This window comes from Pseudomonas sp. GD04091, assembly GCF_029836165.1.
Lineage (GTDB): Bacteria > Pseudomonadota > Gammaproteobacteria > Pseudomonadales > Pseudomonadaceae > Aquipseudomonas.
Genome location: NZ_JAOEBG010000019.1, coordinates 1 through 55,467 on the forward strand (window position 1 = coordinate 1; position 55,467 = coordinate 55,467).

General features: G+C 64.3%; 56 protein-coding genes. 26 read left to right on the top strand and 30 right to left on the bottom strand.

The genetic code is table 11. From position 1 onward, the window contains the following. Positions 1-44 precede the first annotated feature (44 nt). The 4 genes from N7422_RS19915 to coxB are packed head-to-tail and all read right to left on the bottom strand — an operon-like array spanning position 45 to position 4,277. Positions 45-932, bottom strand: coding sequence for a cytochrome c oxidase subunit 3 (locus N7422_RS19915; protein WP_279808144.1), 888 nt, complete (start codon positions 930-932; stop codon positions 45-47). A gap of 16 nt (positions 933-948) precedes the next feature. Further along, the gene (locus N7422_RS19920) at positions 949-1,506 is read right to left on the bottom strand and encodes a cytochrome c oxidase assembly protein (RefSeq protein ID WP_279808145.1); all 558 of its coding nucleotides are present in this window, start codon (positions 1,504-1,506) and stop codon (positions 949-951) included. Between the two features lie 10 nt (positions 1,507-1,516). After that, positions 1,517-3,106: a cytochrome c oxidase subunit I gene (ctaD, locus tag N7422_RS19925; protein WP_279808146.1), complete on the bottom strand. Its 1,590-nt coding sequence runs from the start codon at positions 3,104-3,106 to the stop codon at positions 1,517-1,519. A gap of 43 nt (positions 3,107-3,149) precedes the next feature. Then, positions 3,150-4,277: a cytochrome c oxidase subunit II gene (coxB, locus tag N7422_RS19930; protein ID WP_279808147.1), complete on the bottom strand. Its 1,128-nt coding sequence runs from the start codon at positions 4,275-4,277 to the stop codon at positions 3,150-3,152. A gap of 382 nt (positions 4,278-4,659) precedes the next feature. Between coxB and N7422_RS19935 the strand changes: the two genes are divergently transcribed. The 4 genes from N7422_RS19935 (at position 4,660) to N7422_RS19950 (ending at position 8,732) form a co-directional block, all read left to right on the top strand. Next, positions 4,660-5,310, top strand: coding sequence for a hypothetical protein (locus N7422_RS19935; protein ID WP_279808149.1), 651 nt, complete (start codon positions 4,660-4,662; stop codon positions 5,308-5,310). Positions 5,311-5,410: 100 nt separating this feature from the next. Continuing rightward, positions 5,411-6,790 carry a CHASE2 domain-containing protein gene (locus N7422_RS19940; protein WP_279808150.1) on the top strand — a complete coding sequence of 460 codons (1,380 nt, stop codon included), beginning with the start codon at positions 5,411-5,413 and terminating at the stop codon, positions 6,788-6,790. After that, positions 6,787-7,149, top strand: a complete 363-nt coding sequence (locus N7422_RS19945) for a hypothetical protein (protein ID WP_279808151.1) — start codon at positions 6,787-6,789, stop codon at positions 7,147-7,149. The genes N7422_RS19940 and N7422_RS19945 overlap by 4 nt, the downstream gene beginning before the upstream one ends. Then, positions 7,146-8,732, top strand: coding sequence for a M48 family metallopeptidase (locus tag N7422_RS19950; protein WP_279808152.1), 1,587 nt, complete (start codon positions 7,146-7,148; stop codon positions 8,730-8,732). The genes N7422_RS19945 and N7422_RS19950 overlap by 4 nt, the downstream gene beginning before the upstream one ends. Positions 8,733-8,745: 13 nt before the next feature. On the opposite strand, the gene N7422_RS19955 is transcribed toward N7422_RS19950, so the two are convergent. The 5 genes from N7422_RS19955 to prlC all read right to left on the bottom strand — a co-directional run bounded on the left by N7422_RS19955 (position 8,746) and on the right by prlC (position 15,081). Next, complete coding sequence (locus tag N7422_RS19955; protein ID WP_279808153.1) at positions 8,746-10,275, bottom strand: SulP family inorganic anion transporter; 1,530 nt, start codon at positions 10,273-10,275, stop codon at positions 8,746-8,748. A gap of 189 nt (positions 10,276-10,464) precedes the next feature. Continuing rightward, a complete protein-coding gene (locus tag N7422_RS19960) occupies positions 10,465-11,184 on the bottom strand; it encodes a carbonic anhydrase (protein ID WP_279808154.1) in 720 nt (239 codons plus the stop codon). 417 nt (positions 11,185-11,601) lie between these two features. Further along, positions 11,602-12,660, bottom strand: coding sequence for a PA0069 family radical SAM protein (locus N7422_RS19965; RefSeq protein ID WP_279808257.1), 1,059 nt, complete (start codon positions 12,658-12,660; stop codon positions 11,602-11,604). Between the two features lie 91 nt (positions 12,661-12,751). Beyond that, positions 12,752-13,033 carry a YheV family putative zinc ribbon protein gene (locus N7422_RS19970; RefSeq protein WP_279808155.1) on the bottom strand — a complete coding sequence of 94 codons (282 nt, stop codon included), beginning with the start codon at positions 13,031-13,033 and terminating at the stop codon, positions 12,752-12,754. Beyond that, positions 13,030-15,081 (bottom strand): oligopeptidase A, encoded by a 2,052-nt coding sequence (gene prlC, locus N7422_RS19975; RefSeq protein ID WP_279808156.1) that lies wholly within the window; start codon positions 15,079-15,081, stop codon positions 13,030-13,032. The genes N7422_RS19970 and prlC overlap by 4 nt, the downstream gene beginning before the upstream one ends. Positions 15,082-15,183: 102 nt before the next feature. Here prlC and N7422_RS19980 point away from each other — a divergent pair, with 102 nt between their 5' ends. Together N7422_RS19980 and N7422_RS19985 are read left to right on the top strand one after the other, a co-directional pair. After that, positions 15,184-15,732, top strand: coding sequence for a gamma carbonic anhydrase family protein (locus N7422_RS19980; RefSeq protein WP_279808157.1), 549 nt, complete (start codon positions 15,184-15,186; stop codon positions 15,730-15,732). A gap of 62 nt (positions 15,733-15,794) precedes the next feature. After that, positions 15,795-16,442, top strand: coding sequence for an HAD family hydrolase (locus N7422_RS19985; protein WP_279808158.1), 648 nt, complete (start codon positions 15,795-15,797; stop codon positions 16,440-16,442). A gap of 130 nt (positions 16,443-16,572) precedes the next feature. On the opposite strand, the gene N7422_RS19990 is transcribed toward N7422_RS19985, so the two are convergent. Then, positions 16,573-17,643: an aminopeptidase gene (locus N7422_RS19990; protein ID WP_279808159.1), complete on the bottom strand. Its 1,071-nt coding sequence runs from the start codon at positions 17,641-17,643 to the stop codon at positions 16,573-16,575. 88 nt (positions 17,644-17,731) lie between these two features. Between N7422_RS19990 and N7422_RS19995 the strand changes: the two genes are divergently transcribed. Together N7422_RS19995 and N7422_RS20000 are read left to right on the top strand one after the other, a co-directional pair. Continuing rightward, positions 17,732-18,145 (top strand): hypothetical protein, encoded by a 414-nt coding sequence (locus N7422_RS19995; RefSeq protein WP_279808160.1) that lies wholly within the window; start codon positions 17,732-17,734, stop codon positions 18,143-18,145. A gap of 55 nt (positions 18,146-18,200) precedes the next feature. Beyond that, positions 18,201-18,614 (top strand): hypothetical protein, encoded by a 414-nt coding sequence (locus N7422_RS20000; protein WP_279808161.1) that lies wholly within the window; start codon positions 18,201-18,203, stop codon positions 18,612-18,614. 33 nt (positions 18,615-18,647) lie between these two features. Here the strand turns inward: N7422_RS20000 and N7422_RS20005 are convergent, their stop codons facing one another. Further along, positions 18,648-18,881: a DUF1161 domain-containing protein gene (locus N7422_RS20005; protein WP_279808162.1), complete on the bottom strand. Its 234-nt coding sequence runs from the start codon at positions 18,879-18,881 to the stop codon at positions 18,648-18,650. Positions 18,882-18,956: 75 nt separating this feature from the next. Next, a complete protein-coding gene (locus N7422_RS20010; RefSeq protein ID WP_279808163.1) occupies positions 18,957-19,382 on the bottom strand; it encodes an OsmC family protein in 426 nt (141 codons plus the stop codon). A 153-nt stretch (positions 19,383-19,535) separates the two neighbouring features. On the opposite strand from N7422_RS20010, the gene N7422_RS20015 reads away from it, so the two are divergent. Further along, complete coding sequence (locus N7422_RS20015) at positions 19,536-20,540, top strand: LLM class flavin-dependent oxidoreductase (RefSeq protein ID WP_279808164.1); 1,005 nt, start codon at positions 19,536-19,538, stop codon at positions 20,538-20,540. 81 nt (positions 20,541-20,621) lie between these two features. Here the strand turns inward: N7422_RS20015 and N7422_RS20020 are convergent, their stop codons facing one another. Together N7422_RS20020 and N7422_RS20025 are read right to left on the bottom strand one after the other, a co-directional pair. Further along, positions 20,622-20,843 carry a DUF1161 domain-containing protein gene (locus N7422_RS20020; protein ID WP_279808165.1) on the bottom strand — a complete coding sequence of 74 codons (222 nt, stop codon included), beginning with the start codon at positions 20,841-20,843 and terminating at the stop codon, positions 20,622-20,624. Positions 20,844-20,945: 102 nt separating this feature from the next. Further along, on the bottom strand, positions 20,946-21,161 hold the full coding sequence (locus tag N7422_RS20025) for a dodecin (RefSeq protein WP_011531496.1): 216 nt from the start codon (positions 21,159-21,161) through the stop codon (positions 20,946-20,948). 150 nt (positions 21,162-21,311) lie between these two features. Between N7422_RS20025 and N7422_RS20030 the strand changes: the two genes are divergently transcribed. Further along, entirely contained in the window at positions 21,312-21,635 is a 324-nt protein-coding gene (locus N7422_RS20030; RefSeq protein ID WP_279808166.1) for a DUF883 family protein, read from the top strand. Here N7422_RS20030 and N7422_RS20035 read toward each other — a convergent pair. Continuing rightward, the gene (locus N7422_RS20035; RefSeq protein ID WP_279808167.1) at positions 21,632-22,528 is read right to left on the bottom strand and encodes a LysR family transcriptional regulator; all 897 of its coding nucleotides are present in this window, start codon (positions 22,526-22,528) and stop codon (positions 21,632-21,634) included. The two genes, N7422_RS20030 and N7422_RS20035, sit on opposite strands and share 4 nt — an antisense overlap. A gap of 110 nt (positions 22,529-22,638) precedes the next feature. Between N7422_RS20035 and trpB the strand changes: the two genes are divergently transcribed. Both trpB and trpA read left to right on the top strand, forming a co-directional pair. Next, positions 22,639-23,856, top strand: coding sequence for a tryptophan synthase subunit beta (trpB, locus tag N7422_RS20040; protein WP_279808168.1), 1,218 nt, complete (start codon positions 22,639-22,641; stop codon positions 23,854-23,856). Further along, the gene (gene trpA / locus N7422_RS20045) at positions 23,853-24,662 is read left to right on the top strand and encodes a tryptophan synthase subunit alpha (RefSeq protein WP_279808169.1); all 810 of its coding nucleotides are present in this window, start codon (positions 23,853-23,855) and stop codon (positions 24,660-24,662) included. Before trpB ends, trpA begins: the two co-directional genes overlap by 4 nt. A gap of 108 nt (positions 24,663-24,770) precedes the next feature. On the opposite strand, the gene N7422_RS20050 is transcribed toward trpA, so the two are convergent. Together N7422_RS20050 and N7422_RS20055 are read right to left on the bottom strand one after the other, a co-directional pair. Then, the gene (locus N7422_RS20050) at positions 24,771-25,103 is read right to left on the bottom strand and encodes a DOPA 4,5-dioxygenase family protein (protein ID WP_279808170.1); all 333 of its coding nucleotides are present in this window, start codon (positions 25,101-25,103) and stop codon (positions 24,771-24,773) included. Between the two features lie 159 nt (positions 25,104-25,262). Then, complete coding sequence (locus N7422_RS20055; RefSeq protein ID WP_279808171.1) at positions 25,263-26,159, bottom strand: LysR family transcriptional regulator; 897 nt, start codon at positions 26,157-26,159, stop codon at positions 25,263-25,265. A gap of 109 nt (positions 26,160-26,268) precedes the next feature. On the opposite strand from N7422_RS20055, the gene betC reads away from it, so the two are divergent. The 3 genes from betC (at position 26,269) to N7422_RS20070 (ending at position 30,439) form a co-directional block, all read left to right on the top strand. Then, positions 26,269-27,786, top strand: a complete 1,518-nt coding sequence (betC, locus tag N7422_RS20060; RefSeq protein ID WP_279808174.1) for a choline-sulfatase — start codon at positions 26,269-26,271, stop codon at positions 27,784-27,786. 14 nt (positions 27,787-27,800) lie between these two features. Further along, the gene (gene choX, locus N7422_RS20065; RefSeq protein ID WP_279808176.1) at positions 27,801-28,724 is read left to right on the top strand and encodes a choline ABC transporter substrate-binding protein; all 924 of its coding nucleotides are present in this window, start codon (positions 27,801-27,803) and stop codon (positions 28,722-28,724) included. A 149-nt stretch (positions 28,725-28,873) separates the two neighbouring features. Next, entirely contained in the window at positions 28,874-30,439 is a 1,566-nt protein-coding gene (locus N7422_RS20070) for a SulP family inorganic anion transporter (RefSeq protein WP_279808178.1), read from the top strand. Between the two features lie 129 nt (positions 30,440-30,568). On the opposite strand, the gene aroE is transcribed toward N7422_RS20070, so the two are convergent. Further along, entirely contained in the window at positions 30,569-31,393 is an 825-nt protein-coding gene (gene aroE, locus N7422_RS20075) for a shikimate dehydrogenase (protein WP_279808179.1), read from the bottom strand. A gap of 25 nt (positions 31,394-31,418) precedes the next feature. After that, complete coding sequence (gene hemF, locus N7422_RS20080; protein ID WP_011531485.1) at positions 31,419-32,330, bottom strand: oxygen-dependent coproporphyrinogen oxidase; 912 nt, start codon at positions 32,328-32,330, stop codon at positions 31,419-31,421. A gap of 132 nt (positions 32,331-32,462) precedes the next feature. Between hemF and N7422_RS20085 the strand changes: the two genes are divergently transcribed. After that, positions 32,463-33,440 (top strand): NADPH:quinone reductase, encoded by a 978-nt coding sequence (locus N7422_RS20085; protein WP_279808180.1) that lies wholly within the window; start codon positions 32,463-32,465, stop codon positions 33,438-33,440. A 353-nt stretch (positions 33,441-33,793) separates the two neighbouring features. On the opposite strand, the gene N7422_RS20090 is transcribed toward N7422_RS20085, so the two are convergent. From N7422_RS20090 to dprA, 4 genes are all read right to left on the bottom strand, one after another. Then, on the bottom strand, positions 33,794-34,105 hold the full coding sequence (locus N7422_RS20090) for a hypothetical protein (RefSeq protein WP_279808181.1): 312 nt from the start codon (positions 34,103-34,105) through the stop codon (positions 33,794-33,796). A 479-nt stretch (positions 34,106-34,584) separates the two neighbouring features. Further along, positions 34,585-35,061: a hypothetical protein gene (locus N7422_RS20095; RefSeq protein WP_279808258.1), complete on the bottom strand. Its 477-nt coding sequence runs from the start codon at positions 35,059-35,061 to the stop codon at positions 34,585-34,587. Between the two features lie 216 nt (positions 35,062-35,277). Continuing rightward, the gene (locus N7422_RS20100) at positions 35,278-35,835 is read right to left on the bottom strand and encodes a Sua5/YciO/YrdC/YwlC family protein (protein WP_279808182.1); all 558 of its coding nucleotides are present in this window, start codon (positions 35,833-35,835) and stop codon (positions 35,278-35,280) included. A gap of 39 nt (positions 35,836-35,874) precedes the next feature. Beyond that, positions 35,875-36,972, bottom strand: a complete 1,098-nt coding sequence (gene dprA / locus N7422_RS20105) for a DNA-processing protein DprA (RefSeq protein WP_279808183.1) — start codon at positions 36,970-36,972, stop codon at positions 35,875-35,877. Between the two features lie 208 nt (positions 36,973-37,180). Here dprA and def point away from each other — a divergent pair, with 208 nt between their 5' ends. From def to N7422_RS20130, 5 genes are all read left to right on the top strand, one after another. Then, a complete protein-coding gene (gene def / locus N7422_RS20110) occupies positions 37,181-37,687 on the top strand; it encodes a peptide deformylase (RefSeq protein ID WP_279808184.1) in 507 nt (168 codons plus the stop codon). Between the two features lie 62 nt (positions 37,688-37,749). After that, positions 37,750-38,682 (top strand): methionyl-tRNA formyltransferase, encoded by a 933-nt coding sequence (gene fmt / locus N7422_RS20115; RefSeq protein ID WP_279808185.1) that lies wholly within the window; start codon positions 37,750-37,752, stop codon positions 38,680-38,682. Beyond that, complete coding sequence (gene rsmB / locus N7422_RS20120; protein WP_279808186.1) at positions 38,679-39,989, top strand: 16S rRNA (cytosine(967)-C(5))-methyltransferase RsmB; 1,311 nt, start codon at positions 38,679-38,681, stop codon at positions 39,987-39,989. Before fmt ends, rsmB begins: the two co-directional genes overlap by 4 nt. Before the next feature lie 26 nt (positions 39,990-40,015). Further along, positions 40,016-41,389: a Trk system potassium transporter TrkA gene (gene trkA / locus N7422_RS20125; protein ID WP_279808187.1), complete on the top strand. Its 1,374-nt coding sequence runs from the start codon at positions 40,016-40,018 to the stop codon at positions 41,387-41,389. Positions 41,390-41,400: 11 nt separating this feature from the next. Continuing rightward, positions 41,401-41,709, top strand: a complete 309-nt coding sequence (locus N7422_RS20130) for a tetratricopeptide repeat protein (RefSeq protein ID WP_279808188.1) — start codon at positions 41,401-41,403, stop codon at positions 41,707-41,709. 117 nt (positions 41,710-41,826) lie between these two features. On the opposite strand, the gene N7422_RS20135 is transcribed toward N7422_RS20130, so the two are convergent. Continuing rightward, complete coding sequence (locus N7422_RS20135; RefSeq protein ID WP_279808189.1) at positions 41,827-42,714, bottom strand: lysophospholipid acyltransferase; 888 nt, start codon at positions 42,712-42,714, stop codon at positions 41,827-41,829. A gap of 41 nt (positions 42,715-42,755) precedes the next feature. Further along, positions 42,756-43,307: a DNA-3-methyladenine glycosylase I gene (locus N7422_RS20140; RefSeq protein WP_198742531.1), complete on the bottom strand. Its 552-nt coding sequence runs from the start codon at positions 43,305-43,307 to the stop codon at positions 42,756-42,758. Positions 43,308-43,390: 83 nt separating this feature from the next. Between N7422_RS20140 and glyQ the strand changes: the two genes are divergently transcribed. From glyQ to N7422_RS20160, 4 genes are all read left to right on the top strand, one after another. Beyond that, positions 43,391-44,338, top strand: coding sequence for a glycine--tRNA ligase subunit alpha (glyQ, locus tag N7422_RS20145; protein ID WP_279808192.1), 948 nt, complete (start codon positions 43,391-43,393; stop codon positions 44,336-44,338). Beyond that, entirely contained in the window at positions 44,335-46,389 is a 2,055-nt protein-coding gene (gene glyS / locus N7422_RS20150) for a glycine--tRNA ligase subunit beta (RefSeq protein ID WP_279808193.1), read from the top strand. Before glyQ ends, glyS begins: the two co-directional genes overlap by 4 nt. Positions 46,390-46,393: 4 nt before the next feature. After that, positions 46,394-46,921 carry a D-glycero-beta-D-manno-heptose 1,7-bisphosphate 7-phosphatase gene (gene gmhB, locus N7422_RS20155; RefSeq protein ID WP_279808194.1) on the top strand — a complete coding sequence of 176 codons (528 nt, stop codon included), beginning with the start codon at positions 46,394-46,396 and terminating at the stop codon, positions 46,919-46,921. A 65-nt stretch (positions 46,922-46,986) separates the two neighbouring features. Continuing rightward, a complete protein-coding gene (locus tag N7422_RS20160) occupies positions 46,987-47,757 on the top strand; it encodes a lysophospholipid acyltransferase family protein (RefSeq protein WP_279808195.1) in 771 nt (256 codons plus the stop codon). A gap of 269 nt (positions 47,758-48,026) precedes the next feature. On the opposite strand, the gene N7422_RS20165 is transcribed toward N7422_RS20160, so the two are convergent. Then, a complete protein-coding gene (locus N7422_RS20165; protein WP_279808196.1) occupies positions 48,027-49,646 on the bottom strand; it encodes an MFS transporter in 1,620 nt (539 codons plus the stop codon). Positions 49,647-49,743: 97 nt separating this feature from the next. Beyond that, a complete protein-coding gene (locus N7422_RS20170; RefSeq protein ID WP_279808197.1) occupies positions 49,744-51,393 on the bottom strand; it encodes a GMC family oxidoreductase N-terminal domain-containing protein in 1,650 nt (549 codons plus the stop codon). A 174-nt stretch (positions 51,394-51,567) separates the two neighbouring features. Between N7422_RS20170 and N7422_RS20175 the strand changes: the two genes are divergently transcribed. After that, entirely contained in the window at positions 51,568-52,455 is an 888-nt protein-coding gene (locus tag N7422_RS20175; RefSeq protein ID WP_279808198.1) for a LysR family transcriptional regulator, read from the top strand. Here N7422_RS20175 and N7422_RS20180 read toward each other — a convergent pair. Genes N7422_RS20180 through N7422_RS20190 form a run of 3 tightly spaced genes read right to left on the bottom strand, consistent with a single transcriptional unit; the run spans position 52,444 to position 55,464 of the window. Then, complete coding sequence (locus tag N7422_RS20180) at positions 52,444-53,262, bottom strand: sulfite exporter TauE/SafE family protein (RefSeq protein WP_279808199.1); 819 nt, start codon at positions 53,260-53,262, stop codon at positions 52,444-52,446. The two genes, N7422_RS20175 and N7422_RS20180, sit on opposite strands and share 12 nt — an antisense overlap. Beyond that, positions 53,259-54,539 carry an FAD/NAD(P)-binding oxidoreductase gene (locus N7422_RS20185; RefSeq protein ID WP_279808200.1) on the bottom strand — a complete coding sequence of 427 codons (1,281 nt, stop codon included), beginning with the start codon at positions 54,537-54,539 and terminating at the stop codon, positions 53,259-53,261. The genes N7422_RS20180 and N7422_RS20185 overlap by 4 nt, the downstream gene beginning before the upstream one ends. Positions 54,540-54,579: 40 nt before the next feature. Next, on the bottom strand, positions 54,580-55,464 hold the full coding sequence (locus tag N7422_RS20190; protein ID WP_279808201.1) for an MBL fold metallo-hydrolase: 885 nt from the start codon (positions 55,462-55,464) through the stop codon (positions 54,580-54,582). Positions 55,465-55,467: the final 3 nt, after the last annotated feature.

The following is a 55,467-nucleotide window of genomic DNA, read 5'->3' on the forward strand; positions in this document are numbered from 1 at the left end:
CCTTTCGCGACACAAGGCCGCTCCTGCAGTGTCAGTGCTACCTTTCAGAGCACATACACGAATATGAACAACCCCACCCACACCACATCGACGAAGTGCCAGTACCAGCTCGCCGCCTCGAAGCCAAAGTGCTTGTCAGGCTCGAAATGCCCGCGCATCACCCGGCAGAACATCACGAACAGGATCAGCGTCCCCAGCGTCACATGCGCGCCATGGAACCCGGTGAGCATGAAGAACGTCGCGCCGTAGATCCCCGACCCGAGCGTCAGCCCCAGCTTGGTGTAGGCCTCGTAGTACTCGTAGGCCTGCAACGCGAGAAACGCCAGCCCCAGCAGGATGGTCAGCCCCAGCCACAGCTTCAGCGTGCCACGGTGGCCCTTGCGCAGGCCATGGTGGGCGATGGTCACGGTGACACTGGAGCTCACCAGCAGGATGGTGTTGATCAGCGGCAGGTGCCACGGGTCGATCACCTCCTTCGGTGGCGGGAACAATTTCGGGTCCGGCGTGTGCAGCAGCGGCCAGACGAACTCGAAATTGGGCCAGAGCATGTGCGCCACGCCCTTGTCCCCCTCGCCACCCAGCCACGGCCCGGCCAGCACGCGCACGTAGAACAGCGCGCCGAAGAAGGCCAGGAAGAACATCACCTCGGAGAAGATGAACCAGCTCATGCCCCAGCGGAACGAGCGGTCCATCTGCGCGCTGTACAGCCCGGCGTGGCTTTCCTTGATCACCGCGCCGAACCAGCCGAACAGCATGTACGCCAGGAACAGCCCGCCGACGAAGAAGATCAGCGGCCCGTGGGATTCCGGGTGGCCGGCCTTGAGGTCGTTGAACCAGGTGCCCAGGCCGAACACGGTGATGAACAGGCCGATCGTGGCGATGATCGGCCACTTGCTCTGCGCCGGGACGTAGTAGTGCTCGTGGCTTGCCATGGTTGATCTCCTTCCCTCAACGGGCGGCCTCGGTCGCGGCATCGGCGACCGGCGGGTGGCGAGCGGTGATGTCGAACAGGGTGTAGGCCAGGGTCAGGTGCTTGACCGAGGCCGGCAGGTCGCGATCGACGATGAAGCGCACCGGCATCTCGATGCGCTCACCCGGCTGCAGCACCTGCTGGGTGAAGCAGAAGCACTCGGTCTTGTGAAAGTACGCCGCGGCCTCGGCCGGGGTGATGCTGGGAATGGCCTGGGCGCTCATCGGCTTGCTGGTCGGGTTGCGGGCGATGAAGATCATCTGGTTCACCGCGCCCGGGTTGACTTCGATCTGGTCGGTGGTGGAGTGGAACTCCCAGCTCATGTCGCCCGCATTGGTGGACATGAACTGCACCCGCACCGAACGCGTCGGGTCGCTGACCTGGCTGCCCTCGTACTGCCCGCCGGTCTTGCCGTTGATGCCGAAAGCCCTGCACATCACGTCGTAGATCGGCACCAGGGCAAAGCCGAAGGCGAACATCACCACGGTCAGCATCAGCAGGCGGGTGACCAGGCGTTTGAGCGACAGGCCTTCCATGTCCGCGCTCCTATTTCACGTGCGGAGGTGTCTGGAAGGTGTGGTAGGGCGCCGGTGACGGCACCGTCCACTCCAACCCGTCGGCCCCGTCCCAAGGCTTGGCCGGGGCCGGCGCGCCACCACGGATGCACTTGATGACGATGAACAGGAAGAACACCTGGGTCGCACCGAAGATGAACGCGCCGATCGACGAGACCATGTTGAAGTCGGCGAACTGCAGGTTGTAGTCGGGGATGCGCCGCGGCATGCCGGCCAGGCCGACGAAGTGCATGGGGAAGAAGGCCAGGTTCATGCCGACGAACGACAGCCAGAAGTGCAGCTTGCCTAGGGTTTCGTCATACATGTGCCCGGTCCACTTGGGTAGCCAGTAGTAGGCCGAGGCGAAGATGCCGAAGATCGCGCCCGGCACCAGCACGTAGTGGAAGTGCGCCACCACGAAGTAGGTGTCGTGGTACTGGAAGTCCGCCGGGGCGATGGCCAGCATCAACCCGGAGAAGCCGCCGATGGTGAACAGGATGACGAAGGCGATGGCGAACAGCATCGGTGTCTCGAAGGTCAGCGAGCCCTCCCACATGGTGCTGACCCAGTTGAACACCTTCACCCCGGTGGGCACGGCGATCAGCATGGTGGCGTACATGAAGAACAGCTCGCCCACCACCGGAATGCCGACCACGAACATGTGGTGCGCCCAGACGATGAACGACAGGAAGGCGATCGCCCCGGTGGCGTAGACCATCGAGGTGTAGCCGAACAGTGGCTTGCGCGAGAACGCCGGGATGATCGAGCTGACCGCGCCGAAGGCCGGCAGGATCATGATGTACACCTCGGGGTGGCCGAAGAACCAGAACACGTGCTGGAACAGCACCGGGTCGCCACCGCCGGCGGCGCTGAAGAAGCTGGTGCCGAAGTGGATGTCCATCAGCATCATGGTCACCACCCCGGCCAGCACCGGCATCACCGCGATCAGCAGGAAGGCGGTGATCAGCCAGGTCCAGACGAACAGCGGCATCTTCATCAGGGTCATGCCAGGCGCGCGCAGGTTGAGGATGGTGGCGATCACGTTGATCGCGCCCATGATCGAGCTGATGCCCATCAGGTGGATGGCGAAGATGAAGAAGGTCACGCTGGCCGGAGCGTAGGTGGTGGACAGCGGGGCATAGAAGGTCCAGCCGAAGTTCGGCCCGCCGCCGGGGCTGAACAGGGTCGAGACCAGCAGCAGGAAGGCCGCCGGCAGCAGCCAGAAGCTGAAGTTGTTCATCCGTGGCAGGGCCATGTCCGGGGCGCCGACCATCAGCGGGATCATCCAGTTGGCCAGGCCGACGAAGGCCGGCATCACCGCGCCAAACACCATGATCAGCCCATGCATGGTGGTCATCTGGTTGAAGAACGCCGGTTCCACGATCTGCAGCCCCGGCTGGAACAGCTCGGCGCGGATCACCATGGCGAACGAGCCGCCGAGCAGGAACATGCTGAAGGCGAACCACAGGTACATCGTGCCGATGTCCTTGTGGTTGGTGGTCAGCACCCAGCGCATCAGGCCCTTGGCCGGGCCGTGGGCATGTTCCTGACCGTGGGCGTGGTCGTCGATCACTGCACTCATGTCCTGTCTCCTGCAATCCGCTGATTGCCGCGAGTAACCCGGCTCATTGCGCTTCGGCCTGCTTGAGCGCCAGCACGTCCTTCGGCGTGACCATGTCACCCTTGTTGTTGCCCCAGGCGTTGCGCTCGTAGGTGACCACGGCGGCGATATCGACTTCCGAGAGCTGCTTGCCGAACGCCGCCATGGCGGTGCCGGGCTTGCCGTGGAAGACGATGCTCAGGTGATCTTCCTTGGGTCCGATGGCGATCTTCGAACCCTTGAGCGCCGGGAACATCGGTGGCAAGCCCTGGCCTTCGGCCTGGTGACAGGCCACGCAGGTGGTGTGGTAGACCTTGTCGCCGCGCGCGACCAGCTCTTCGAGTGTCCATTCCTTGCTGGTCAGCTCCTTGAGCTTGGCCGCCTCGGCCTTGCGCTCGCCGAGCCAGGTGTCGTAGTCGGCCTTGGACTTCACCTCCACCACCACGGGCATGAAACCGTGGTCCTTGCCGCACAGTTCGGTGCACTGGCCACGGTAGATGCCGGGCTTCTCGACCCGCGTCCAGGCCTCGTTGACGAACCCGGGAATGGCGTCACGCTTGACCGCGAAGGCCGGGACCCACCAGGAATGGATGACATCGGCGGCGGTCACCAGGAAGCGCACCTTGGCGCCCACCGGCAGCACCAGCGGCTGATCGACCTCGAGCAGGTAGTGCTCGTCCTTCGGTGACTTGTTCTGGATCTGCTCGGCAGGGGTGGCCAGGTTGCTGAAGAACTCGACGTCCTGGCCCAGGTACTTGTAGTGCCATTTCCACTGGTAACCGGTGACCTGGATATCGATGTCCGACTCGCTGGCGTCGTAGATGTCGATCAGGGTCTTGGTGGCCGGGATGGCCATGACCACGAGGATGAGGAAGGGAACGACGGTCCAGAGAATCTCGACCCAGGTGTGCTCATGGAAATGCGCCGGTTGCTGCCCGGTCGAGCGGCGGTGGATGACCATCGACCAGAACATCGCGCCGAACACCACGATGCCGATGATCACGCAGATCCAGAAGATGGTCATGTGCAGGTCGAACACCGCGTGGGAGACTTCCGTCGCCCCGGGCGCCATGTTCACCGTCCATGCTGCCTGTGCCTGACCCAATACCGACCACAGCAACAGGCCCATCCAGACATGTGGATGTCGCATCATTGCGGGTTCCCCTTATCGTTCTTGTAGTCCCGGAGGCGTGGACGACCTGCATACGACAAAGGAGGGAACGGCGGCCAAGACTGCCTGGCTTCGACGACCGAGCCCCCTGCTTAAGGCAGTCGGGCCTCATCAACGAATCACGTTTCATCCGGAGTATAGACACCGACCAATGGTGCGCAACGCGGGGGGTGAAATGATCTTCACACGACCAAACGTTTGCGCTGAAAGCCGCGTGGATACTGGCCCGGGACACAATAATGGCACTTTGATATAGCCAATTTCCTACACGTGTCTCAGAGATATAACAAATGCGTCTTAGGCATTCTCGTAAGCAAGCTAACTTAGTGTCTTCCGTTTGTAACGCCTTGTCCCTGGAGTTGTCATGAACATCGCTGCTGTACGCGAGCAGATCGAAAACGCCCATCAACACGAGAGCCGCACCGGCCAACTGAAAAACCGACTGGAACAGCAACTGCCACACCTGCATCGGTCGATCCAACTGCCCGAGCAGGACGCCCAGGGTACGCTGGCGCGCTTCGTCGGCGCCTACATCAACGAGGTGCCGGAATTGCTCGAGGCCGCGCACAACGTAGCCCTCGAAGCCGGCATCGAGTCGCAGATCAAGCCCGTGCTGAAAATCGCCGAGGCTTATTTCCTGCAACCACCCAGCGTCATGGCTGGACAGGTCGGGCTGGACTGCCTGCTCGACGAGGCCTACCTGGCGCATCGCCTGGTCGAGGAGGTCAACGACCTGTATATCCGTCACTTCCAGCAGCCGCTGATTCCGGTGGACACCACCCTGGCCAACCTGATCGCCCACCAGCTGATCGGCGAGGCCTTCGCCAACCAGCTGGACGAAGTGGTGCATCACTCGGTGGACGAAATGCTCGACGACGACAGCTTCGCCGTGGAGTCGGTGGAGATCTACCGTGACAAGCTGTCCAGCCCGGAAACCGGCGCTGCATGGAAGCGCTGGCCGTGCCTGTCGCGCCAGTTGAGCATCGGCCTGGAAGTGCCAGAAGCCGCGTACTGAGCCCTGTCGACGCCGAACGCCGGCCCGTTCGGGCCGGCAAGGCTTTCGTCGCCTGCCGCAGTGATGGCAAAATGCCTCGATTCCTGTGATCGAGGCATGGATGCTCAAGTTCTCGCGATGCTCGCTGCGTCAATTGTTGTTCGGCGTGTCTGTGGTGCTGATCGCCCTGCTGGACCCTATCGGCCTCGCCAGCTCCACCGACGAGGCCTCGGCCCGCTGGCTCAATCGCCTGCTGGCCAGTGGTTATGCCGATGACGGGCAGCGCCAGGTGGTCGTGGTGCTGGTCGACGATGCCTACCTGTTGCGCAACGATACCTACTGGCCACTGCCCTACAGCGAACAGAGCAAGCTGTTCAAGCGCCTGCTCGCCTACAAGCCCGAAGCCGTGTTCGTCGACCTGCTGTACAGCCATGACCACTCACGGCTCGTGCCCGGGCAGCCTCCCCGCCTGGAAAGCCAGGTACTGGCCAATGTGTTCGAGCGCTACCAACAGCAAGGTATTGCGCTGATGCTGGCCAACAACGGCCTGGAGCGTGGCCGCGAAGGCGCGGTCAACACCCTGCCGCGCCTGGCCGAGGCGACTACACCGGCGTTGGTGAGCTGGAGCGGCTACGGTGCTCAATACCCCCTGGCCGTGGCGACCGACACGGGCGTGCTGGAAACCCCGGCGCTGCGCCTGTACCGCGAGTACTGTCACGCGCACGCCTGCGCGTCCTTGCCGGTCGATAGCACCGCAGCGGCCCGGTTGGCGCCCATCAGCGTGCAGTGGGGCGTGCATCCGTCCCCGGCCCAGGCGCAGGTGGCCGACATGGGCGAGTGCACCGTGCCCGGTCTGTTCGACCAGTTGCTGCAAGCCGTGTTCTGGAGGCTTGGCAGCAACGCCCAGGCGAAATGCGCCTACACCCTCACGCTGTCGGCGAGCGACCTGGAGGTCACCGGCGAGGAAGACCAGGCACTGATCAGGCAACTGCTGCGCGGCAAGCTGGTGCTGGTGGGCGCCGACATCGCGGGAACCGGCGACACCACCTTGTCACCGCTGCACGGCCAGGTTCCCGGCGTGTACCTGCACGCCATGGCCCTGGACAACCTCATCAACTGGGGCATGGGTTATTACCGAGCCATGCCGACCCTGGCCGAGCTCGGCCTGCCCGGCACCGGTTCGATCGATCTCCTGGACATGATCGAGCTGCTGCTGCTCGGCCTGATCACCTACCTCAAGGGCACGCTCGATGCCCCACTGTTCACCCCGGGTGCCCGTCGGCGCACCCGCCTGCGCCTCGGCCCGGCAAGTGCCTGGGTGGTGGTGCTCGTGTCGCTATCCGCCGTAAGCGCGGTGCTGTGGCAACTGAACTACACGCCAGTCAACGTGCTGGGCCTGCTGCTGCTGTCGCTGACACTGTTCAGCGCCAGGATCCAGGCTTTTTTCGATAGCTCGGCCAGATCCCGTTTGGAATTCGCTACTCAAGGAACCCAGAGATGAGCAAAACCTCCCTTTTCCTGCTGTCGGCACTGTTCAGCCACAGCCTGCTTGCCGCGCCCATGGTCGAGGCTTTTCTCGACGACCCGGTGCCGGTCCTGGACGAGCAGGGCCGGGCGCTCGGCGACAGGGCCCGCAGCAATCTGCCCAAGCAGGCGATTCCGGTGCTGCAGTACAACAAGGAACTGGATCTGGTACAGGTCGAAGTCTCTGGCGAGCGGGTCTGGCTGGATACCATGACCGTGCGCGTGAACCCTCCGCTCAACGTGGTCAAGCTGCCGTGCCAGAAGCTCTCCAACACCCGCCCGGAAGACCAGCAGGACAATTCCACCATCGGCTTCGGCGCAGGATGCAGCAAATGATCGGGCCGAATGCCAAGCGCGCCATCGCGGCGCTTGCGGTGACCCTCGCGAGCCTGCTGGGTGGCTGCCAGACGTTTCAGGGCGCCAACGACGCGCTGCTCAACCTGGTGGGGCCTTCGACCCAGTCACGCCTGAATGGTCGTTACCTGGATCAACCCGAAGTCCGCCAGTACTACCCCCTCGATCAGCAGCATGCCGGCCAGCTGCGCCTGAGCTTCGACGGCCGCGCCCTGCCGGCAGATGAGATACGCCAGCAGAACCTGGTCCGTATTCCGCAACTGGAAAACTATCTGCAGAACATCGTCACGCGCCTGGCCAAAGGGTGGCCGGGCCAGACACCGAACCTGCAGGTGCGCCTCATCGACAGCTATGCGTTCGGCCCCTCGGCCGACCCCTACGGCAACCTCTACGTTCCCCTCGGCATGCTCGAGAACGTCGAAAGCGAAGACGAGATCGCTGCCATGCTCGGCCACGAGATGAGTCATGTGCTGCTGCGCCACCACGACCGCCGCGCCGCGTTCCAGCAGCAGAAGCAGATGATGACCAACGTTGCCACGACCGTGGTGATCGCCGCGATGGCCAAGGACACCGGCCTGAACCGCGAGACCGGCAAGTTCTTCAGCAAGGACCCGACCGGCACCCAGAAGACCATCGGCAATACCGTGCTCTACACCGCCCTGGCCAACAGTTTCTCCGACAACGTCTGGAGTACCGCGTGGGGCCGCACCCAGGAAGACCAGGCCGACCTGCTGGGTGCCGACCTGATGATTCGGGCCGGCTACGCGCCACGGGCATCGAGTGTCAGCCTGCAGCGACTGAACGATTTCCAGGGCAAGCAGAAGCCGTTGCTGACCGGCTTCCTGGAAGAACGCCAGGTGGCCATGAAAGAGTCGCTGCAGAAGCTCGACATCAACCGCACCACTCAAGAACTGCAGACCTTGCTCAACCAGGGCGTCGGTACGGCCATCGCGTCTACCGGGCAGTACCTGACCCGCTCGCACATGTCCCCCACCGAACGCGACGAGGAGCTGCGCCAGTATCTGCGACGCGAGTACAAGCAGCAGACCCGTGCCCGGGTAGACCGGCGCAGCTGGCCCCAGGTTCGCGACGCGAAGCAGGTACAAGCCTCCCTGCAGGGCTATCGCGATGCCTATGCGGCCATGACCGCGCTGGAGCAGAAGAAAGTCCGCGAAGCCGAAGTCTTCGTCACCCGCGCACTGGCTTCCCCGGTCGGCAACCAACCCGGCATCCGCCGGGCGGCTTTCAGCCTGCACAGTGCCCAGGGCAACCGTCGGGCCGCGCTCGCCGACCTGAACACGATCCAGGACTGGTCGCTGGCAAGCCCTTCGATCTACGACCTGATGATCGGCCATCACCTGCGCAACGGTGACCCCCAGGCTGCCCTCGCCATGATCGACAGAGCCGAGCGCAACCTGGGCTCCGAAGAGCTGTTCATCACCGAGAAGCTTGCGGCCAACCGCCAGCTCAAGGCCAACGACGAGGTACAGCAGGTACTGCGCAAGTGCGAGCAGTACCCCAGCCGCAAGGAAGGTTGTCGCAAGCTGGTACCGAAGACCGCCTGATACAGGCGCTGGCTCAGGCCTGCGCCGCTCGGCGCAGGCGGCCTTCGACCCGCCGCTTGAGGCCACGCTGCTCGATGGAAAGGCGCGACCCCTCGGCAGCGCCCGCTCGCCCCCAGTCCTCGAGCAGCTCCAGCACCGAATGGTCGATATAGCTCAGGCGCGCCAGCGGAACATGCAGGTGCGTGCCCGCGGGCACGCGCCCCAGGACCTGGGTCAGGGCGGGAACCTTGAGGAAGGTCGCGGCGCCGCTCAGGCGCAGTTCCATGTGCCCGTCGAACTCCAGCTGGACCAGGTTGATCCGCAGCCGCGCCGCCTTCAGCGCCAGCTTCAGCAAGGTCAGGGCAAAGCCCAGCAGCACCCCGGTCAGCAGGTCGGTGAAGATGATCGCCAACGCCGTCGCGGCATAGGTGAACATCGGCATGCGTCCATAGCGGCCCAGGCCGCGGAAGGCCTTGAAGTCCACCAGCTTCACGCCGGTGTACACCAGCACGCCCGCCAGGCTCGCCACCGGGATCTGCTGCAGCACGCGGCTCAACGCCACCACGAAGGCCAGCAGCCAGATGCCATGCAGGATTGCCGAAGCCCGAGTGCGGGCACCGGCCTGGACGTTGGCCGAGCTGCGCACGATCACCCCCGTCATCGGCAACGCCCCCAGCACACCGCAGAGCATGTTGCCGATCCCTTGCGCCGATAGCTCACGGTCGAAGTCCGAACGCTGGCCGCTGTGCATGCGGTCCACCGCGGCAGCCGACAGCAGCGTTTCGGCACTGGCGATGAAGGCCAGGGCGAAGGCGGCCACCAGCAAGGTCGGGTCGGCCAGCTTGAGCAGGTCGTCCGGGCGCAGCCAGTCGATGGCTTCGGACAGGTCGGCCGGCACCTGCACCCGCTTGACCGGCAGCGCCAGCCACAGGCTGATGGCGGTCATCGCCGCCACGCCGAGCAGCGCCCCCGGGATGAAGCGCAAGCGTTGTGGGCGAAAACGCTCCCAGCTCCACATGATGGCGATGGTCCCCAGGCCAAGCGCGCCGGCCTGCCAGCCGCTGCCCGCGTTTTCCAGGGGCAGGGCGGACGCCAGGGTCGCCGGGAAGCCCAGCAGGTTGTCCACGCCCGATGGCTGCGGCGCCGTATCGAACATCACATGCACCTGGGACAGCACGATCAGCACGCCGATACCCGCGAGCATGCCGTACACCACCGCCGGCGCGGTCACCCGGAACCAGCAGCCCAGCTTCAGGCGCCCGGCCAGCAACTGCAGCACCCCCGCCAGCAACAGGATCGGCCCGAGCATGGCCATGCCATGCTGGCGCACCAGCTCGAACACCAGCACCGCCAGGCCTGCGGCGGGGCCACTGACCTGCAGCGGCGAGCCGGCCAGAAAGCCCACCACGATGCCGCCGATGATCCCGGTGATCAGCCCCTTGGCCGGCGGCATGCCGGAGGCGATGGCAATGCCCATGCACAAGGGCAGGGCCACCAGGAACACCACCACCGAAGCCAGCAACTCACGCGGCAATGCCGCTTTGATCTGTGTCTTGTTCACCATGACGCTCCTTTCTCAAGTACACGGCCATTCCTCTGGCCGCAGGCACGGGGATCCCCGAATCGCGCGCAGGCGCGGGCCGCCAGCGGAGTTGCCGGCAAGGCGTCCAGGGAAATTCAAGGCAGGCGAAGGCCGCGCCGCACCCGTCGGGTGCAGCCGGCTATCAAGGTCGTTTCAGGGTGTTCGGGTCGCTTAGTAGCGGCCTCTCGGAGTAGCAGAGGGGATCGACTCGCCGGCGGTCAGCGGCAGGAAGCGATCGCTGGCGGCATCGTAGGCTTCGATCTGGCTGGTTTCGATGTCGTAGATCCAGCCATGGATATGCAGCTGCCCGGCGGCCAGGCGCGAGGCCACCGACGGATGGGTGCGCAGGTGGTGCAGCTGGGCGATGACGTTTTCCTTGGTCAGCAACTGCATGCTTTCGTGCTCGCTGCCGCAGGAGCAGTTGTCCTCGATCACGGTGCGCGCGACTTCGGCATGGCGCAGCCAGGCGGAAACGGTCGGCATCTTGGCCAGCGATTGCGGATTGAGCACCGCGCGCATGGCGCCGCAGTCGGAATGGCCGCAGACGATGATGTGGTGCACGCCCAGGGCGAGCACGGCGTACTCGATGGCACTCGACACACCACCGTTCATCTGGCCATACGGCGGCACGACGTTGCCGACGTTACGGGTGACGAACAAGTCGCCCGGCGAACTCTGGGTAATCAGCTCGGGGACGATACGCGAGTCGGCGCAGGTGATGAACATGGCGCGCGGTTTCTGCGCGGTGGCCAGCTTCTTGAACAGCTCCTGCTGCTCGGGAAAGACCTCGGTATGGAACCGCAGGAAGCCGTCGACGATATGCTTCAGGGCAGCTTCGGCGCTTTCGGCGGGCGCAGCCGGGACGACCTTGGATGGGTCCTTGACGGGCATGATTCATCCTCTAGACGGTTTGAAGGTAGGTGCCATGTTACTGGGGAAAGATCAGGGCCATGCGGGATTTAGATGACACGCACAGGAAATTGATCACAGTCCCGGTGGGCTGATTCCTACGCTAGCGGAGAAAACTTAACTGAAACTTAATTGCGAAGGCTCTAGAACGGGCGTTCCAGGTACGAGGAGGGTGCCTTGGATAATAGCAAAAAAGCATCAGATGCCAATAGCCACGCCTGATTTTAATACCTAGCATTAGCGACACTAGGTATAGGTTTCTCGTAGGCAACACATACCTTGTGGCAGGGCTTTGGCCGCGAAGCAAGCGACACGGTGGCAGGCACCTGCTCCGCCGGTGTTCGCGGCTAATGCCGCTCCCACAGGATTTGCGCAAACTCCATACCTGCGTGAATGCATTCAGAACAACGCCATCTGCCCACCCGGCGGGCAGAACACGCTGCAGTCCAGCGACAACTGTTCCCGTCCCTCGAGCCCCAACCTTCTGACCGCCTTGCGAAAACGCTGCGCCAGCAGTTCTGCGAACACACCTTCGCCGCGCATCCGCGCCCCGAACCGGCTGTCATACAGCTCACCACCCCGGCTCTGGCGAATCAGGCTCAGCACATGGGCGGCGCGCTGCGGGTAGTGATCGTGCAACCACTGCTCGAACAGCGGCGCCACTTCCAGCGGCAAGCGCAGCATCATGTAGGCCGCGCTCTGCGCCCCGGCCTCACGGGCCGCCTCCAGCAGGCGCTCCAGCTCGCTGTCGTTGATCATCGGGATCATCGGCGAACACAGCACGCCCACTGGCACACCGGCCTCGCGCAGCACGCGGATCGCTCGCAGGCGCGCCTTCGGGGCAGCCGCACGTGGCTCCAGCGTGCGCTTGAGTTCGTCGTCGAGGGTGGTGAGGCTGATCATTACCCGCACCAGCCGCTGGCTGGCCAGTTCGCTGATGAGATCAAGGTCGCGCAGTATCAGCGAGCCCTTGGTGACGATGGTCACCGGGTGACGGTAGCGCAGCAGGACTTCGAGCAGGCGCCGGGTGAGCTGCTGTTCGCGCTCGATGGGTTGGTAGGGGTCGGTATTGGAGCCCAGGTTGATCGGCGCGCAGACGTAACCTGGCTTGCTCAGCTGCTGCTCGAGCACTTCGGCGGCGTTGGTCTTGGCGATCAGCTTGGTTTCGAAATCCAGGCCGGGTGAGAGGTCCCAGTAGGCGTGGCTGGGGCGGGCGTAGCAGTAGATGCAACCGTGCTCGCAACCGCGGTAGGGATTGATGGAGCGGTCGAAGGGCAGGTCGGGAGAGGTGTTGCGGGCGATGATGGTCTTGGCCGTCTCGATCCGCACCTCGGTGCCCTGGGTGAGCGGGACTTCCTGGTGCCAGCCGTCGTCCTCGGCCACGGATACGCTCGGGGCGAAGCGGTTGTGGGGGTTGTCGGCGGTGCCGCGACCACGGATGGGGGATGGTTTCATGATGGGAACCCCGATTACTGTATGCATATACAGTAATCGGGGTACTGCAAGATAGCTACAACCGATTATCGCGGGACAAGCCCGCGATCGGCTTTCAATCCTGCGGTTTCTTGAGCTTCGGATTGGGGAAGAACTGCACAGTCTGCACCTTGGCCGGCGCCGCCTTGGGCGCCTGGTGGTTGACCCGCGTGCCGAGCTCCTTGGGTACCGACAGGCCCTGTTCGTTCAGGGTGTCGGTGAACCCGCAGGCCACGCATTCGCGGTGCGGCACGCCGTCCTCGTTCCACATCATCAGCTTGTCCATCTCGCTGCACGCCGGGCACACCGCCCCGGCGATGAAGCGTCTCTTGGTCTTGCTCACGGCTACCTCGCTCATGCCGCCGCGTCCTCGGTGAGGCCACTGTGGCGCAGCAATGCATCGATGGAAGGCTCGCGGCCCCGGAAGTCGACGAACAGCACCATCGGCTCGCGGGAACCGCCACGCGCCAGGATCGCCTCGCGGAAGGCGCGGCCGGTCTCGGCGTTGAGCACACCTTCTTCCTCGAAACGGGAGAAGGCGTCGGCCGACAGCACTTCGGCCCACTTGTAGCTGTAGTAGCCCGCCGCGTAACCGCCAGCGAAGATGTGCGCGAAGCTGTTGGGGAAACGGTTGTAGGCCGGCGGGCGCATCACCGAGACTTCGTCGCGAACGCCTTCGAGCACCTGCAGCACGCTGCGGCCGTCACCATGGGTGGCGTGCAGCTCGAAGTCGAACAGCGAGAACTCCAGCTGACGCACCATCATCATGCCCGACTGGAAGTTCTTCGCCGCCAGCATCTTGTCCAGCAGGTCCTGGGGCAGCGGCTCGCCGGTCTCGTAATGGCCGGAGATCAGCGCCAGGCCCTCGGGCTCCCAGCACCAGTTCTCCATGAACTGGCTCGGCAGCTCCACCGCGTCCCAGGCCACGCCATTGATGCCGGACACGCCAGCATGCTCGATACGGGTCAGCAGGTGGTGCAGGCCGTGGCCGAACTCATGGAACAGGGTGGTGACTTCGTCGTGGGTCAGCAACGCCGGCTTGCCGGGCGCGGCCGGGGTGAAGTTGCACACCAGGTTGGCCACCGGGCTCTGCAGCTCGCCGGCGAAGGTGCGGCGACGGTCGCGGGCGCCATCCATCCAGGCACCGCCACGCTTGTTGGCGCGGGCGTAGAGGTCGAAGAAGAAGCGACCTACGTGCTGGCCGTTTTCCTTGATCTCGAACAGGCGCACATCCGGGTGCCAGCTGTCGAAACCCTTGAGCTCGGCAATCTCGATGCCGTAAAGGCGCTGGACGATGGCGAACAGGCCGGACAGCACCTTGTCGATCGGGAAGTAGGCGCGCAGGGCTTCCTGCGACACGCTGTAGCGCTGCTCGCGCAGCTTCTCGCCAAAGTAGCCGGCGTCCCAGCTGGCCAGCTCAGGGGTGCCTTGCTCGGCGGCGTAAGCCTTGAGCTGCTCCAGGTCCTGGGCGGCGAAAGGCTTGGAACGCTTGGCCAGGTCGCGCAGGAAGCTCAGCACCTGGTCGCTGGACTCGGCCATCTTGGTGGCCAGGCTCAGCTCGGCGAAGTTCGGGTAGCCCAGCAGTTTGGCCAGTTCCTGGCGCAGGTCGAGGATCTCTTCCATCACCGGGCCGTTGTCGAACTGGCCGGCGTTCGGGCCCTGGTCGGAGGCACGGGTGCAGTAGGCGGCGTACAGCTCTTCGCGCAGGGCGCGGTCGCTGGCGTAGGTCATTACCGCGTAGTAGCTGGGGAACTCGAGGGTGATCAGCCAGCCGTCGAGGCCCTTGGCCTGGGCAGCGGCAGCCATCTGCGCCTTGGCCGAATCGGTCAGGCCGGCGAGGGCGGTTTCGTCGGTGACGTGCTTGGTCCAGGCCTGGGTCGCGTCGAGCAGCTGGTTGGAGAAACGGCTGCCCAGCTCGCTGAGCTTGCTCTGCACTTCGGCGTAGCGCTGCTGCTTGTCGGCCGGCAGGTCGATGCCAGACAGGCGGAAGTCGCGCAGGGCATGGTCGATGATGGTCTTCTGCGCCACGTCGAAGCCGGCGGCCTCGGGGCTGGCGGCCAGGGCTTCATAGGCTTCGAACAGGGCGCGATTCTGGCCCAGTTCGGTGGAGTAGGCGCTCAGGGCAGGCAGGCACGATTCGTAGGCCTCGCGCAGTTCCTGGCTGTTGCACACCGCGTTGAGGTGGCTGACCGGGCTCCAGGCGGCGCCCAGGCGGTCGTTGAGTTCGTCCATCGCCAGCACCAGGCCGGCCCAGGTCGGGCTCTTGCCCTGCTTTTCGAGGATATCGGCGATGGCCTTGCGGTTGTCGGCGAGGATCTGCTCGATCGCCGGCAGCACATGCTCGGCGCGGATCGCCGAGAAGGGCGGCAGATCATGGGGCTGCAGCAGCGGGTTGTTCGCACTCACGGTTCGGGTACCTTGGCAGGAGAAACACGGGACCATCTTAATTACAATCGACGCCGACCGCAGCAGGCAGCCTGCCTATCGGCATTGCAGAGGAACACTATCATGGCCATCCGCACGTTCCGTGAACACACGCCGAAAGTGGGACCACGGGCCTTCATCGACCGTTCGGCGGTGGTCATCGGCGACGTCGAGATCGGCGAGGACAGCTCGATCTGGCCGCTGACGGTGGTGCGCGGCGACATGCACCGCATCCGTATCGGCGCGCGCACCAGCGTGCAGGACGCCAGCGTACTGCACATCACCCATGCCGGGCCCTTCAACCCCGACGGATTCCCGCTGATCATCGGCGACGAGGTGACCATCGGTCATAAAGTCATGCTGCATGGCTGTACCCTGGGCAACCGCATCCTGGTCGGCATGGGCAGCACCATCATGGACGGCGCCATCGTCGAGGACGAAGTGATCATCGGCGCCGGCAGCCTGGTGCCTCCGGGCAAGCGCCTGGTCAGTGGCTACCTGTACATGGGCAGCCCGGTGAAACAGGTGCGCCTGCTGAGCGAGCAGGAACACGCGTTCTTCCCCTACAGCGCCGGTAACTACGTGAAGCTCAAGGACCAGCACCTGGCCGAAGGCTACGACCAACCAGAATGACCCCTGTGGGAGCGGGCTTGCCCGCGAAGCAGTCGACCCAAGATTCAAGTGGAACCCATTACATGCACCAGCAGAACATCCTCTTCGACCTCGACGGCACCCTGACCGACCCACGCCTGGGCATCACCCGCTCGATCCAGTACGCCCTGGCCAAGCTGGACATCGACGAGCCGGACCTGGCCCGCCTCGAGCACTTCATCGGCCCACCCCTGCTGCAGGCCTTCATGCAGTTCTATGGCTTCGACGAAGCCAAGGCGTGGGACGCGGTGAACTTCTACCGGGAGCGTTTCAAGGTGACCGGGCTGTACGAAAACCTGGTGTTCGACGGCGTGCCCGAGTTGCTGCAGGCGCTCAACGGTCAGGGTCGCACCTTGTATATCGCCACCTCCAAGCCGTGGGAGTTCGCCCGCGAGATCGCCCGGCACTTCGAATTCGACCACCACTTCAAGGTGATATACGGCAGCGAACTGGACGGCACCCGCACCAACAAGGTCGAGCTGATTCGCCACCTGCTGGATGAAGAAGGGCTGGATCCGGCGCAGACGCTGATGATCGGCGACCGCAAGCATGACCTGATCGGCGCGCGCAGCAATGGCTTGCAGGCGGTGGCGGTGGGGTATGGATTCGGTAGCCGGGAGGAACTGGAGGCCGAGGCGCCGGCATACCACTTCGAGACGCTGGCTGAGCTGCATCAGGCGTTCATTCGTTAGGGCATCGGGGCTGCCGCGCAGCCCATCGCCGGCAAGCCGGCTCCCACAGATACAGCGCTGTACTCAAGAACTGCGCTGTATCTGTGGGAGCTGGCTTGCCAGCGATGGGCCGCAAAACGGCCCCGCAATCTCACTGATCTGCCATCAGCCGTCCAAGCGCCGCCTTGCGCCGTTCGATCGGCATCCGCCCCAACGCCTCGACCCGCTCATAGAACAGTGGCCAATCCCCACCAACCTCCTTGAACAACTGCGAAAACGCGGGAACCCACTGATCATAAAGCCCAAAAGGCAGCAACTTGGCATTGTTCAACGGCGCAAAGATCCAGGCATCGAAGCGCCGATCCCCGGCCCAATCGCGGTCCCGCACCTCGCGGTATTCCCGGCGTAACCGCTCGAACTCGGCTTGTTTGGCTGCCCGCTTGCCCGCCTCATCCAACGGCCCGGCATAGATCGCCTGCAACCGCTCGCGACTGGCCAGCACCAACCGAGTGAACTGCTCACGCTGCGCCACGCTGCCATCCTCGGTGGCCGCCAGCCCACGCGCCGCGCGCCATTGCCGGGTGCCCTCCTGCTCGACGAAGGTGGCGAACGACTCGTTGAACTCGGTATCGTCCTGCACATAGAAACGCTGGTGCGCCAGCTCGTGGAAAATCACCGTGGCCAGGCGCTCATCCCCCCAGCCAGCCATGGTCGAAAGAATCGGGTCATCGAACCAGCCCAGGGTGGAGTAGGCCTCCACACCCCCGACGTAGACGTCCAGCCCCTCCTGACGCATCAATGCCGCCGCGCCCCGGGCCGCGCCCTGTCGGTAGTAGCCGCGATAAGCCACGCAGCCAGCGACAGGGAAGCAATGAGTCACCGGCTGCAGCGACAGTTCTGCAGTGGCGAACACGTTCCACACCACGTAGGGGCGCCCCAGATCCGCGTATACCCGATAGCTGCCGTTGTCCGGCAACTTCAAGTGCTCGCTGGCAAACACCCGGGCCTTTTCGGCGAACTGCAGGCGCTGGCGCAACACCGGGCGGGTGGCCGGGTCCTCGATCACGCGGTCCACCGGCTGGCGCGCCCGCAACAGCTGCCATTGCCCCTCGGCCAACTGGCCGTAGTAGCCCAGGCTTGAACAACCGCTCAGCAGGACGCCAAGGGACAGGGGAACAAACCGGGTGAAAACGCGGTCGAGAGCCCGACGGCTGCAGCGCATGAAAAGAAAAAGTCCAAACATCGAGGCTGTCTATCTCGCTCGTCGGCCGAATGCGACCAAGACTATCTCGCCAGGGGGAAGCTTCGCCATGCGTACTCTGTTTGCCATCGGCACGTTGGTGCTGCTGACCGGCTGCTCCACGTTGCCCGACCCGGACCCGAACCAGGCCTGGATCGACCTCGCGCCGGCTGACAATGACTCGCTGCACGCCGTGCAGGTCGATGAGCGCGACTGGGCCGATACGCGCTATTTCGAGGTGCAGCCCGGCAACCATGAACTCACCGTGCGCTACCAGTTCGCCGTGACACCGAGCAACATCGGCCCGGTGGAAGAGCCGTTGTGGCGCGACTGCCAGCTCAACCTCACCTTCAAGGACTTCATCGCCGGCCAGCGCTATCAGATGCAGGCCGGCAGCATCGGTTTCCGACCGTGGATCAAACTGTACGACCAGCGGCAGAAAATGATCGGCCAAGGCGAACCCGCAGGCTGCCAACGCACCTGAACACCACGAACGGCGCTATGCTTGTAACCTGTGCAACGCGAGCGGGAGTTCCACCATGCGCCAGCCCATGATGCTGTTTGCCCTCAGTGCCCTGGGGGCTTGCGCCAGCCCCTTGCCGCCCGTCGACCCGAACAAGGCCTGGGTCGATCTCTACACCATCACCCCCGGCAGAACCATCATGGCCGACCGTCTGGACGGCCAGCGGCTGGACGATGGCCGCTACTTCCAGGTGACACCTGGCAAGCACGAGCTGGTGGTGCGTTTCGATTTCGAGGTGTATTCCGGCGGCTTCACCACCGACCCCACCGAACGGACCTGCTACCTGACCGTGCGCTTCAACGACTTCAAGGCCGGCGAGCGCTACCGGCTGGAGGCGCGGGCGCCGGTGATGCAGCCGCAGGTGCTGCTGTACGACGCCAGCCGCCAGGTGGTGGTGAATGAGCCCAGCGAGGTGTTCTGCATTCCGTGAAGGCCCCTCGCCGGCTGTGCCGGCGAACCAGCCCTACCGATCGTTCTTCTGGTAGACGATCTTCTTCGTCCCGCCATCGCAGCTCCCGACGATCATGTTCGGGTCACTGACCTCGGCATTGGGCACGATCTCCAGCGTGTAGGAGGTTACCCCGCGCGCCTGGATCTTCGCTTCGATCTCGGCTTTGAGCTCCTCGCACGGCTTGGGCGCGGCCAGTGCGGCCGTGGCCAGCAGGGAGGCCAGCACACCAATTGCTACGCGGATCATGGAACGGCTCCTGAGACAGGGCAGACGCGCTGCCGACGCTGTTTAGACTACAGGAAACCGCTGCCGTTGCGCCGCCTAGGAAAGCAGAGTGGCGTCCAGGCTGATGGTCGCGTTCAGCACCTTGGACACCGGGCAGCCCGCCTTGGCCTTGTTGGCGATCTCGTGAAACTGCGCCTCGCTGGCACCCGGCACCTTGGCCTTCAAAGTGAGGTGCACGGCGGTGATGGCAAAGCCCTCGGCCTGCTTTTCGAGGCTCACTTCGGCAACCGTGTCGATACGCTCCGGGGTAAAGCCTGCCTCACCCAGCATCATCGACAGTGCCATCGAGAAACACCCGGCATGGGCGGCACCGATCAGCTCCTCCGGGTTGGTCCCGGGGCTGCCTTCGAAACGGGTGTTGAAGCCATAAGGCGCCTGCTTGAGCGCACCGCTTTCAGTGGAAATCTGACCTTTGCCATCCTTCAGGCCACCTTGCCAGACCGCCGATGCTGTCTTTTTCATGCTGCCTCCTGGTCACAGGGTTGGGTATCTAAAGTTCTGAGGACTGGACCTGCACCAAGTTCAGATCAATCTGCAGGCAGGCATTGAATCCACCGAATATGCCCATACAGAGTCCGGAAGGCCTCTGGCCAACCACCTGATGCGGAGGCTCCGATGACGCAGCTGCGAGACCTGAAGTTTTCCACCCTTGACCTGGTGCCCGTGCGCGCCGACGGCGGCCCGGCGCAAGCGCTGCGCAATTCGCTGGACCTGGCGCAGCACGTCGAGCGCTTTGGCTACAACCGCTTCTGGGTCGCCGAACACCACAACATGGACGGTATCGCCAGCTCGGCCACCGCCGTGTTGATCGGCTATCTGGCCGGTGGCACCTCGACCATCCGTATCGGCTCCGGCGGGGTGATGCTGCCCAATCATGCGCCACTGGTAATCGCCGAGCAGTTCGGCACCCTGGCCAGCCTGTACCCAGGCCGCATCGACCTGGGCCTGGGCCGTGCCCCGGGCTCCGACCAGATGACCGCACGCGCCCTGCGCCGCGAACGCTCCGGCAGCGCCGACGATTTCCCTGATGATGTGGAGGAACTGTCGCGCTACCTGGGGCCCCGTACCGACGACCAGAAAGTCATCGCCGTGCCCGGCCACGACACCGAGGTGCCTATGTGGCTGCTCGGTTCCAGCCTGTTCAGCGCCCAGCTGGCTGGCATGCGCGGCATGCCCTACGCGTTTGCCTCGCATTTCGCGCCGCGCTACATGCATGAGGCGATCCGCATCTATCGCGACCATTTCAAGCCTTCCACCACCTTGGACAAGCCTTACGTGATGCTCGGCATCCCGATGGTGGTGGCCGAGACCGACGAGAAGGCCGAATACCTGGCGACTTCGGTGTATCAACGCATCCTCGCGCTGATCCGTGGCCAAAGCCTGATGCAGCGCCCACCGGTCGAAAGCATGAATGGACTGTGGCTGCCCCATGAGCGCGATGCCGTGAGCAGCTTCCTGGGCCTGGCGATGATCGGCAGCCCGCAGAAGGTGCGAGCGAAGGTGGAAGTGTTGCTGGAGCAGACCGGTGCGGATGAGCTGATCTTCACCAGCGACCTGTATGAGCATGCTGACCGGGTGCGGTCGTATGAATTGATGGCGCAGGCCCTCAAGGCCGAGTGACCTTCTTCGCGGTTCAAACCCGCTCCCACAGGTGCAGCAAGGCCCTGTGGGAGCGGGTTTACCCGCGAAGAATCCACCGCATCAGCCACGGCGGTAGACGATCTCCTTGGTCCCGCCCTCGCAGGTGCCAACCACCTTGCCCGCCGGATCGCCCTTGTTGACGATCTCCAGCGTGTAGCCTTTCACACCCTTGGCTTCGAGTTTGGCGGCAATCTCGGCCTTGAGCTCCTCGCACGACTTGCCCGCCGCCAGCGCGCCACCTGCCAGTACCATCAGGCCCACAGCCAGAATCAACTTCTTCATCGATCGCTTTCCTTGTACAGATCAAAAACGAAAAGGGCGCGAAGCCCGCGCCCTGGAACCTTGTTACCCGATCAGGTCGGGCAAACCCAGCCCCGCTTCGTTTCAGCTGTTGGCGATACGGAACCCAACCTTCAGCGTCACCTGGAAATGCGCGGCCTTGTTGTCGCGGATATGCCCACGGGTGTCGACCACCTCGAACCATTCCAGGTGCTTGATGCTCTTGCCGGCCTCGGCCAGGGCATTGTTGATCGCCTCTTCGATGCTGGTGGGCGAGGACCCGACCAGTTCGATCTTCTTGTAGGTGTGATGATCCGACATGAGCGCTCTCCTTGAGTGGGTAGTCAGTTGAGCCTAGCAGCGCAGGCCCGGTTTACCTGCGAGCGATCGCCGCAGGGGAAAGTTCGATCGCACTTTCCCACCACCGCGCAGTCGCACTCCTTACAGCCCATACCGCGAAGGAGAGTCAACATGCCACGCAATTCCCTGCGCCAAGCCTCCCTGGAAAGCATGGAAGCCGAGATCGAGAGCCTGCTCAAGACCCTGGAGCACCTCAAGCACGATGCCTCGGAGGAGTCGCACAAGACCATGAAGGCGCTGCGCGGCAATGCCGAGAACGCCCTCAAGCACTCACGCAGCCTGCTCGGCGAAGCCTACGAGGAAGTGAAGACCCGCACCCGCCAGACCGGCGTCGCCACTCGCGACTATGCCCAGGAACACCCCTGGACCACCGCCGGTGTGGCAGTCGGCGCCCTCGGCCTGCTGGCGGCCTACCTGATGTGCCGGCGCAACTAACCCGCCTGCTGCTGCAGCTCCCGGCGCAGCCAATGCGCCAGTTGCTCGGCGCGCCCGTCCGCGGCGCGCCTGGGCACCCACAAGGCGAGCGCCGCGCGAGTGGGGGAGAAGCCCCATGGCGCGGCCAACCGGCCGGCTTTCAGGTCATCCGCCACCAGCGGTTGTGGCGCGATGGCCACCCCCAGCCCGGCAACCGCCGCCTCCAGCAGGTAATACAGATGCTCGAATGCCTGGCCGAAATGCAGCGTGCCCGGCACCATGCCCTGCTGTTGCGCCCAGACCGGCCAGGCTTGCGGGCGGGACGTGGTATGCAGTACCGCCTCTCGTTGCAAAGCCACGGCTGGCGCGGCTTTCAAACGATCGAAGCCTTCGAAGTGCGGGCTCATGACGGGGCCGATGCGCTCTTCGGCGAGCACGTGCACCTGCATGTCCGCCGGCCACGGTGGCTCGGCGAAAACCAGCAGGGCATCCAACCCCGGGCGGCGTGGGTCGAGATCGCCTTCGCCCGCTGACAGGTGCAGGCGCAGCTCCGGCAGGTCGGCCTTCAAACGTCCAAGACGCGGGATGAACCAGCGCGCCAGCAGGCTGCCGGAGCAACCAAGCACGAACGGTGCTTCGTCGGCATCGCGGGAAAGCTCGGCGCAGACACCCCGCAGTCGGTCGAACGCCTCGAAGCTGGCATCGCGCAGGCGCACCCCGGCATCTGTGAGTTTGACGCCACGCCCGTCCTTGACGAACAGGGCCACGCCCAGATGCTCCTCGAGCACCTTGATCTGCCGGCTCACGGCGCCATGGGTAACGTGCAGCGCTTCAGCCGCCTGGCTGACGCTGTTGAGCCGGGCGGTAGCCTCAAAGGCGCGCAGAGCATTGAGCGGGGGAAGATCCTGGGCCATTTGACTTGTGAGATTTCCTGACAGGTTTGCGCAATCTTATCGGTTTTCAGCCGGCCGCGTCGTGGTTAGAGTAAAGCCCATCACTCATCCAATACGCCCTGGAGCGCCCCATGACCCAGACCCAATACCGCGCCGGCCCCGATGTCAACGGCCTGTTCGGCTCGTTCGGCGGCCGCTACGTGGCCGAAACCCTGATGCCCCTGGTGCTCGACCTTGCCCGCGAATACGAAGCCGCCAAGGCCGACCCCAAGTTCCTCGAAGAACTCGCCTACTTCCAGCGCGACTACATCGGCCGCCCCAACCCGCTGTACTTCGCCGAGCGCCTGACCGAACACTGCGGCGGCGCGAAGATCTTCTTCAAGCGTGAAGAGCTCAACCACACCGGCGCGCACAAGGTGAACAACTGCATCGGCCAGGTGCTGCTGGCCAAGCGCATGGGCAAGAAACGCCTGATCGCCGAGACCGGCGCCGGCATGCACGGCGTGGCCACCGCCACCGTCGCCGCGCGCTTCGGCCTGCCCTGCGTGATCTACATGGGCGCCACCGACATCGAGCGCCAGCAGGCCAACGTGTTCCGCATGAAACTGCTGGGTGCCGAGATCGTCCCGGTCACCGCCGGCACCGGCACGCTCAAGGACGCCATGAACGAGGCCCTGCGCGACTGGGTCACCAACGTCGACGACACCTTCTACCTGATCGGCACCGTGGCAGGTCCGCACCCGTACCCGGCGATGGTCCGCGACTTCCAGTCGATCATCGGCAAGGAAACCCGCGCCCAGCTGCAGGAGAAGGAAGGGCGCCTGCCCGACAGCCTGATCGCCTGCGTCGGTGGCGGCTCCAACGCCATGGGCCTGTTCCACGACTTCCTCGATGATGCCAGCGTGCAGATCATCGGCGTCGAGGCCGGCGGCCATGGCGTGCATACCGACAAGCATGCCGCCAGCCTCAATGGCGGTGTCCCGGGCGTGCTGCACGGCAACCGCACCTACCTGCTGCAGGACGATGACGGCCAGATCACCGACGCTCACTCGATTTCCGCAGGCCTGGACTACCCCGGCATCGGCCCGGAGCACGCCTACCTGCACGAAGTGAAGCGTGTCGAGTACGTCAGCATCACCGACGACGAAGCCCTCGACGCCTTCCACGCGACCTGCCGCCTGGAGGGCATCATCCCGGCGCTGGAAAGCTCCCACGCCCTGGCCGAGGCGATCAAGCGCGCGCCGAAGCTGCCCAAGGACCACCTGATGGTGATCTGCCTGTCCGGTCGCGGCGACAAGGACATGCAAACCGTGATGAACCACATGGCCGCCCAGGAGAAACAGGCATGAGCCGTCTCGAACAACGCTTCGCCGAACTCAAGGCCGAAGGCCGCTCGGCACTGGTCACCTTCGTCACCGCCGGCGACCCGGGCTACGATGCCTCGCTGCAGATCCTCAAGGGCCTGCCAGCGGCCGGTGCCGACGTGATCGAACTGGGCATGCCGTTCACCGACCCGATGGCCGACGGCGTGGCCATCCAGCTCGCCACCCTGCGCGCCCTGGAAGCCGGCCAGACCCTGGCCAAGACCCTGCAGATGGTTCGCGAATTCCGCACCGGCAACCAGTCCACCCCGATCGTGCTGATGGGTTACTACAACCCGATCCACCGTTTCGGTGTGGCGCAGTTCGTCGCCGAGGCGAAAGAGTCGGGCGTGGATGGCCTGATCATCGTCGACCTGCCACCGGAGCACGACGCCGAGCTGGCCACCCCGGCCCAGGCCGCCGGCATCGATTTCATCCGCCTGACCACCCCGACCACCGACGACGCCCGCCTGCCGCGCGTGCTGGAGCGCAGCTCCGGGTTCGTCTACTACGTGTCGGTGGCCGGTGTGACCGGTGCGGGCTCGGCGACCACCGAGCATGTCACCGAGGCCATTGCGCGCCTGCGCCGGCATACCGATCTGCCGGTCAGCGTCGGTTTCGGTATTCGCACGCCAGAGCAGGCCGCAGCCATTGCCCGTCTGGCCGATGGTGTGGTGGTGGGTTCGGCGCTGGTCGACAAGATCGCCCAGGCCAAGGATGCCGGTCAGGCAGTGAAGGATGTGCTGAGCCTGTGCTCGGCGCTGGCCGAAGGCGTGCGCTCGGCTCGTAGATGATTGCGAGGGCTTCGCCCTCGATCGCGGCACAAGGCCGCTCCTACAAGGGATCGCATTTCTCTGTAGGAGCGGCCTTGTGTCGCGAAAGGGCCGCAAAGCGGCCCCCTGCTACTCACCAAAAATCGACAAATCCAACGGCCTGATCGCCCCCATCCAGATCGCATGATCGCGGTGATCCGCCAGCTCATCCCCGGTTTCCGGGTGCAGGAACACCACCAACCCCTTGCGATACAGCGCCAGCCACGGCAGCACCACGCCAACCACCTCCGGCCCGAAGGCCAGCTGGCAGCTCCAGTCCGGGTGCGGCCCGACCGGCTTCTGGTGCACGCGGCCCATGGTCACGGGAAACAACCGAGTCGCCTCCTCGCACAGCTCGCGGGCCTGTTCCATGGTCGATGCGTCGTAGTACACGTGGGCGTGGTAGCCCTTGATCCTTTGCACGGTGGCTCCTGATTGCAGTAATGCGAATTCCCGAAGTCTACGCCATCCCTGTAGGAGCGGCCTTGTGTCGCGAAAGGGCTGCGAAGCGGCCCCGGCGATATTGCAGAAATGCTGAAATTTGGGGCCGCTTCGCGCCCCTTTCGCGACACAAGGCCGCTCCTACAGGCGCTCCTGCTCCAACCAATCCACGAACCGCTGGATCAGCGCCCCGCGCCGTTTGCGTGGCGGCAGCACCACGTAGTACCCCCGCGCCGATCGCAAGCTGCCCTCCAGGGGCCGACACAACAACCCTTGCTCGACCAGCCCATCGACCAGGTGCGCCCAGCCGATCGCCACCCCTTGTCCGGCAATCGCGGCCTGAATCAGCAGCGTGTAGTTATCGAACCGCAGCTGCCCGGACGGAGGCGGGCTGTCCACGCCAAGACCACGAAACACCCCCGCCCAATCGAACCAGCGGCTGGCCTGCTCACCCTTCAGATGCAGCAAGGGCAATCGTTGCAAAGCCACGGCCGACAAGGGTTTGCCATGAGCCAGCCGAGGGCTGCAGACCGGGAAGACCTCCTCGTCGAACAACCAGCGGCTCTCGCCCTGGTGAAAACGCCCATCACCAAACAGCACCGCCACATCGATGTCCGGGCGCAGCATCCCCTGGCTGCGCTCGCCGGTCACCAGGCTCACGTCCACCTGTGGATAAGCCTCGTGGAAGCGCTGCAGACGCGGCATCAGCCAGAACGCGGCGAAGGCGAAGTCGGTGGCCACCTGCAACACCTCACGCTGACCACGCCCACTGGCCAAGGCAACGCCATCGTCCATGGCCTGAAGCCCTTGATGTACCTGTTCGAACAGCAACTGGCCCGCTTCGGTCAGCTCGATGCCCCGGTAGATACGGTCGAACAACCGCGTCCCCAGTTGCGCCTCCAGGCGCTTCACCTGCTGGCTCACCGCCGGCTGGGTGGTGCCCAGCTCCAGCGCCGCAGCCGTGAAACCGCGTAGGCGAGCGGCGGACTCGAACACGCGCAAGGCGTCAAGGGACAGGTCGGCAAGGTGCTCAAACATAAGCTTGGCTAATCCCAGTCATTGCCCGGCGTGGGCTTTACCCACGTTATCCACAGCACCATGCTGGATTGCAAGCGCTAACCATAACTCTCGACGATGGAAGGGCACCATGAAGCAACCCAACATCCTGTTCATCATGGCCGACCAGATGGCCGCGCCGCTGCTGCCGATCTACACCCCATCGCCGATCAGGATGCCCAACCTGGCGCGCCTCGCCGAGCAAGCCGTGGTGTTCGACTCCGCCTACTGCAACAGCCCGCTGTGTGCGCCCTCTCGCTTTACCCTGGTCAGCGGCCAGTTGCCCAGCCGTATCGGCGCCTACGACAACGCCGCCGACTTCCCCGCCGACATTCCGACCTACGCCCATTACCTGCGCCGGCTCGGCTACCGCACCGCACTGTCGGGCAAGATGCACTTCTGCGGCCCGGACCAGCTGCACGGCTACGAGGAGCGCCTGACCAGCGATATCTACCCGGCCGACTACGGCTGGGCGGTGAACTGGGACGCGCCTGACGAACGCCCGAGCTGGTACCACAACATGTCCTCGGTGCTGCAGGCCGGGCCGTGCGTGCGCACCAACCAGCTGGATTTTGACGAGGAAGTGGTATTCAAGGCGCGCCAGTATCTCTATGACCATGTGCGCGAAGGCGATGGTCGGCCGTTCTGCCTGACCGTGTCGATGACCCACCCCCATGACCCGTACACCATTCCCAAGCGCTACTGGGATCTCTATGAGGCTGTGGATATCCCGCTGCCCCGCGACGAGATCGCCCAGAACCAGCAAGACCCTCACTCGCAACGCCTGCTCAAGGTCTACGACCTGTGGGACAAGCCCCTGCCTGTGGACAAGATCCGCGACGCCCGCCGCGCCTACTTCGGCGCCTGCAGCTACATCGACGACAACATTGGCCAGCTCCTGCAGACGCTGGAAGACTGCGGCCTGGCCGATGACACGCTGATCGTCTTCTCTGGCGACCACGGCGACATGCTTGGCGAGCGCGGGCTCTGGTACAAGATGCACTGGTTCGAGATGTCGGCGCGGGTACCGTTGCTGATCCACGCGCCCAAGCGCTTCGCACCCGCTCGGATCGCCGCCAGCGTATCCACCTGCGATCTGCTGCCGACCCTGGTCGAGCTGGCGGGCGGCGCTGTGGATGACACCCTTCACCTGGACGGCCGCTCGCTGCTCGGCCACCTGCACGGGCAGGGCGGTCATGACGAGGTGATCGGCGAGTACATGGCCGAAGGCACCGTCGGCCCGTTGATGATGATCCGCCGCGGCGCATACAAGTTCGTGTACAGCGAGGACGACCCCTGTTTACTCTACGACCTGAGCCGCGACCCGCACGAGCGGGAGAACCTCACCGGCAGCCCGGACCACCAGGCGCTGCTGCAGGCATTTGTCGATGAAGCACGCCAGCGTTGGGACCTGCCCACGCTGCGCCAGCAGGTGCTGGCCAGCCAGCGCCGCCGCCGTCTGGTGGCCGAGGCGCTGGCCATCGGCAAGCTGAAAAGCTGGGACCACCAACCGCTGGTGGACGCCAGCCAACAGTACATGCGCAACCACATCGATCTCGACGACCTCGAGCGCAAGGCACGTTATCCAAAGCCCGCACCCCTGGATTGAGAAGAGAGGCCGCCATGCAGAAGTTCTCCACCGCCGTGCTCGCCCTGGCCCTGAGCCTGGGCACGGCCCACGCCGCCGACGGCGACGCGCAATGCAGCACCGTGAAACTGGCCGACCCTGGCTGGAGCGATATCGCCAGCACCAACGCCGTCGCCCGCCTGCTCCTGGAAAGCCTGGGCTACCAGGTGAAGATCGACAGCCTGGCCGTGCCGATCATCTACGGCGGCCTCAAGGATGGCCGGGTGGATGCCTTCCTCGGCAACTGGATGCCCGCGCACCAAGGCTTCCACGACAAGTTCGTCGCCAATGGCGATGTCCAGCAGCTGGCGCGCAACCTCGAAGGCACCGAGTTCACCTTGGCGGTGCCCGATTATGTGTGGGAGGCCGGGGTGAAGGACTTCGCCGACCTGCACAAGTACGCCGACAAGTTCGACAAGAAACTCTACGGTATCGGCTCCGGCGCACCGGCCAACCTGTCGCTGAAAGAGATCATCGACAAGAACGACTTCGCGCTCGGGCAGTGGAAGCTGGTCGAGTCCAGCGAGCAGGCGATGCTGGCCCAGGTGGACCGGGCCGTGAAGAAACAGCAGTTCATCGCCTTTCTCGGCTGGACACCACACCCGATGAACGTGAAGTTGAAAATGCATTACCTGACGGGTGGAGAGCAGTGGTTCGGCAGCAAGGGTGATGTGTACACGCTGACCCGCACTGGATATCCACAGGCGTGCCCGAATGCGGCGAAGCTTTTGACCAACCTGAAGTTCTCGCTGGAGATGGAGAACAGCATCATGGCCGAGGTTGTGGACAAGAAGGTGAGCTTCGATGAGGCGGCCAGGGCCTGGGTGAAGGCTCATCCACAGTTACTGGAAGGTTGGTTGGCTGGCGTGACCACCAAGGGGGGTGGGGACGCAGCAGAAGCGGTTGAAGCCAAACTCTGATTTTTGTCTGATAGGCTGCTGGGGCCGCTTTGCGGCCCTTTCGCGACACAAGGCCGCTCCTACAGGCGAGCGCGAATCCCTGTAGGAGCGGCCTTGTGTCGCGAAACGAGGGCAAAGCCCTCGCCTGCGATACTGAACAGGAACGACGCATGCCTCGTCTCCACCACCTGCTGCCCTTCCTCACCTGGCTGCCCCGCCAATCGGGCCGCAGCCTGCGCCAGGACCTGCTGGTGGGCCTGAGCGGCGCCATCCTCGCCCTGCCGCAGTCCATCGCCTACGCCCTGATCGCCGGCCTGCCCGCCGAATACGGCCTGTACGCCGCCATCGTGCCGGTGCTGGTCGCCTGCCTGTGGGGCTCGTCCTGGCACCTGATCTGCGGCCCGACGGCGGCCATTTCCATCGTCCTCTATGCCAGCGTCAGCCCGCTGGCCGTCGCTGGCAGCGCCGACTACGTCACCCTGGTGCTGTTGCTGACCTTCCTCGGCGGGATCTTCCAACTGTTGCTCGGGCTGCTGCGCTTCGGCGCGCTGGTCAATTTCGTCTCCCATTCGGTGGTGCTGGGCTTCACCTTGGGCGCCGCCATCGTCATCGCCCTTGGCCAGCTGCCGAACCTGCTGGGCATGGACCTGCCAAGCCAGGCCACCGCACTGGCGACCGTGCAGGAGCTGGCCGGCCATGTCGGCGAGGTGGACATGCCATCGCTGATCCTCGGGCTGGCCACACTGGTGCTTGGCGTGGCCTTGAAACTGTGGCGCCCACGCTGGCCGAGCCTGTTGATAAGTCTGCTTTCGGTCAGCCTGGTGGCTTGGCTGCTGCCCGGCGTGTTCGGCCATGTGCCGCGGGTACCGGCGTTCACCGGCCAGTTGCCGCCGCTGAGCCCGCTGCCGTTGCTCGATCTGGAGCTGATGCTGCGTCTGCTGCCCAGCGCCGTGGCCATTGGCATGCTTGGACTGGTCACCAGCCTGTCCATCGCCCGTTCGTTGTCGGCACGTTCCGAGCAATTGATCGACGCCAACCAGGAGATCCGCGCCCAGGGCCTGTCGAACATCGTGGGGGCGTTCTTCTCCGGCTACCTATCCTCCGGCTCGTTCACTCGCTCCGGGCTGAGCTATGACGCTGGCGCTCGATCACCATTGGCCGGGGTGTTCTCGGCGTTGTGGGTGGCGTTGTTCGCGGTGGTTGGTGCCGGGCTGATCGCCCACCTGCCGATCCCGGCCATGGCGGGCAGCATCCTGCTGATCTGCTGGGGGCTGGTGGATCATCGCGGCATCCGCGCGCTGTTCCGGGTAAGCCGCTCGGAATTCCTGGTGATGGCGCTGACGGCGGCAGCGACGTTGCTGCTGGAGCTGCAGACGGCGATCTACGCCGGGGTGCTGGCGTCGCTGTTCTTCTATCTCAAGCGCACTTCGAGGCCGCGAGTGCAGCAGAGCCGGGAAGGAGAGGTGGATGTGCTGCGGGTGGGCGGCTCGATCTTCTTCGGCGCGGCGCATTACCTGCAGGTGCGCTTGCAGCGGTGCCGGGGGCCGCATGTGGTGATCGATGCGCGACAGGTGAACTTCATCGATTACTCGGGTGTGGATATGTTGCATCGCGAGGCACGGCGGTTGATGCGTAATGGCGGGAGCCTGACGTTGCAGCGGGCACGGCCGCAGGTCATCGAGGAACTGCAGAAGTTGGAGGGGGTTGAAGGATGTCCGGTCAAATTCCAGGAATGAGTTTCAGATCCTGGGGGCTGCTGCGCAGCCCTTTCGCGACACAAGGCCGCTCCTACAGGAAGTCGCGGTCCCTTGTAGGAGCGGCCTTGTGTCGCGAAAGGGCCGCAAAGCGGCCCCAAAATCTCAAAATTAGCCGCGTGCCAACTGCCGACGCAGCTCATCCAGCACCGGCCCAGTCTGCGGCCGTACCCCACGCCAGATAAAGAACGCCTCGGCCGCCTGCTCGGCCAGCATGCCCAGCCCATCCAGCACCTTCGCCGCCCCCAGCTTGCTGGCCCATTGGCAGAACGGCGTCGGCTCCTTGCCATACATCATGTCGTAGCAGACGGTGCGCCCCGCCTCGACCAGGCTGTCGGCAATCGGCGGCAGCTCACCGGACAGGCTCGCGGAGGTGGCGTTGATGATCACGTCCACCGGCTCCTGCAACCAGCTGAAACCACTGGCCACCACCGGCCCCAGCTCGTCGAACTCTCGCGCCAGTTGCTCGGCTTTCTCAACGGTACGGTTGGCGATCACCAACGATTGCGGGTTGTGCGCCAGGATCGGCTCCAGCACACCCCGAACAGCACCGCCGGCGCCAAGGACAAGGATGCGCTTGCCAGTCAAGGTCACCCCGGCATTTACCGTCAGGTCTCGCACCAACCCGGCGCCGTCGGTGTTATCGCCCTGCAGGGTGCCGTCGGCCAGCTTGGTCAAGGTGTTCACCGCACCAGCACGTTGTGCACGCGGGGTGAGGCTGTCGCACAGGCGATAAGCCTCTTCCTTGAACGGCACGGTGACGTTGGCACCGCTGCCTTGCTTGAAGAAGCCTGTGGCGCAGTCGCTGAACTCGTCCAGCGGCGCCAGCAGGGTGGCGTATTCCAGGTCCTGGCCGGTCTGGTCGGCGAACAGGCGGTGGATCAGCGGCGACTTGCTGTGGCCGATGGGGTTGCCGAATACGACGTACTGGTCCATGGGAGCTCCTCGGTTATCCACAGGCTTACTGGGCGAGCCAGTCGCGATCCTGCAGGAAGTAGTCGGTCAGGCGCGCTTCCTCGCTGCCAGGCTCGGCTTTCCAATCGTAACCCCAGCGTACCTGCGGCGGCAGCGACATCAGGATCGATTCGGTGCGGCCACCGGACTGCAGGCCGAACAGGGTGCCACGGTCGTAGACCAGGTTGAACTCGACGTAGCGGCCACGGCGGTATTCCTGGAATTCGCGCTGCTTGGCAGTGTACGGCGTGTCCTTGCGGCGCTGGATGATCGGCAGATAGGCATCGACGTAGGCGTCGCCGATGGCGCGCATGAAGGCGAAGCAGGTGTCGAAGTCCCACTCGTTCAGGTCGTCGAAGAACAGGCCGCCAATGCCGCGTGGCTCGCCACGGTGCTTGAGGTGGAAGTAGCGGTCGCACCAGGCCTTGTAGCGCGGGTAGACGTCGGCGCCGAATGGCGCGCAGGCCTGCTCGGCGACGCGGTGCCAGTGCACGCAATCTTCCTCGTTGCCGTAGTACGGGGTCAGGTCGAAGCCGCCGCCGAACCACCACACCGCCTCTTCACCCTCTTTTTCGGCGATGAAGAAGCGCACGTTGGCGTGGGAAGTAGGCACATGCGGGTTGTGCGGGTGGATCACCAGCGACACGCCCAGGGCCTCGAAGCCACGGCCCGCCAGTTCCGGGCGGTGGGCACTGGCCGACGGTGGCAGGCCGGCGCCGAACACGTGGGAGAAGTTCACCCCGCCTTTCTCGATCACCTTGCCCTCGCCGATCACCCGCGTGCGACCGCCGCCGCCGGCATCGCGCACCCAGGCATCCTCGACGAAGCGGGCGCCGCCGTCTTCGGTTTCGAGGGCAGAGCAGATGCGGTCTTGCAGGTCGAGCAGGTAGGCTTTTACGGCCTCGGTGCGGCTGGTCATCGGGTCACCTGGAAGGAGCGGGAAAATTCGCCGCGTAGCATACCACCGGCAAACGCCGCGTCGCAGTTGACGGCGGTCAAGCAAAGGCGTCCGATAGAAGGCCTTTGCGACCCTCGACGACAGGAGTGTGTGATGGCCAAGCGTATCCAGTTCAGCCAGCATGGCGGCCCGGAAGTTCTGCAGTTGGTGGAGTTCGAGCCGGCACCGCCCGGCCCGCAGCAGGTGCGGGTGCGCAACCATGCGATCGGCTTGAACTTCATCGATACGTATTTCCGCAGCGGGCTGTATGCGCCGCCAGCTCTCCCTTCCGGGCTGGGCACCGAAGCGGCCGGCGTGGTCGAGGCGGTGGGCGAGGGTGTCAGCCGGATCAAGGTCGGCGACCGCGTGGCCTATGCCGGTGGGCCGCTGGGGGCCTACAGCGAGGTGCATACGCTGCCGGAAGCCAACCTGGTCAAGCTGCCGGAGGCGATCAGCTTCGAACAGGCGGCGGCGGTGATGCTCAAGGGGCTGACCACGCAGTACCTGCTCAAGCAGACCTATGCCGTGCAGCCGGGGGACTTCGTGCTGTTCCATGCCGCCGCCGGCGGTGTGGGCTCGCTGGCGTGCCAGTGGGCCAAGGCACTGGGGGCGAAGCTGATCGGTACCGTGAGTTCTCCCGAGAAAGCCGAACGGGCCAAGGTCCTCGGCGCCTGGGCGACCATCGACTACAGCCATGAAGACGTGGCCAAGCGTGTGCTGGAGCTGACAGACGGTCAGAAGTGCGCAGTGGTGTATGACGGCGTGGGGGCCGATACCTGGCTGACTTCGCTGGATTGCCTGAGGCCGCGCGGTTTGATGGTGAGCTTTGGCAATGCATCAGGAGCGGTGAGCGGGGTGAACCTGGGGATCCTGTCGCAGAAGGGGTCGTTGTATGTCACCCGGCCGACGCTGGGGAGCTACGCCAACAATGCCGAGAACACCCAGGCCATGGCCGATGACCTGTTCGCGATGATCGCCAGCGGCAAGCTGGTTGTGGATATCCAGCAGCGGTATCTGTTGAGCGAGGCGGCCAAGGCGCAGGCGGAGTTGTCGGCGCGGCGGACCGTTGGCTCGACTGTGCTTCTGCCTTGAGATCCTGGGACCGCTTTGCGGCCCTTCGCCGACCGGCTCCTACAGGTGATACGTGATCCTTGTGGGAACCGACTTGTTCAGCTCATTGATGCGATTTTTATTCGACACAACCCTGCTCACCTGCTCGACGGAAGAGCGCAATCGCTTCGCATTGACCTGTGAACTCAACAGGTATTGCGTTGTTTTCATGTATCGAATCTCCATGGCTACCCAGACTCTGTGGGAACGGGGCCACCTGAAAAGCAGGTGCTGCGATAGATGGCACCGGATTTGCCGGTGTTCGCGGGTAAACCCGCTCCCACAGGTTATGCGTGGCCCTTGTGGGAGCGGGCTTGCCCCGCGATTGCGTCAGTTTAGCCGGCGGTATTCTTGACCGTTGGCGCCGACTCGAGGCCATCGAGCATCGCCTCCACCAACCCCTCCGCCATTTCCAGCGAATGCAGGCTGGACCAATACATGCCTCGTCCCTCGTCGCGCAGGTGGTCGAGGGCCTTGATGCCGGTGTCGTAGGCACAGCGCAGGTAGAGCGCGACGTGTACCAGGGCGTCGTGGGCTTCGATGTTGGGGTTTACGGTGAAGAGTGGAGGGTGGCCGGCGTCGCAGCGGCCGAAGGGGTGGGTTGTGGTATTTGGGAGTGGTGGATCGGGAACAAGCTTTCTAGTCATGGGAATTCGCTCCTTAAAAAAACCACCGGCCCCGCTACCACGCGAATTGGGTGGCGACTGTACGCGAGGTGGTAGACCCGGGCGATTCCCAAACCAGGCAGGCTCGAAAGCCTCCCACGCACAGCCGCCATTGAACTGACATGGGGAATCGAATACCCGGGCTACCACACCCGATCGCCAAGTTATTCGGCGACGGTCTGGAGCCTAGAGGCAAGCGTTCCCACTGAGAAGGTAATGGCGGTCGACAGACTGCGTAGGATATTTCTCTGAATTCGAAATGGGCAGCCTTGGGAGGAAAAATCAGAAAGTCCTGAGGGTGCAGAGAATCCCTGTGGGAGCGACACGCGAGGGGTAGGGCCTCGCTTGACCGTGCCGGCTCTGAGGCGTAGCCTTTCTCCCTGAGGTTGTGCTGGTGCGCCGGTTGAGTTTCAAGTTATCCGGGCGAGCGCATCCTTACCCTTTGGCCGCTTAAGCGGCCATTATTTTTTGGGCTTGTTTCTATCCCCTTTGGGCACGATGGAATAGAGCTCCGCCTTGGGCTTGCGGGCCGTCAGTTCAAAAATCGCCTCATCATAGATTTCATTGCCATAGCCATCATTTCGGCCAATCGTGCTGCGAAGAGCGGTCATGTGCGTGGCACTCTTCCAGACCGATGTCGCTGCCAGCGCTGCCTTGATTTGCAGAACCATGTCATCAATGGTGTATCCGTCTCGTATCACCCGGCTTCTGTAGGCATGACTGCCAATGAAGACGATGCCCGGATTCTCAAGCTGGGGTAAATCCCGCCCTGCTTTCTGCCTGTTGATAGATTCGAACTGATCTGCGGTAAATCTGCCTATTTCCACCGCCCTGACCCGATGGTTGGACGCTAGCTGCTCTAGATTCGCCCTTATCAGGTATTCGGCATTCTCGAATAGCGGCATTGTTCCGGATGCTCCCGCCGATTTGCGACGCACGGCGAGCAAGCTAGAGGTAGGGGTTCCTGTAGTGAAGGTGGTGGCTTAGGACGGGTGTAGTAGGACGTTTCCCAATTGGATTAGTGGGGCCGCTTTGCGGCCCTTTCGCGACACAAGGCCGCTCCCACAGGTTACAGCGCCGAGCCTGAGAGCTGCGCTGTACCTGTGGGAGCGGCCTTGTGTCGCGAAACGAGGGCGAAGCCCTCGCCAGCGGTATCAGCCCGGGCGCACAACCTCACCGGTCACCAGGTCGCGAATCAGGCTCGGGTTCTTCCGCCCACCCAACGCCCCACCCAGCACCATGTCCAGCTCGTTGTGGAAATATTGCTCCACCCGCAACCGGCTCTTGGCCGCCGGCCGCCCGGCCGGGTTGCAGGAGGTGGAGATCAACGGCCCTACCAGCGCGCACAGCTCCCGCACCTGTGGATGATCGCTGACCCGCAGCGCCACGGTGTCGTGCTGCCCGGTCACCCACTCGGGCAGCAGGTCCTGATGCGGCACCAGCCAGGTGTTCGGCCCCGGCCAGGTGGCGCTCATGCGGTCGATCCAGTTCTCGGGGAAATCTTCAAACAGAAAGTCGAACTGGCGGATGTTGTCGGCGATCAGGATCAGCCCTTTATCCACAGGCCGCGACTTGAGCGCCAGCAGGCGATACACCGCGTCTTCGTTCCACGGGTCGCAGCCCAGGCCCCAGACCGCTTCCGTCGGATAGGCGATCACCGCACCCGCCTTCACCTCGCGCGCGGCTTGTTGCACACGCCAACTGCTCACCATTTTCCGTCTCTCCGCATAAACGCCGTGCGCGCAGTGTACTTAGCCGGCACGGGCAAACCAACGCCCGGCTTCATTGCTCACCCGGCCTTCGAGCTCCAGCTCGGTGAGACTGGCGAGCACCTGGGCCAACGGCAGGCCGCTGCTGTGGGCCAGCCCCTCGCTGGTGTGGGGGGCAGCGTGGAGCAGGGCGAGCAGGGGATGGGCGGGTTTATCCACAACTGCGGGCGGCAGGTTCTGCCACCCGCGCAGACTGTCGAGGATCTGCTCCACGCTTTCCACCAGCAGGGCACCATCGCGGATCAGCTGGTGGCAGCCCTTGGCGCCGGGGTGATGAATGGACCCAGGAATCGCGTACACCTCCCGTCCCTGTTCGGCGGCAAGCCGTGCGGTGATCAACGAGCCGCTGGCCAGGCTGGCCTCGACCACCAGCACACCCAGCGACAAGCCGCTGATGATCCGGTTGCGACGCGGGAAGTTGCCGGCCAGCGGCCCGGCGTCCAGCGGGTACTCGGAAACCAGCACGCTGCCACTGTCGAGCATGGCTCGTGCCAAGTCACGGTGGCGCTGTGGATAAAGTTTTTGCAGCCCCGTGCCGAGCACCCCGATGGTGCGTCCTCCAGCTTTCACAGCGGCCCGATGAGCGGCACCGTCGACGCCCAGCGCGAGCCCGCTGGTGATGGTGAAACCGGCCTGGGAAAGGCAGCGGGAAAACGCGGCTGCGGTATCCAGCGCCGGGGGTGAAGCACGCCGGCTGCCCACGATCGCCAGCTGTGGGCGCTCGAGCAAGTCGGGCTCGCCAGCGACGAACAACAGCGGCGGCGGATCGTCTATCTCGGCCAGCAACGCCGGGTAGCCAGCCCCGTCCCACATCAGTAAATGCTGGCCAGGACGCTCTAGCCAGCGTATTGCAGCCAATGCGCCATCGCGCACTTGCGGGCTGCGCCGGGCGTCTATACTGGCAGCCTTCAGCCCCAACGCCTGCCAGGCACTGGCCGGCGCGCTGAGTGCCGACGAGGCACTGCCGAACGCTTCGATGAGGGTATGGAAACGACGCAAGCCAATATCCGGAAGGCTATGAAGACGCAGTCGCGCCTCCAGTTCCGCAGGCGGACAAGGCGACGAACGGGATGGGTTCATGGTGGATCATCCTTGATCGGCAGGGGGCCAGATACGTGGCACAACCTGTGGATAACTTTGTGAGTAACACTTTGAAAAGCTGTCCATGAAATGGCAGCTATCAAGCCCATAGAGACCCTAGCCAAGCTTCACAGGTGCCGAACGCCCCATTTCCCTTTATTATGTGTGCTCAGTTTTCAACCGACCGCACAGTGACTGCCTGACCACCATGGCCATTTTGAACATTCTCGAATTCCCCGATCCGCGCCTGCGCACCGTTGCCAAACCGGTAACCGAGTTCGACGACGCCCTGCGCCAGCTGATCGACGACATGTTCGAGACCATGTACGAGGCGCCCGGCATCGGCCTGGCCGCCACCCAGGTCAACGTGCACAAGCAGGTCGTGGTGATGGACCTGAGCGAAGACCGCAGCGAGCCACGGGTGTTCATCAACCCCACGGTCGAGGAGCTGACCCACGACATGGGCCAGTACCAGGAAGGCTGCCTGTCGGTGCCCGGCTTCTACGAGAACGTCGACCGCCCACTGCGCGTGCGGGTCAAGGCCCAGGACCGCGACGGCAAGCCCTACGAGCTGGAGGCCGAAGGTTTGCTGGCGGTGTGCGTGCAGCACGAGTTCGATCACCTCAACGGCAAGCTGTTCGTCGACTACCTGTCCCAGCTCAAACGCGACCGGATCAAGAAGAAGCTGGAAAAGCAGCACCGCCAGCAAGCCTGATCCCCACCTTCCAGAAGGCTTGCTCCGGCAAGCCTTTTTCTTTTTGAAGAAGCGAGAACTCCATGCGCATCGTCTTCGCAGGCACTCCAGAGTTTGCCGCCGAACACCTCAAGGCCCTGCTCGACAGCCCGTACGAGATCGTGGCCGTCTACACCCAGCCCGACCGCCCGGCCGGCCGTGGCCAGAAGCTGATGCCGAGCGCAGTGAAGGCGCTGGCCGTGGCCCATGACATCCCGGTGTACCAGCCGCAGACCCTGCGCAATGCCGATGCACAAGCCGAACTCGCCGCACTGAAGCCAGACCTGATGGTGGTGGTCGCCTATGGGCTGATCCTGCCCCAGGCCGTGCTGGACATCCCGCGCCTGGGTTGCATCAACAGCCACGCCTCCCTGCTGCCACGCTGGCGCGGCGCGGCGCCGATCCAGCGCGCCGTGGAAGCCGGCGACGCCGAGAGCGGCGTGACCGTGATGCGCATGGAAGCGGGCCTGGATACCGGCCCGATGCTGCTCAAGGTGATCACGCCGATCAGCGCAGAGGACACCGGCGGCACCCTTCACGACCGCCTCGCCGCCATGGGCCCGGGCGCCGTGGTGCAGGCCATTGCGGGCCTGGCCGATGGCAGCCTGCAAGGTGAAGTACAGGACGATGCCCTGGCCACTTATGCACACAAGCTGAACAAGGACGAGGCGCGCATCGACTGGAGCCGCCCGGCCGTCGAGTTGGAGCGTCTGATCCGTGCCTTCAACCCGTGGCCGGTATGCCACAGCACCCTCGACGGCGAAAGCGTGAAGGTGCTGGCCGCCAACTTGTCCACAGGCAAGGGCACCCCGGGCGAAATCCTCTCCGCCAGCAAGGACGGCCTGGTCGTAGCCTGCGGTGACGGCGCCCTGAGCCTGACCCGCCTGCAGCTGCCAGGCGGCAAGGCCCTGGCCTTCAGCGACCTGTTCAACAGCCGCCGCGAGAAGTTCGCCAGCGGCAAGGTACTCGGCCAATGAACCCACGCCTGGCCGCCGCCCGTGCCCTGGCCGCCGTGCTCAGCGGCAAGGCCTCGCTGAACAGCTCGTTGCCGACGCAACTGGACAAGGTCGAAGAGCGCGACCGTGGTCTCACTCAAGACCTGGCTTTCGGCACCGCCCGCTGGCAGCCGCGCCTCGACCTGCTGGCCGCGCAACTGCTGCAGAAGCCGTTCAAAGCCGCCGACGCCGATGTGCAGGCGCTGCTGCTGGTCGGCCTGTACCAGCTGTTCTACACGCGCATCCCGGCCCACGCCGCCATCGGCGAAACGGTCGGCTGCGCGGACAAACTCAAGAAACCGTGGGCCAAGGGCCTGCTCAATGCCGTGCTGCGCCGCGCCCAGCGTGAAGGCGAGGAACTGCTCGCCAGCATGGAGCGCGACCCGGTGGTGCGCACCGCTCACCCGCGCTGGCTGCAGAAGTCGCTGAAAGCCTTCTGGCCGGAGCAGTGGGAAGCCATCTGCGCTGCCAACAACGCCCACCCGCCGATGATCCTGCGGGTCAATCGCCGCCATCACGGCCGCGACGCCTACCTGGCGCTGCTGGCCGAGGCCGGCATCCAGGCCAGTGCCTGCCAGTTCAGCCGCGACGGTATCGTCCTGGCCGAGGCCTGCGACGTGCGTGGCCTGCCGGGCTTCGCCGAGGGTTGGGTGAGCGTGCAGGACGAGGCCGCGCAGCTGTCCGCCAACCTGCTCGAACTGGCCCCCGGCCAGCGCGTGCTCGATGCCTGCTGCGCCCCCGGCGGCAAGACCTGCCACCTGCTCGAAGCCGAGCCGGGCCTGGCCCACATGGTCGCCATCGACCTGGAAGCCAAGCGCCTGGCCCGCGTGCGCGAGAACCTCGACCGCCTCAAGCTGGACGCCGAGCTGATCGCCTGCGATGCCCGTGACACGGCCAGCTGGTGGGACGGCAAGCCGTTCCAGCGCATCCTGCTCGACGCGCCGTGCTCGGCCACCGGCGTGATCCGCCGCCACCCGGACATCAAGCTGACCCGCCAGGCCGAGGACATCCCGGCCCTGGCCGCGCTGCAAGGTGAGCTGCTCGACGCCCTGTGGCCGACCCTGGAAGTGGGCGGCATGCTGCTCTACGCCACCTGCTCGAGCCTGCCGACCGAGAACACCGAAGTGATCGACGCCTTCCTCGCCCGCACCCCCGGGGCTCGCGAGCTGGACCTGGCTACCGAAGCCGGCCTGCGCCAACCCCATGGCCGCCAGTTGCTGGCCCAGGAAGGCGGCCACGACGGGTTCTACTATGCCAAGCTGATCAAGATCGCCGCCTCGCGCGGGTAAAGAACAAAAAGGGTAGGGAGTAGCGGATGAAGATCATCATCCTCGGCGCAGGCCAGGTAGGCGGTACGTTGGCAGAGCACCTGGCCAGCGAAGCCAACGACATCACTGTGGTCGATACCGACAGCGAGCGCCTGCGCGACCTCGGCGACCGCCTGGACATCCGCACCGTGCAAGGCCGCGCCTCGCTGCCGACGGTGCTGCGCCAGGCCGGCGCCGACGACGCCGACATGCTGGTGGCGGTGACCAACAGCGACGAGACCAACATGGTCGCCTGCCAGGTGGCCTACTCGCTGTTCCACACCCCGACCAAGATCGCCCGGGTACGCGAATCGGCCTACCTCACCCGCGAAGAACTGTTCGACAACGACCACATCCCGGTGGACGTGCTGATCAGCCCCGAGCAGGTGGTGACCAACTACATCAAGCGCCTGATCGAACACCCGGGCTCGCTGCAGGTGATCGACTTCGCCGAGGGCAAGGCCCAGCTGGTGGCGGTCAGGGCCTACTACGGCGGCCCGCTGGTAGGCCAGCAACTGCGCCAGATCCGTGCCCACATGCCCAACGTCGACACCCGTGTGGCGGCGATCTTCCGTCGCGATCGGCCAATCACGCCCCAGGGCGACACGGTGATCGAGGCCGACGACGAGGTGTTCTTCATCGCCGCGAAGAAGGACATCCGCGCGGTGATGGGCGAGCTGCGCCGTATCGACGAGACCAACAAGCGCGTGGTCATCGCCGGTGGCGGGCAGATCGGCGAGCGCCTGGCCGAGGCCATCGAAAGCCGCTACCAGGTAAAGATCATCGAGATGAACCCGGCGCGCTGCCGCCACCTCTCCGATACGCTGGAGAGCACCGTGGTGCTGCAGGGCAGCGCCTCGGACAAAGACCTGATGCTCGAGGAAAACATCGCCGACGCCGACATCTTCCTGGCCCTGACCAACGACGACGAGGCCAACATCATGTCGTCGCTGCTGGCCAAGCGCCTGGGCGCGCGCAAGGTGATGACCATCATCAACAACCCGGCTTATGTAGACCTGGTGCAAGGCGGCGAGATCGACATCGCCATCAGCCCGCAGCTGGCCACCATCGGTACCCTGCTGGCCCACGTGCGCCGGGGCGATATCGTCAGCGTGCACTCGCTGCGCCGCGGCGCGGCCGAGGCCATCGAGGCGGTGGCCCATGGCGATTCGAAGTCGAGCAAGGTGGTGGGCAAGGCCATCGAGGACATCTCGCTGCCGCCGGGCACCACCATCGGCGCGATCATTCGCGACGAGGAGGTGCTGATCGCCCATGACGACACGGTGATCGAATCCGGCGACCATGTGATCCTGTTCGTTGTGGATAAAAAGCATATCCGGGACGTGGAGAAACTGTTCCACGTGGGCCTGAGTTTCTTCTAGGAGGGCAAGGCATGCGCGAATCGCTGGAGAAGATGCTGGCCAAGGGTGTGGATAACCCGCTGCTGAGGTTCGGGCTGGGCAAGGCCTGGCTGGACGAGGGCAATGGGGCTGAAGCGGCGGTGCACCTGGCGGCTTGCGTGCGGCAGGATCCGAAGTACTCGGCGGCGTGGAAGCTGCTGGGGAAGGCGTATCAGTTGAGCGGCGATCTGGCTGGCGCGCGCAAGGCCTGGGAAGAGGGGATCGTCGCGGCGCAGGCCCATGGCGACAAGCAGGCCGAGAAAGAGATGACGGTTTTTCTCAAAAAACTGAACAAGGTCTGAAATAGCCGGGGCTGCTTTGCAGCCCATCGCGACACAAGGCCGCTCCTACAGGGGATTGCGGTCGCCTGTGGGAGCGGCCTTGCGTCGCGAAAGGGGCGCGAAGCACCCCCAACAATCTCAATACCAACGCGCCTCGCCCGCCGGGCGCTTCTTGAAGCGCTTCATGCTCCACATGTACTGGCTCGGATACTCGCGCACATATCGCTCGACCACCTTGCTCATGGCCGCCGCCGATTCAGTCACATCGGTGCTGTACATCGCTTCTGGCGCCGCCTCCAGGAACACCTTGAATCCCGAGCCATCCGGCAGCCGCAGGGCATGCAGGAACACCCCGACCGCCTTGCCGCCCGCCAGCATGTTCGGCACGAACTTGCTGGTCAGCGCCTGAGTACCGAGGAACGGCACGAACACACCCGCCGATTCGGCCGGCTCCGGGTCGGCCGGAATCCCCACCTGGCCTCCCCGACGCACTTCCTTGATCACGCTGAGGATGCCTTCCTTGGTCGAAGGCGCCACACGGTTGCCCATCTGCACGCGCTGTTCGCGCAGCAGGTCATCCACGGCCTTCAACTTCGGTGGGCGGTAGAAGATGATCGGTTTGCACTGGTTGCAATAGAAGTGGTTGAGCACTTCCCAGTTGCCCAGATGGCTGGTGATGCCCACCACGCCCTTGCCCGAGGCCAGGGCCTGTTCCAGCACTTCCAGGCCGTGCACTTCCTTGACCAGGTCCAGCGAGCGCTGCGGCGGCCAGATCCAGGCGCAGGCGCTCTCGACGAACGACTTGCCGATATCCTTCAGCGCGCGGCCGACCAATTGCTCGCGCTCTACCGGATCCATCTCCGGGAAGCACTTGGCCAGGTTGATGCGCACGACATTGCGCGAGCCATTGGGGACTTTCCACATCAACCAGCCGATACCGGCGCCGACGCGCTGCACAGCGCCCCAGGGCAGCTTGGCAAACAGGCGCAGCACCCCGACCATGAGGGCGCCCTTGAACTTTTCCACAGGCGAATTCCTTATTTCAGCAAGCCGCGCATTGTACCCCGTCAGCGCACCAGCGCGGCGTAGCGATCACAGTCGGTGGTATGGTCCATGACCATGCCGGTGGCCTGCATGAAGGCGTAGCAGATGGTCGGCCCGACGAAGGTGAAGCCGGCCTTCTGCAGGGCCTTGCTCATGGCCTTGGCCTCGTCGGTGACCGCCGGCACGTCGCCGCGCCCCTGGAAATGATTGATCTTCGGCGCACCGCCGACGAACGACCACAGCCATTCGGCCGGGTTATCCACAGCCAGCCAGGCCAGGGCATTGCGGCGCACGGCCTTGAGCTTGAGACGGTTGCGGATGATGCCGGGGTCCAGCATCAGTTCCTCGATACGCTCGTCGCTCAGACGCGCCAGTTTCACCGGGTCGAAGCCGTCCAGCACCTGGCGATAGCGCTCGCGTTTCTTCAATACCGTGATCCATGACAACCCCGCCTGGAACCCTTCGAGCAAAAGCATCTCGAAGAGCAACGCCGGATCGCGCTGCGGCGTTCCCCACTCATGGTCGTGATAGGCCTGGTACAACGGATCGTCGGAACACCAAAAGCAGCGTGGCATAAGGCTCCAATAACGTAGAGGGCGAGGCGAATCGGGTATACTCCCGCTCTTTACATCCGCATCCCCAGATACAGGTGAATTTCGTGAGCCAGCCTACGCCAGCCGTGCGTACCTTCCAAGACCTGATCCTCGCCCTGCAGAACTACTGGGCCGAGCAAGGTTGTGTGGTGCTTCAGCCCTACGATATGGAAGTAGGCGCCGGCACTTTCCACACCGCTACCTTCCTGCGCGCCGTCGGCCCGGAGACCTGGAACGCCGCCTACGTGCAGCCCAGCCGTCGCCCTGCCGACGGGCGGTATGGCGAAAACCCCAACCGCCTGCAGCACTACTACCAGTTCCAGGTGGTGCTCAAGCCAAACCCGGCCAACTTCCAGGAGCTGTACCTCGGCTCGCTGAAAGCCATCGGCCTGGACCCGCTGGTTCACGATATCCGCTTCGTCGAAGACAACTGGGAATCGCCGACCCTGGGCGCCTGGGGCCTGGGCTGGGAAATCTGGCTGAACGGCATGGAAGTGACCCAGTTCACCTACTTCCAGCAGGTCGGCGGCATCGAGTGCTACCCGGTCACCGGTGAGATCACCTATGGCCTGGAGCGCCTGGCCATGTACCTGCAGGGTGTGGATTCGGTGTACGACCTGATCTGGGCCGACGGCCCGTTCGGCAAGGTCACCTACGGCGATGTGTTCCACCAGAACGAAGTGGAGCAGTCGACCTACAACTTCGAACACGCCAACGTCGAGAAGCTGTTCGAACTGTTCGACTTCTACGAAAGCGAAGCGAACCGCCTGATCAAGCTGGACCTGCCGCTGCCGACCTACGAAATGGTCCTGAAGGCCTCGCACACCTTCAACCTGCTGGACGCCCGTCGCGCCATCTCGGTGACCGAGCGCCAGCGCTACATCCTGCGTGTGCGCACCCTGGCCCGGGACGTGGCGCAAAGCTATCTGCAAGCCCGCGCACGCCTGGGCTTCCCGATGGCCTCTCCTGAACTGCGTGACGAAGTGTTGGCTAAGCTGGAGGCTGCACAATGAGTGCTCAAGATTTCCTGGTTGAACTGGGCACCGAAGAGCTGCCACCGAAGGCCCTCGCCACCCTCGGCGACGCCTTCCTCGCCGGCATCGAGAAAGGCCTGCAGGCCGCCGGCCTGAACTACACCGGCAAGCAGGTCTACGCCGCGCCGCGCCGCCTGGCCGTGCTGATCCGCCAGCTGGACGTGCAGCAGCCGGACCGCAGCATCAACATCGACGGCCCGCCCATGCAGGCCGCGTTCAACGCCGAAGGGCAACCGACCCAGGCCGCCCTGGGCTTCGCCAAGAAGTGCGGCGTCGAGCTGTCGGACATCGACCAGAGCGGCCCGAAGCTGCGCTTCTCCCAGCACATCCCGGGCAAGGCCACCACCAGCCTGCTGCCGACCATCGTCGAGGACTCGCTCAACGACCTGCCGATCCCCAAGCGCATGCACTGGGGCGCCAGCCGTGAAGAGTTCGTGCGTCCGACCCAGTGGCTGGTGATGCTGCTCGGCGACCAGGTCGTCGACTGCACCATCCTCGCCCAGAAGGCTGGCCGCGAATCCCGTGGCCACCGCTTCCACCACCCGGAGAACGTGGTCGTCACCACCCCGGCCAACTATGTCGAAGACCTGCGCAAAGCCTACGTGCTGGCCGACTTCGCCGAGCGTCGCGAGCTGATCAGCAAGCGCACCGCCGAACTGGCCATGCAGCAAGAAGGCACAGCCATCGTGCCGCCGGCGCTGCTGGACGAAGTGACCGCGCTGGTCGAGTGGCCGGTGCCGCTGGTGTGCTCGTTCGAGGAGCGTTTCCTCGAGGTGCCGCAGGAAGCGCTGATCACCACCATGCAGGACAACCAGAAGTACTTCTGCCTGCTGGACAGCGAAGGCAAGCTGCTGCCGCGCTTCATCACCGTGGCCAACGTCGAGAGCCGCGATCCGAAGCAGATCGTCGAAGGCAACGAGAAAGTCGTGCGCCCGCGCCTGACCGACGCCGAGTTCTTCTTCAAGCAGGACAAGAAGCAGCCGCTGGAAAGCTTCAACGAGCGCCTGAAGAACGTGGTGTTCCAGGCTCAGCTGGGCACCGTGTTCGACAAGGCCGAGCGCGTTTCCAAGCTGGCCGCCTTCATTGCCCCGTACATCGGTGGCAGCGCCGCCAACGCCGGCCGTGCCGGCCTGCTGTCCAAGTGCGACCTGGCCTCGGAAATGGTCGGCGAATTCCCTGAAATGCAGGGCATCGCCGGCTACTACTACGCCCTCAACGATGGCGAGCCACAAGACGTCGCCCTGGCGCTGAACGAGCAGTACATGCCGCGTGGCGCCGGCGCCGAGCTGCCGCAGACCCTCACCGGCGCGGCCGTGGCTATCGCCGACAAGCTCGACACCCTGGTCGGTATCTTCGGCATCGGCATGCTGCCCACCGGCAGCAAGGACCCGTACGCCCTGCGTCGTGCCGCCCTGGGCGTGCTGCGCATCCTGATCGAGAAGCAGCTGGACCTGGACCTGGCCGTCGCGGTCGAGTTCGCGGTCAAGCAGTTCGGTGCCAAGGTCAAGGCCGCGGGCCTGTCCGAGCAGGTGCTGGAGTTCGTCTTCGACCGCCTGCGCGCGCGCTACGAGGACGAAGGCATCGACGTCTCCACCTACCTGTCGGTGCGTGCCCTGAAGCCGGGCTCGGCGCTGGACTTCGACCAGCGCGTGCAGGCCGTGCAGGCCTTCCGCAAGCTGCCGGAAGCCGAAGCCCTGGCCGCGGCGAACAAGCGCGTATCCAACCTGCTGGGCAAGGCCGAAGGTGCCATCGCCGAGCAGGTCGAGCCGAAGTACTTCGACAACGCCAACGAGTTCTCCCTGTACTCGGCCATCCAGCAGGCCGACCAGGCCGTGCAACCGATGGCGGCCGCGCGTCAGTACAGCGAGGCCCTGGCCCGCCTGGCCGCGCTGCGTGACCCGGTCGATGCCTTCTTCGAGGCGGTGATGGTCAACGCCGAGGACGCCAAGGTACGCGCCAACCGTTATGCCCTGCTCAGCCGCCTGCGCGGCCTGTTCCTGGGCGTGGCCGATATCTCGCTGCTGGGGTGAGTCGTTGAAACTGCTGATTCTTGATCGAGACGGAGTGATCAATCACGACTCCGACGCCTACATCAAGTCGCTGGAGGAGTGGATCCCCATTCCCGGCTCGATCGAGGCCATCGCGCAGTTGAGCAAGGCGGGCTGGACGGTGACTGTTGCCACCAACCAGTCCGGCATTGCCCGCGGCTATTACCCGCTGGAAACCCTCGAGGCCATGCATGCGCGCCTGCGCGCGCTGGTGGCCGAGCAGGGCGGCGAGGTCGGTTTGATCGTGCATTGCCCGCACGGCCCGGACGAGGGCTGCGACTGCCGCAAGCCCAGGCCCGGCATGCTGCGGGCCATTGCCGAGCACTACCAGGTGCCGCTGGCTGGCGTATGGTTCGTCGGCGACAGCAAAGGTGACCTGGAGGCGGCCCTGGCCGTCGATGCACAACCCGTGTTGGTGAAAACCGGCAAGGGCGAGAGGACCCTGGAAAAAGGTGTCCCGCAAACTACACTGATTTTCGACGATCTGGCAGCCATCGCCAGAGAACTTATTTAAATGAGTGCGCCTGGAGTGGCGCACTTTTCATTAGGCGGGCAGGCCCCGCAACGGTACATGCCACTATGTCGATCCTGCAGGCGATCAGAATCTTTCTTTTTTACCTGCTGTTGGGCACCAGTTCGCTGCTGTGGTGCTCGCTGAGCTTCTTCGTCGCGCCTTTCCTGCCGTTCCCCAAGCGCTACAAGTTCATCAACGTTTACTGGTGCCGTTGCGCGGTGTTCCTGAGCCGGACCATCCTCGGCATCGACTACAAGATCACCGGCGCCGAAAACGTGCCGGCAGTACCCTGCGTGATCCTGTCGAACCACCAGAGCACCTGGGAGACGTTCTTCCTGTCGGCTTACTTCTCGCCGCTGAGCCAGGTGCTCAAGCGCGAGCTGCTGTATGTGCCGTTCTTCGGCTGGGCCATGGCCATGCTGCGGCCGATCGCCATCGACCGCAAGAACCCGAAGGAAGCCCTGCGCCAGGTCGCCAGCCAGGGCGACGAGCTGCTCAAGCAGGGCACCTGGGTGCTGATCTTCCCCGAAGGCACCCGCGTGCCCCACGGCCAGATGGGCAAGTTCTCCCGTGGCGGCACCGCGCTGGCGGTAAACGCCGGGCTGCCGATCCTGCCGATCGCTCACAACGCCGGCAAGTTCTGGCCGCGTGAAGGCTGGGGCAAGCGTCCGGGCACCATCGAGGTGGTGATTGGCGAGCCGATGTATCCGGAAGGAACGGGTCCACGTGCTATCGCCGAGCTCAACGACCGTGCCCAGGCGTGGAACGAGGCAACCCAGCGGGCCATGGGTTCGCTGCCGCCAGCGGCTGAAAAACCCGAGCAGCAACCTGCCTGACGATCTGTGGATAACGTGTTAGCAATTTTTGGATTAAGCGTCTTAAACAATAGCTAAGTGATTGAATTAGCTATTTATTTCCATGTATGACGTTTTTTCGAAAATCGTGCATAAGTTTTTTCGCGCTATAAAAAAACCGGCTTTTACGCCGGTTTTTTTCTGCCCGCGAATCCGCTTGGCGGCCCATCGCGGGCAAGCCAGCTCCCACAGCGCGGTCGGAGTGGGAGCCGGCTTGCCGGCGAAAGGGCTGCAAAGCAGCCCCAGCTATCTCAGACCTTGTCGATATCCACATCCCGGGTCTCTTTCAGGCAGAAGATCCCCACCACCAGGCTGACCCCGGTGATCAGCACCGGGTACCACAGCCCATAGAAGATATCCCCGGTGTACACCACCAACGCGAACGATACCGTCGGCAGGAACCCACCGAACCAGCCATTGCCGATGTGATAGGGCAGGGACATCGAGGTGTAGCGGATACGCGTGGGGAACAGCTCGACCATCACCGCCGCCAGTGGTCCGTAAGTCATGGTGGCAATCAGGATCATGGCGACGATCAGCACGACCACCATCACCTGGTTCACATGCGCAGGATCAGCCTTGGCCGGGTAACCGGCAGCCTCGATCGCGCTGCGCATGGCCGCCTCGTCGAAGCCATTGATGGCCTTGTCGCCGATGCTCACGGTCACATCGCTGCCGGTGGTGCTTACCGAGCTGTAGGGCAGGCCTTGCTTGACCAGGAAGGTCTTGACCTTGTCGCAGGGGCTGTCGAAGCGTGCCTTGCCTACCGGATCGAACTGGAAGGTGCAGCCGTTCGGGTCGGCGCTGACGACGATCGGCGCCTGGCGGCTGGCGGCGTCGATCTGCGGGTTGGCGTAATGGCTCAGGGCCTTGAACATCGGGAAGTAGCAGACGGTCGCCAGCAACAGCCCGATCATCAGAATCGGCTTGCGCCCGACGCGATCCGACAGCCAGCCGAAGAACACGAAGAACGGCGCGCCGATCACCACGCTGATGATCAGCAGGGTGTTGGCCTGGGCCGGATCCATCTTGAGCATCTGGGTCATGAAGAACAGCACGTAGAACTGCGCGGTGTAGAAGGTCACCGCTTGCCCGGCGTTGATGCTGAACAGCGCGGTCAGCACTACCTTGAGGTTCGGCCATGAGGTGAACGACTCGCGGATCGGCGACTTGCTGATCTTGCCCTGGGCCTTCATTTTCACGAAGGCTGGCGATTCGTGCATGCTCATGCGGATCCAGGTGGAGATCGCCAGCAGGACGATCGACAGCAGGAACGGCAGGCGCCAGCCCCAGGTCTCGAACTGGTCGCCGCTGATATAGCGGCTGGCCAGGACCACGATCAGCGACAGCAACAGGCCCAGGGTGGCGGTGGACTGGATGAAGCCGGTGTGGAAGCCGCGCTTGCCGGGCGGGGCATGTTCGGCCACGTAGGTGGCCGCGCCACCGTACTCACCGCCCAGCGCCAGGCCCTGGAGCATGCGCAGCACCACCAGGATGATCGGCGCGGCGATACCGATGCTCGCATACGTCGGCAACAGACCCACCGCGAACGTGGACACGCCCATCAGCACGATGGTCACCAGGAAGGTGTACTTGCGCCCGATCATGTCGCCCAGACGGCCGAACACCAGTGCCCCGAACGGGCGCACCAGGAAGCCGGCGGCGAAGGCCATCAAGGCGAAGATGAAGGCGGTGGTGTCGTTGACGCCAGCGAAGAACTGCTTGCTGATGACCGCGGCCAGCGCGCCATAGAGAAAAAAGTCATACCACTCGAACACCGTCCCGAGGGATGACGCGAAAATGATCTTGCGCTCTTCACGACGGCTTGGGCTGCTCGCCGCCGCCCCCTGTTCCTGGATGTAATCCGACATCGTTGCTGTCCTCGGCCCGCGGGCCACAGTGATTATTCTTGTTGTTCCACTGCCGGCGGCTTGCGACTACAAGCCACCGCTGTTGCAAACACCCGGGTCAGGGCGTCGGTATCGCGCTGGCGTCGCTGAGGTTGGTCTGGGTATTGGCCCCCTTGAGGATCAGTTGTGCCGCCTTTTCGGCAATCATCAACGTGGGTGAACAGGTATTGCCGGAGACGATCTGCGGCATGATCGAGGCGTCGGCCACGCGCAGGCCGGGGATGCCGTGCACGCGCAGCTGGTTATCCACCACGTCGAGCGCGCCGCTGCCCATGCGGCAGGTGCCCACAGGGTGAAAGATGGTGGTGCCGATCTGGCCGGCGGCCTGGTGCAGGTCTTCCTCGCTCTGCAGGGCAGGGCCAGGCAGGTACTCGCGAGGCTCGAAGGCAGCCAGCGCCGGGGCCTGGACGATACGCCGGGTGATGCGGATGGCATCGGCGGCGACGCGCAGGTCCTCGGGATCGCTGAGGTAGTGAGGATCGATCAGCGGCGCGGCGTTCATGTCCGCCGAGCGGATATCGATCCGTCCACGGCTGGCGGGTCGCAGGTTGCACACCGAGGCGGTGAAGGCCGGGAACCGATGCAACGGTTCGCCGAAGCGTTCCAGTGACAGCGGCTGCACGTGGTACTGCAGGTTGGCGGTCGCCTGCTCGGGGCTCGAACGTACAAAGGCGCCCAGCTGGCTCGGCGCCATGGCCAACGGGCCGCTGCGATCATAGGCATAGCGCAGGCCCATGCCCAGCTTGCCCCACAGGCTGTTGGCCATCTGGTTGAGGGTGCGGGTGTTGCGAATCTGATAGATAAGGCGCAGTTGCAGGTGGTCCTGCAGGTTGCCACCAACGCCTGGCATCTCGTGGCGAACACCGATGCCCAGGTCTTCGAGCAGCCGCCGTGGGCCAATGCCGGAACGCTGGAGAATGCCGGGCGAACCCACGGACCCCGCGCAAAGGATGATCTCGCGACGGGCGGAAAATTCGTGCCAGTCTCCTTGCCACAGGGCCTTCACCGCCCGGGCCCGGCTGTGGTCGAGCAATACCTGGTCGACCTGCACACCGGTCAACACGGTAAGGTTCGGTCGCTTGAGGACAGGTCTGAGAAACGCCTTGGCTGAGTTCCAGCGCACACCGCTGCGCTGGTTGACCTGAAAGTATCCACAGCCGGCGTTGTCGCCGGTATTGAAGTCGGCGACCTTGGCGATGCCGCTCTGCTCGGCGGCATCGCGGAATGCGTCGAGGATCGGCCAGTTGTAGCGTTGCTGCTCGACCCGCCATTCACCCTCGGCACCGTGGCTGTCGCTGGCGCCAGCGAAGTGGTTCTCGCTGGCCTTGAACAACGGCAGCACATCCTTCCATGCCCAGCCGTCGTTGCCTTGCGCCGCCCAGCGATCGTAGTCGGCGGCCTGACCGCGCATGTAGATCATGCCGTTGATCGACGAGCAGCCGCCGAGCACCTTGCCCCGTGGATAACCCAAGGCCCGGCCGTTCAGACCAGGCTGGGCCTCGGTCTTGAAGCACCAGTCGGTGCGTGGGTTACCGATGCAATAGAGATAGCCGACGGGGACATGAATCCAGGGGTAGTTGTCGCGGCCACCCGCCTCGAGCAGCAATACGCGGCACGAAGGGTCGGCGGACAAGCGATTGGCCAGCAGGCAACCGGCGGGACCGGCACCCACGACCACATAGTCGTAGACAGAATCGGCTGATGGCATGTGCAACCTCGCGCCTGATTATTATTCTTGTCCCGATCCATCTTATTGATTAATTTCGCCGAGGAAACACGAGATTTCGCGCAGCCGTTGTGCGTTTTAGCACAGCGACTATCCGATTGTGGGAGCGGGCTTGCCCCGCAATGGCTTCGACAGCCAGCACATCCAAGGACGCCCATGTTCGACTGGAACGATCTGCGGTATTTCCTCGAGTTGCAGCGCAGCGGCCGCCTGCTCACCGCCGCCAAGCGCCTCAACACCACCCACAGCACCGTGGCCCGGCATATCGAGAGCATCGAGAAGCACCTGGGCACCGCGCTGTTCGTCCAGCACGCCCAGGGCTACGAACTCACGCCCTCCGGCCAGGCCCTGCTCAAGCACGCCGAAGCCATGGAGAACGTCGCCCTGCTGGCGCAGGAAGAGATCACCCAGGCCATCACGCCGCTGGGCAAGATCCGCCTGGGGGTTACGGAAGGCATCGGCATCATGTTCTTCACCCCGCGCATGAAAGCATTGTTCCAGCGCTACCCAGGGCTTGAGGTGGAACTGGTGGCCGTACCGCGTTTCGTCAGCATTCTCAACCGGGAAGCAGAGATCAGCATCCACCTGGAGCGCCCCAACGCCGACCTGCTGATCACCCGCAAGCTCACCGACTACCGCCTTGCCCTGTACGCCAGCCAGGACTACCTGGACCGCGCACCGCCGCTGCACAGCCGCGAGGATCTGGCCCGTCACAGCTGGATCGGCTATGTCGACGACCTGCTGTTCAGCCAGGAGTTGCTGTTCCTCAACAGTTTCTGCCGGGCACCCAACGTGGTGTTCAGGAGCACCAGTGTGATCGCCCAGCAGCACGCCGCCCAGGCCGGGCTGGGCATCGCCGTGCTGCCCAACTACATGGCCCGCCACGATCCGAAGCTGGTGCGGGTGCTGCCCAGCGAGACCATTCAGCGCAGCTACTGGATCTGCACCCGCCGCGAACTGCACAAGTCGGTGCGCCTGCGGGTGGTATGGGATTACCTGCTGGCGCTGTGCGCCACCGAGCAGCACGAGTTGCTAGCCGAATAGCGCCTTGCCGGCGAGCAGCACCGCGGCACCAAAGCCGGCGACGGCGAACAGTTGCTGCAGCCGCGGGCCAGCCAGCCTGCTCGTCAACGGGCGCGCCAGCAACAGGCCAAGCACGGCGCCCACGGCAAACGGCGCTGCGACCCGCCAATGCATCACGCCTGCCAAGCTGGCACTGACCAGACTGCCGGTGGAGACCAAAGCGATCACCGCCAGCGAGGTGGCGACGATGCTTTTCATGTCCAGGTTGGTATAGCGGTTCAAAGCCGGGATGATCACGAATCCACCCCCGACGCCCAACAAGCCTGAGAGCAACCCCGAGAGCACCCCGGTGAAGGCCAGGGCCCGGGCGCAGGGCAGGGTCCAGCGTAAGCGCCCCTGCAGCGGATTGAGCACGCAGGGCATGATCTCCCGCTCGCCACAAGGCGACTCGCCACGCAGCTCGCGGGCCGCCTTGCGCCAGATACGTAGGCAGGCATAGACCAGTACCGCGGCGAACACCAGTGCCAGCGGTGCATTGGGCACGCGGTGCGCCAGCATCAGGCCGATCGGTGCGCAGGCAATACCGATCACGGCGATGAACAATGCCGCCCGGTAGCGTACCCGCCCCTGGCGCAGCCCCAGCACCGCACCCACTGCCGCCGCCAGGCCCACGGCCAGCAAGCCGATCGGTGCCGCCTCGACCATGCTCAGCCCAAGGCCGAATACCAGCAACGGTACCGCGAGAATACCGCCGCCGGCGCCGGTAAGGGCCAATACCGCGCCAATGATCGCACCGAACACGGCACCCAGCAGTTGGTGTTCGATCACTGCTGCGCCTCGACCACCAAGGGTTGCGGACGTGCCAGCCACTCACGGCCCTTGAGCATGGCTTTCCAGTACAGCGGCGGCAGGACTCGGGCTTTTAGCAGCCAGGCCAGGCGTGTCGGCTGACGACCATCGAGCAGCCAGCGGGGGAAGCTCGGCGCCACCTTGCCGCCGTAGGTGAACTCGGCGAGGACGATCTTGCCGCGCTCCACCGTCAACGGGCATGAGCCGTATCCATCGTACTGGGCCAGCGTCGATAGCCGCCCAAGGGCCACCAGTACGTTGTTGGCCACCACCGGCGCCTGCTTGCGGGCGGCGGCGGCGGTCTTGGCATTGGTGGTGTTGGCCACGTCACCCAAGGCATGGATGTTGCCGAACTGGCGATGGCGCAGGGTGTGGGGATCGACATCCACCCAGCCCGAGGCATCGGCCAGTGGGCTCTGGCGGATAAAGTCCGGCGCCACTTGCGGTGGCACCACATGCAGCATGTCGAAGGCCTCGACGCGAGTTTCCGTACTGCCGTCGGGAAGGGTGCGGACGAAGGTGGCGCGCTTGTTCGGGCCATCCACCGCTGTCAGGCGATGTTGATAGTTGAGGTCCACACCGTACTTGTCGATGTAGCTCATCAACGCCGGCACATAGTCGGGAACACCGAACAGCACCGCACCGGCATTGAAGAAGCTGGCCCTGACATGGCCCAGCTGGCCGGTGCGCAACCAGTGATCGCACGACAGGTACAACGCCTTCTGCGGCGCGCCGGCACACTTGATCGGCATCGGCGGCTGGGTGAAGAGGGCACGCCCCTGCTTGAGGTTCTGCACCAGTTGCCAGGTGTAGGGCGCCAGGTCATAGCGGTAGTTGGAGGTGACACCATTGCGACCAAGAGTCTCGTTCAAACCCTCGATGGCATTCCAGTCGAGTTTCAAACCTGGGCAGACCACCAGCTGCTCATAGCTGACGGCGCGGCCGCCCTCGAGCACCACCAGTTGTCCCTGAGGGTCGAAGCCTTCCACTCGCGCCTTGATCCAGCGCACACCACGGGGCAGGGTGGCCTCCATGGTGTGGGCGGTGCTCGGTGCCTTGAACACACCGGCGCCGACCATGGTCCAGCCGGGCTGATAGTAATGCACGTCGGCCGGATCGATCAGGGCGATATCCAGTGACGGGTCGCGGGCGATCAGGCTGGACGCGGTGGCGATGCCAGCGGCACCGGCACCGACGATCACCACCTTGTGGTGGTCGGCACGGGAGGAGTCGACAGGGGACAGCAAGGCAGGCATGGGAAGTTCCTTTGAATCTTCGTTATGGGCACGGCGTGGCTTACAGCTTGTTCAGCGGGATCTTCAGGTAGCTCACGCCGTTCTCTTCGGGTTCGGGAAATTGCCCACTGCGCATGTTGATCTGCACCGAAGGCAGGATCAGCACGGGCATGTCGAGGGTCTTGTCGCGGGCTTCGCGCATCTCGACGAAGCTGTCTTCGCTGACCCCCTCATGGATATGGATGTTGTCTGCCCGTTGCTCGGCCACGGTGGTGACGTAGCACAGCTCACGGCCACCGGGCAGATAGTCGTGGCACATGAACAGCCGGGTCTGGTCGGGGAAGGCGAGCAGTCGGCGGATCGACTTGTACAGGGTTCTCGCGCTGGCCCCGGGGAAGTCGCAACGGGCGGTTCCGTAGTCGGGCGTGAACAGCGTGTCACCGACGAACAAGGCTGTCTCGCCTGCATCCTCGACCATGTAGCTCATGCACGCCGGGGTGTGGCCTGGCGTGTGCAGCGCGCGTGCATGCAGGTTGCCGATGCGAAAGCCTTCTTCATCTTCGAACAGGACATCGAACTGGCTACCGTCGCGAGCGAAACCAGGCTCGGCGTTGAACAGGGTGCCGAAGACCTTCTGCACCTGGGTGATCTGCGCACCGATCGCGATGCTGCCGCCAAGCTCCTGCTTCAGATACGCGGCGGCTGACAGGTGGTCGGCATGCACATGGGTGTCCAGGATCCATTGCACCTTGGCGTCCAGCGCCTCGACACGGGCAATCAGCTTGTCCGCCGATTCGGTGCAGGTGCGGCCAGACTTGGGGTCGTAGTCCAGCACGCTGTCGATCAGCGCGCAGTGGCGTGTCTCGCCGTCCATGACCAGGTAACTGATGGTCCAGGTCGCCTTGTCGAAGAACGCTTCGACGTGAAGGTTGTTGCCGATGATCATTGC

Excerpts from the sequence above, each read along its gene's own strand:
- N7422_RS19915 (WP_279808144.1), bottom strand. The coding sequence starts at position 932 with ATGGCAAGCCACGAGCACTACTACGTCCCGGCGCAGAGCAAGTGGCCG.
- N7422_RS19920 (WP_279808145.1), bottom strand. The coding sequence starts at position 1,506 with ATGGAAGGCCTGTCGCTCAAACGCCTGGTCACCCGCCTGCTGATGCTG.
- ctaD (WP_279808146.1), bottom strand. The coding sequence starts at position 3,106 with ATGAGTGCAGTGATCGACGACCACGCCCACGGTCAGGAACATGCCCAC.
- coxB (WP_279808147.1), bottom strand. The coding sequence starts at position 4,277 with ATGATGCGACATCCACATGTCTGGATGGGCCTGTTGCTGTGGTCGGTA.
- N7422_RS19935 (WP_279808149.1), top strand. The coding sequence starts at position 4,660 with ATGAACATCGCTGCTGTACGCGAGCAGATCGAAAACGCCCATCAACAC.
- N7422_RS19940 (WP_279808150.1), top strand. The coding sequence starts at position 5,411 with ATGCTCAAGTTCTCGCGATGCTCGCTGCGTCAATTGTTGTTCGGCGTG.
- N7422_RS19945 (WP_279808151.1), top strand. The coding sequence starts at position 6,787 with ATGAGCAAAACCTCCCTTTTCCTGCTGTCGGCACTGTTCAGCCACAGC.
- N7422_RS19950 (WP_279808152.1), top strand. The coding sequence starts at position 7,146 with ATGATCGGGCCGAATGCCAAGCGCGCCATCGCGGCGCTTGCGGTGACC.
- N7422_RS19955 (WP_279808153.1), bottom strand. The coding sequence starts at position 10,275 with ATGGTGAACAAGACACAGATCAAAGCGGCATTGCCGCGTGAGTTGCTG.
- N7422_RS19960 (WP_279808154.1), bottom strand. The coding sequence starts at position 11,184 with ATGCCCGTCAAGGACCCATCCAAGGTCGTCCCGGCTGCGCCCGCCGAA.
- N7422_RS19970 (WP_279808155.1), bottom strand. The coding sequence starts at position 13,033 with ATGAGCGAGGTAGCCGTGAGCAAGACCAAGAGACGCTTCATCGCCGGG.
- N7422_RS19980 (WP_279808157.1), top strand. The coding sequence starts at position 15,184 with ATGGCCATCCGCACGTTCCGTGAACACACGCCGAAAGTGGGACCACGG.
- N7422_RS19985 (WP_279808158.1), top strand. The coding sequence starts at position 15,795 with ATGCACCAGCAGAACATCCTCTTCGACCTCGACGGCACCCTGACCGAC.
- N7422_RS19990 (WP_279808159.1), bottom strand. The coding sequence starts at position 17,643 with ATGCGCTGCAGCCGTCGGGCTCTCGACCGCGTTTTCACCCGGTTTGTT.
- N7422_RS19995 (WP_279808160.1), top strand. The coding sequence starts at position 17,732 with ATGCGTACTCTGTTTGCCATCGGCACGTTGGTGCTGCTGACCGGCTGC.
- N7422_RS20000 (WP_279808161.1), top strand. The coding sequence starts at position 18,201 with ATGCGCCAGCCCATGATGCTGTTTGCCCTCAGTGCCCTGGGGGCTTGC.
- N7422_RS20005 (WP_279808162.1), bottom strand. The coding sequence starts at position 18,881 with ATGATCCGCGTAGCAATTGGTGTGCTGGCCTCCCTGCTGGCCACGGCC.
- N7422_RS20010 (WP_279808163.1), bottom strand. The coding sequence starts at position 19,382 with ATGAAAAAGACAGCATCGGCGGTCTGGCAAGGTGGCCTGAAGGATGGC.
- N7422_RS20015 (WP_279808164.1), top strand. The coding sequence starts at position 19,536 with ATGACGCAGCTGCGAGACCTGAAGTTTTCCACCCTTGACCTGGTGCCC.
- N7422_RS20020 (WP_279808165.1), bottom strand. The coding sequence starts at position 20,843 with ATGAAGAAGTTGATTCTGGCTGTGGGCCTGATGGTACTGGCAGGTGGC.
- N7422_RS20025 (WP_011531496.1), bottom strand. The coding sequence starts at position 21,161 with ATGTCGGATCATCACACCTACAAGAAGATCGAACTGGTCGGGTCCTCG.
- N7422_RS20030 (WP_279808166.1), top strand. The coding sequence starts at position 21,312 with ATGCCACGCAATTCCCTGCGCCAAGCCTCCCTGGAAAGCATGGAAGCC.
- N7422_RS20035 (WP_279808167.1), bottom strand. The coding sequence starts at position 22,528 with ATGGCCCAGGATCTTCCCCCGCTCAATGCTCTGCGCGCCTTTGAGGCT.
- trpB (WP_279808168.1), top strand. The coding sequence starts at position 22,639 with ATGACCCAGACCCAATACCGCGCCGGCCCCGATGTCAACGGCCTGTTC.
- trpA (WP_279808169.1), top strand. The coding sequence starts at position 23,853 with ATGAGCCGTCTCGAACAACGCTTCGCCGAACTCAAGGCCGAAGGCCGC.
- N7422_RS20055 (WP_279808171.1), bottom strand. The coding sequence starts at position 26,159 with ATGTTTGAGCACCTTGCCGACCTGTCCCTTGACGCCTTGCGCGTGTTC.
- betC (WP_279808174.1), top strand. The coding sequence starts at position 26,269 with ATGAAGCAACCCAACATCCTGTTCATCATGGCCGACCAGATGGCCGCG.
- choX (WP_279808176.1), top strand. The coding sequence starts at position 27,801 with ATGCAGAAGTTCTCCACCGCCGTGCTCGCCCTGGCCCTGAGCCTGGGC.
- N7422_RS20070 (WP_279808178.1), top strand. The coding sequence starts at position 28,874 with ATGCCTCGTCTCCACCACCTGCTGCCCTTCCTCACCTGGCTGCCCCGC.
- aroE (WP_279808179.1), bottom strand. The coding sequence starts at position 31,393 with ATGGACCAGTACGTCGTATTCGGCAACCCCATCGGCCACAGCAAGTCG.
- hemF (WP_011531485.1), bottom strand. The coding sequence starts at position 32,330 with ATGACCAGCCGCACCGAGGCCGTAAAAGCCTACCTGCTCGACCTGCAA.
- N7422_RS20085 (WP_279808180.1), top strand. The coding sequence starts at position 32,463 with ATGGCCAAGCGTATCCAGTTCAGCCAGCATGGCGGCCCGGAAGTTCTG.
- N7422_RS20090 (WP_279808181.1), bottom strand. The coding sequence starts at position 34,105 with ATGACTAGAAAGCTTGTTCCCGATCCACCACTCCCAAATACCACAACC.
- N7422_RS20100 (WP_279808182.1), bottom strand. The coding sequence starts at position 35,835 with ATGGTGAGCAGTTGGCGTGTGCAACAAGCCGCGCGCGAGGTGAAGGCG.
- dprA (WP_279808183.1), bottom strand. The coding sequence starts at position 36,972 with ATGAACCCATCCCGTTCGTCGCCTTGTCCGCCTGCGGAACTGGAGGCG.
- def (WP_279808184.1), top strand. The coding sequence starts at position 37,181 with ATGGCCATTTTGAACATTCTCGAATTCCCCGATCCGCGCCTGCGCACC.
- fmt (WP_279808185.1), top strand. The coding sequence starts at position 37,750 with ATGCGCATCGTCTTCGCAGGCACTCCAGAGTTTGCCGCCGAACACCTC.
- rsmB (WP_279808186.1), top strand. The coding sequence starts at position 38,679 with ATGAACCCACGCCTGGCCGCCGCCCGTGCCCTGGCCGCCGTGCTCAGC.
- trkA (WP_279808187.1), top strand. The coding sequence starts at position 40,016 with ATGAAGATCATCATCCTCGGCGCAGGCCAGGTAGGCGGTACGTTGGCA.
- N7422_RS20130 (WP_279808188.1), top strand. The coding sequence starts at position 41,401 with ATGCGCGAATCGCTGGAGAAGATGCTGGCCAAGGGTGTGGATAACCCG.
- N7422_RS20140 (WP_198742531.1), bottom strand. The coding sequence starts at position 43,307 with ATGCCACGCTGCTTTTGGTGTTCCGACGATCCGTTGTACCAGGCCTAT.
- glyS (WP_279808193.1), top strand. The coding sequence starts at position 44,335 with ATGAGTGCTCAAGATTTCCTGGTTGAACTGGGCACCGAAGAGCTGCCA.
- N7422_RS20160 (WP_279808195.1), top strand. The coding sequence starts at position 46,987 with ATGTCGATCCTGCAGGCGATCAGAATCTTTCTTTTTTACCTGCTGTTG.
- N7422_RS20165 (WP_279808196.1), bottom strand. The coding sequence starts at position 49,646 with ATGTCGGATTACATCCAGGAACAGGGGGCGGCGGCGAGCAGCCCAAGC.
- N7422_RS20170 (WP_279808197.1), bottom strand. The coding sequence starts at position 51,393 with ATGCCATCAGCCGATTCTGTCTACGACTATGTGGTCGTGGGTGCCGGT.
- N7422_RS20175 (WP_279808198.1), top strand. The coding sequence starts at position 51,568 with ATGTTCGACTGGAACGATCTGCGGTATTTCCTCGAGTTGCAGCGCAGC.
- N7422_RS20185 (WP_279808200.1), bottom strand. The coding sequence starts at position 54,539 with ATGCCTGCCTTGCTGTCCCCTGTCGACTCCTCCCGTGCCGACCACCAC.
- N7422_RS20190 (WP_279808201.1), bottom strand. The coding sequence starts at position 55,464 with ATGATCATCGGCAACAACCTTCACGTCGAAGCGTTCTTCGACAAGGCG.